Genomic DNA, 57,671 nt, shown 5'->3' with positions numbered 1-57,671 from the left:
GTCCCTTGGCGTGTTGGGGCTGGATCTCCTCGGCCTACCGCTATCCGCTCTCGCGACGATGGCTTCCTGGAGAGTCGCATTGGGGACCAGCGCGGGCCCGGCCTTGCTCGTGTCCATCACTGCAATGCTGCTCGCGTTGCTGGCGCTAGGCAACGCGTGGTGCGCGCGCGCTCTGGCGATCATTGCCTTCGTCGGCGTCGGCTTGTCGCTGGCCATGACCGGGCACGCCGCTACGGCACCGCCCGAACTGTTGACTCGGCCGGCAATCTTTCTCCATGGTCTCGGTGTCGCGTTCTGGATTGGGGCCCTCGCGCCGCTGGTCGCGCTGTTGTCGAAGCGGCCCGCCGCGGCTTTGCCTGTCGTAAACCGCTTTTCTCGCATCGCCGCGCCGGTCGTTGGCGTTCTCGCATTGACCGGCCTCGCGCTCGCCATCGTTCAGCTTGAGAAGCCGTCTGCATTGGTCGAGACCCGCTACGGATTGATCCTCTCGATCAAGCTTGCGCTGGTCCTCGTGCTGCTGGCGCTTGCCGCGCTCAACCGCTTTCGCCTGACTCCGGCTCTGGCGGGGGATCACGGGGCCGCGCAGAGCCTGAAGCGCTCGATCGTGCTCGAATGCGCCATCGCGCTAGGCATCTTGGCCGTCGTGGCGGGCTGGCGCTTCACGCCGCCGCCGCGAACGATCGTTCCGGAGACGCCGCTGGCGATCCACATCCACACCGACAGGGCGATGTTCCAGGTCCTGGTCTCGCCGGGTAAGGTGGGTATCAACGATTTCGTGCTGCAGCTCATGACCGGCGAGGGGGCGGTGCTCGGGGCCAAGGAGGTGACGCTGACGCTGAGCCTGCCCGAACGCGGCATCGAGCCAATGGAGCGGAACGCCTCGCTCGGGCCGGACAGCTACTGGCACGTGCGCAAGGTCGAACTGCCCTTTGCGGGCCGCTGGCATGTGCGGATCGACGCGCTGGTGAGCGATTTCGAGAAGATCACGCTGGAGGACGAGCTCGAGGTGGCGGCGCCCTGAACCCGGCTCTTCGGCACCTCGCGTCGAACCTGAAGTCGACGGAAAAATGACAGGAATTCCGCTGTGTTAGCGGGTTTTCCTCATTCCCGGTCTTGTGTTTTGGCTCCCAATCCGGTTTCACTGCAAGCCATCACTGATTCCTCGAGTATTGCCATGCGGTTGTCGCGGTTCTTTCTGCCCATCCTGAAGGAAAATCCGAAAGAGGCGGAGATCGTCTCGCATCGGCTGATGCTGCGTGCCGGCATGATCCGGCAGGAGGCCGCCGGCATCTATGCCTGGCTGCCGCTCGGCTTCCGCGTGCTCAAGAAGATCGAGCAGATCGTGCGCGAGGAGCAGGACCGCTCCGGCGCGCTTGAGCTGTTGATGCCGACGCTCCAGCTTGCCGACCTCTGGCGCGAGAGCGGCCGCTACGACGCCTATGGCCCCGAGATGCTGCGCATCGCCGACCGCCACAAGCGCGAGCTGCTATACGGGCCGACCAACGAGGAAATGATCACCGAGATCTTCCGCGCCTATGTGAAGTCCTACAAGAGCCTGCCGCTGAATCTCTATCATATTCAATGGAAATTCCGCGACGAGCAGCGTCCCCGCTTCGGCGTGATGCGCGGCCGCGAGTTCCTGATGAAGGACGCCTATTCGTTCGACCTCAACGAGGCCGCGGCGCGCGTCGCCTACAACAAGATGTTCGTGGCGTATTTGCGCACCTTCGCGCGGATGGGGCTGAAGGCGATCCCGATGCGCGCCGAGACCGGCCCGATCGGCGGCGATCTCAGTCATGAGTTCATTGTGCTCGCCGAGACCGGCGAATCCGGCGTTTTCATCAATCGCGACGTGCTGGACCTGCCGGTGCCGGGCGAGGACGTCGACTATGAGAGTGATTTGACGCCGATCATCAAGCAATGGACCTCGGTCTATGCGGCGACGGAAGACGTTCACGACGCCGCGCGCTTCGAGCAGGAAGTGCCCGCGGACAAACGGGTGAACACCCGCGGTATCGAGGTCGGGCAGATCTTCTATTTCGGCACGAAGTATTCCGATGCGATGAAGGCGCTGGTCGCGGGCCCCGACGGTGTCGACGTGCCGATCCACGGCGGCTCCTACGGCGTCGGCGTCTCGCGCCTGCTCGGCGCCATCATCGAAGCCTGCCATGACGATGCCGGCATCAAATGGCCGGAGGCCGTTGCCCCGTTCCGCGTGTCGATTCTCAACCTCAAGCAGGGCGATGCCGCGGTCGATGCGGCCTGCGAGAAGCTTTATGCGGAGCTGTCCGCCAAGGGCGTCGACGTGCTCTACGACGACACCGACCAGCGCGCCGGAGCCAAATTCGCCGCCGCCGACCTGATCGGCATCCCCTGGCAGATCATGATCGGGCCGAAAGGGCTTGCCGACGGCAAAGTCGAGCTCAAGCGGCGAAGTGACGGCGCCCGCGAGACCATGTCGCCTGCCGACGCGGTCGCAAGACTTGTGGGCTGATAAGGCTGGTTGGCTGAATATTGTTCATCGCCCCAGATCGCGGCCGCCAATCCGGCCACATTTGACCCCGAATCATGGGACTATCAAGCGATGGATGAACCCATGACCGAGACGATACAGACCGCGCCTTTTGCGCCATTCGAGTGGATGCTGTCGGCGCGTTACTTACGCGCGCGCCGCAAGGAGGGATTCATCTCGGTTATTGCCGGGTTCTCCTTCCTTGGTATCATGCTGGGCGTGGCGACGCTGATCATCGTCATGGCCGTCATGAACGGCTTCCGCAAGGAGCTGCTCGACAAGATCCTCGGGCTCAACGGCCACATCCTGGTCCAGCCGCTGGAATCGCCCCTGACCGACTGGAAGGACGTCGCCGACCGCCTTAGTCAGGTCCAGGGCATCCGGCTCGCAGCGCCCGTGGTGGACGGCCAGGCGCTGGCGTCGTCGCCGTGGAACGCCTCCGGCGTCCTGGTGCGCGGCATCCGCTCCGACGACCTCAACAACCTCACCTCGATCGCCAAGAACATCAAGCAGGGCTCGCTCGAGGGCTTCGACGACGGGCAGGGGGTTGCGATCGGCCGGCGCCTCGCCGACCAGCTGTCGCTGCACGCCGGCGACAGCATCACGCTGGTGGCGCCGAAGGGCGCGGTCACCCCGATGGGCACGACGCCGCGCATCAAGCCGTACAAGATCGCCGCGGTGTTCGAGATCGGCATGTCCGAGTATGATCTCGGCTTCGTGTTCATGCCGCTCGCAGAGGCGCAGGCCTATTTCAACCGCAGCAACGACGTCACCTCGATCGAGGTCTTCACCACCAACCCGGATCAGATCGTCGCGTTCCGCCAGGCCGTGACGGAGGCGGCGGGCCGGCCGGTGTTCCTGGTGGACTGGCGCCAGCGCAACTCGACCTTCTTCAACGCGCTCCAGGTCGAACGCAACGTGATGTTCCTGATCCTCACCATGATCGTGCTGGTCGCGGCGCTCAACATCGTTTCCGGCCTGATCATGCTGGTGAAGGACAAGGGCAGCGACATCGCGATCCTGCGCACGATGGGGGCCTCGCAAGGCTCGATCATGCGCATCTTCCTGATCACGGGCGCCTCGATCGGCGTGGTCGGTACGATGGTCGGCTTCATCGTCGGGCTGGTGATCTGCCTCAACATCGAGTCGATCCGGCAATTCCTGTCCTGGCTGACCAGCACCGAACTGTTTTCGCCAGAGCTGTATTTCCTGTCGAAGCTGCCCGCCGAGATCGACATCGGCGAGACCTCGGCCGTCGTCATCATGGCGCTGACGCTGTCGTTCCTGGCGACGCTATACCCGTCCTGGCGCGCCGCGCGCCTCGATCCCGTCGAAGCGCTGCGGTACGAGTGAGGGGCTGATGGAGAGCCAGGGGGCGGAAGATGTACCGGTCATTTATCTCCACGAGATAAAGCGACAGTACTTGCAGGGTGAGGTGCCGCTGACGATCCTCGACGGCGCCAAGCTCGCGCTGTGGGCGGGCCAATCCGTCGCGCTGGTGGCGCCGTCCGGCTCGGGCAAGTCGACGCTGCTGCATATCGCGGGACTGTTGGAAGCGCCCGATTCCGGCGAGGTCTATGTCAATGGCGCGCCGACCTCGCAACTGCCCGACATCGAGCGCACCCAGCTTCGCCGCACCGATATCGGCTTCGTCTACCAGTCGCACCGGCTGCTGCCGGAGTTCTCGGCGCTGGAGAACGTCATGCTGCCGCAGATGATCCGCGGCCTCAAGAAGTCCGAGAGCGTCAAGCGCGCCAAGGAAATCCTCGGCTATCTCGGCCTCGGCGAGCGCATCACGCACCGTCCGTCCGAACTATCGGGCGGCGAGCAGCAGCGCGTTGCGATCGCGCGCGCGGTGGCCAATGCTCCGCGGGTGCTGTTCGCGGACGAGCCGACCGGCAATCTCGATCCGCACACCGCGGACCACGTCTTCCAGGCCCTGATGCAGCTCGTCAAGGCGACCAAGGTCTCCATGCTGATCGCGACCCACAACATGGAGCTCGCCGGCCGGATGGACCGCCGCGTGTCGCTGTCGAACGGCCAGGTCATCGAGCTCGAATAAAAAAACGCGAAAACAACCCCATGCACAGTAGCCAAGTGCTTGGCCGGACTGACGAAAAAATGGCGCTCCCCGGGGCGTTCAAGGCCGGATCACCGTCAATTTGAACGGCCCGCCATTGGCGGCGGCATGGGCTACCGCCTCATTGGCGTGGTCGAGGTCGAAGGTGGTGGCCTCGTACTCCTCCAGCCTGAGCAGTCCCGCGCGCACCAGCGCGATCAGGCGGCCTGCCGCATCCGGCGGATACATCCAGACGCCGTGAATGCTGATGCAGTTGCGCATGATCCAGGGATAGGGCAGCTCGAGGCCCGCGCCGCCGGCCATGCCGACACCACCCATCAGCACGACGCGGCCGTAAGCGCGCACCGTCATGATCGCCGCGCGCACCACATTCGTACTCACCGAGGGTGGCATGATGTCGAGCACGCAGTCGATCGGACCGGGTGCCGCACGCTTCATGCGCTCGCGGTCGTCGTCCTCATTGCCGGAGAGCCTGACCGGCTTGACGCGATCGCCGAAGCGGCGGACGAGGTCGGCGAGAATAGTCTCGTTGCGACCGGGCGCGACCACGCAGGCTGCGCCCATCGCAAGCGCGACCGAGACGGCTGCGCTGCCGAAATTGCCGGTGGCGCCGCTCACCAGCACGGTCTCGCCGGGCTCAAGGTTGGTGGCAAGGAAGCCGCCATAGGGCACCAGCAGCGTCCCCAGCGCGCACCATCGCGTGGCTTCGTCGGACGTAATTTGGCCCAGGCGCTTTACGTTCTCCGTCGGCACCCGCATCTGCTCGGCGAAGGAGCCGTGGCGAAAATGCTGTTGCAGGCGCATGGCGCCGGCACCGGGGGCGGTGAGTCCTTGCAGGGCAATGTCGGGCGCCGCGGCGTCGTCGCGCGAACGCACCGTCGGGTCGCAGAACACCCAGTCGCCAACGCTGAGCTTCGTCGCGTCCGGGCCGATGGCGCGCACTCTGCCGATGCCGCCTGGCCCAGGGATGATCGGCAGGTCGAGCGCATAGTTGCGCGCCCCGCTGAAGACCTCGTTCATGTAGGACAGCACCCGCGTTGCGATGACGTCCACGATGACCTCGCCCGTGCCGAGCACAGGGTCCGCGGCTTCCTCGATCGCAAGGGGCGATCCAAATGACTTCAATACGGCAGCTTTCATGATCTCACCTCAAAGTGGGGTGAAGCCCATATGCGCCGGCTTTCCAGGCCAGGGAAGGCCTGGTATTATCCTAGTATTCCCGAGGCCCTCCATCGAGGCACGTCACCATGGCCGACCCACGCCGCGTCGAATTCGGCGACTTTCTCAGGTCCCGCCGCGAAAAGCTGTCGCCGAAGATGGTCGGGCTTCCCGCGGGCCGGCGGCGCCGCACGGCGGGCCTGCGCCGCGAGGAGGTCGCGCAGCTCGCCGGCATCGGCGTCGACTGGTACATCCGGCTCGAACAGGGTCGCACCGTCAGCCCCTCGGTCACCACCGTCGACGCGCTGGCGCGTGCGCTACGCCTCAGCAAGACCGAGCACGCCCATCTCAAGGCGCTCGCGCGCGACGGCGACAGGCGCGCGTTCACGCGCGAGATCGTGCCGCCGCCGGTTCGGCGGATGATCGAGAGCCTGGCGCAGCCGGCCTACATCACGGGGCGGCGCTGGGACGTGCTGGCCTGGAACGCGAGGGCCGAGGAGATCTTCGGGTTCGGACAATTGCCCGAGCAGGACCGCAACACGCTGCTGCTGGTGATGACGAACAAGCAGACGCGAAAATTCTACGGTGCCGGCTGGGCCGATGTCGCCAAGAGCATGGTCGCGATGTTTCGCGCCACTCACGACGTCTGGGCCGGCGATCCCGCCTTTACGGAATTGCTGACGCGGCTGCGTGAGGGCAGTCCGGAATTCGTCAAATGGTGGGAAGCGCACGAGATCCGCAGCACCGCCGCGGGCCTCAAGATCATGGACCATCCGACCAAGGGCGTGCTCCGGTTCGAGCACACCAGCTTTCAGGCCAATGACGATCCGGCGCTGAAGCTGGTGATCTATACGCCGGTTTAGGACGGTGACCGATCCGTACGGGCACGCGGCTTGGATCACCAGCCGACCACCTTGAGCGACCAGATGGATGTTGGGGTCGGCATGGTGCCCACTATGGGTGATGGCGGGAACCTAAATGCCATCATGCGGTTATCGCGCAGACAATTCGCGCGACCCGCCTGCATCACTCGAAGTTCAGGCGGGCTACCTGTGGTCGAAGCGAACAGCAGCGGGACGAGCAAGCAGCTAGCTCATCGTGGAGCTGGGAAAGTGGCAGGGGAAGACCAATGACGACAGCGACCGGGGTCCGCTCGGCCGATCGCAATTCCGTCTTAGCCACACTCGGCGACTACATCCGAGAGATCAGCAATCCCGACGATCTCGCCTATGCTGCGGCAGAGCTGCTCGGCCGCAGCCTCAACGTCAGCCGGGCGGGCTATGGCACCGTCGACACCTCAGCCGAGACCATCACCATTGTCCGCGACTGGAACGCACCGGGCATCCTGAGCCTCGCAGGCGTGCTGCGCTTCCGCGACTATGGCAGCTACATCGAAGATCTCAAGCGAGGCGAGACCGTCATCTGTGCCGATGCGGAAAAAGACCCTCGCGTCGGCGATCGTGCCGAGGCCCTTGCGGCGATCTCTGCGCGCGCGCTCGTCAACATGCCGATCTCGGAGCCCGATGGGGTCGTGGCGCTGCTGTATTTGAACAATGCCGGGCCGCGCGAATGGAGCTCTGAAGAGCTGGAGCTTATTCGCGACGTTGCCGAGCGGACGCGCACGGCGGTAGAGCGCCGCCGTGCGGAGACGGCTGTGCGGGAGAACGAAGCCCGGCTTGTTTTCCTGGACGCACTCAACAAGGAGACGGCCAGGACGCGCGATGCCGACGGCGTGATGGCGGTCACGACCAAAATGGTCGGCGAGCATCTTGGCGTCTCGAACTGCGCCTATGCCGACATGGACCCGGACCAGGACGGCTTCACGATACGCGGCGATTGGGCCGCGCCCGGCGCAATGCATATCCTCGGTCACTACAGTCTGGCGGACTTCGGCAAGAAGGCGGTGCGAGAGTTGGGCGCGGGCAGGCCGCTCATCATCAATGACAATTTGAGGGAGATTGCGCCGGACGAAGCCGCCACTTTCCAGAACATCGGGATCGGTTCGACGATTTGCATGCCCTTGGTGAAAGAAGGGCGACTGACCGCCTTGATGGCGATTCATCACCGCGGCCCGCACCGGTGGACGCCGCGCGAACTCGCCCTGCTCACCGAAGTGACCGAGCGATCGTGGGCCCACATCGAGCGCGTTCGATCGGAACAGGCAGCGCGGGAGGCTGCCGAACGACTGACGCTTGCGAACAAGGCGGCTGGTATCGGCACCTGGGACTACGACCCTGTGAACAACGTTCTTCGATGGGATAGCCGCTGCAGGGAGGTGTTCGGTCTACGGCCGGACGCCGAAGTCAGCTATGAAGGGTCGTTCCTGAAGGGCCTCCATCCCGAGGACAGGCAGCGCGCCCACGAGGCCGTGTCCGCAGCCCTGACGCCGCACGCGCCGACGACCTACAATATGGAATACCGAACCATCGGCATCGAGGACGGGGTCGAACGCTGGATCGCCGCGACCGGTCAAGCCATCTTTGCCAACGGCCAGGCTGTTCGGTTCATCGGAACGGTTCTGGATATCACTGCGCAAAAGAAAACCGAGCGTCATCTTAGACTACTGAATGATACCGGGGCTTCGGTCTCTCGCGAACGCGACCTCGAGAAGATCGTCCAGATCGTGACGGATGCCGGCGTCGGGCTCACGGGTGCTCAATTCGGCGCTTTTTTCTACAACGTTCTGGCAGCGGATGGCGGCAGCTACATGCTGTATTCGCTGTCGGGTGCGCCGCGATCCGCGTTTGAAAACTTTCCGATGCCGCGCAACACTGCCGTCTTTGGCCCGACCTTCCAGGGCTCCGGCGTGGTGAGGTCCGACGACATCCTGCAGGACCCCCGCTATGGCAAGAACGCGCCGCGGAAAGGCATGCCCGAGGGCCATCTTCCGGTCCGATCCTACCTGGCGGTCCCTGTGATCTCGCGAACCGGCGAAGTCCTCGGCGGACTTTTCTTCGGCCACGCCGAGACGGGCAAATTCCAGGCCGAGCATGAGGCCGCCTTGCTTGGTATTGCGGGCCATGCCGCCACCGCCATCGACAACGCCCAGCTCTTGACCCGGCTCGAGGCGCTCAATGCCGGATTGGAGCAACGTGTTGCCGACGAAATTGCCGAGCGCATGAAAGCCGAAGAGCAATTGCGGCAATCCCAGAAGATGGAAGCCGTCGGGCAATTGACCGGAGGCATTGCCCACGACTTCAACAATATGCTCGCCGTAATTCTCGGCAGCCTGAATCTTGCCAAGCGGCGGCTCGGCAGGGGAGAGGTCAGCATAGACCGCTTCATCGAGGGCGCGATCGACGGTGCAAATCGCGCAGCCACGTTGACGCAGCGGCTGCTCGCGTTCTCGCGCCAACAGCCGCTCGCGCCTGAAATCGTGGACATCAACAAGATGGTCGGCGGGATGAGCGAACTGCTCGAGAGATCGCTTGGCGAGCTTATCCGCCTCGAGACGGTCCTGGCGGCTGGCCTCTGGCGGGTCAAGGCAGACCCGGCCCAGCTCGAAAGCGCCATGATCAATCTCGCGGTCAATGCGCGCGATGCCATGCCAAAGGGCGGCAGGCTGACGATAGAAACCAGCAATGCCTCGATCGATCTAATGTATGCTCGCGAGTACGCACTCGCACCCGGGCAGTACGTTCTCGTGGCCGTGACGGACAACGGCACGGGAATTCAGTCCGATGTGCTGGGCAAGGTGTTCGATCCGTTTTTCACGACCAAGGTCGTGGGCAAGGGGACAGGCCTCGGCCTCAGCCAGGTCTACGGTTTCGTGCGGCAGTCGGGCGGCCATGTCAAAATCGACTCGGAAGTCGATGTCGGCACGACCGTGAAGATCTACCTTCCACGCTTCGCTGGCGAGGAGGCGGGCTCAGATCTGTCGCAGGAAGAGATAGCCGCCGGTGCAAGCCATCAGAATGAAACCATTCTCGTCGTGGAGGACGACGAGCGCGTCCGCAGCATGTCTTCGGAAAGCCTGCGCGAACTTGGCTACACCGTCATCGAGGCAGCCAGCGCCAAAGAGGCGATCAGGACGATCGAGAATGGCTTCGTTCCAGATCTGCTGTTCACGGATGTCGTCATGCCCGACATGACGGGCGCCGAGCTGGCGGCCGAGCTGTCGAGACGGTACCCGGCGCTGAAAGTGCTGTTCACCACCGGCTACACGCGCAATGCAATCGTTCACAATGGCGTGCTCGATGCCGGCAAGCATCTGCTTCCGAAGCCCTTCGCTATCGATGACCTGGCTGCCAAAGTCCGCATTTTGCTCGACGAGATCTGAACGCGTTTTGGAAACGATCTCTTCCGTTTGCCAGCCGGCTTCACAAGGGCTATGTCCCGGCTTTCGGAAGAGCATGACATGACAATCTCGGACGACAACGACCTCGCGCGCCTGACAGAGATCGGGCGCATCGTCGCCAATACCCTGGAGGCAATGGGGAAGGCGCTCGAGCCGGGCATGACCACCTCCGAGCTCGACCGGATCGGGCGAACGCTGCTGGAGGCTGCCGGCGCACGTTCGGCGCCGGAGCTGGCCTACGACTTTCCGGGCGCAACCTGCATCAGCGTGAACGAGGAGATCGCTCATGGCATCCCGGGCGATCGGCGGATCGCGCGTGGGGACCTCGTGAACATCGACGTGTCGGCCGAGAAGAACGGCTTCTTTGCGGATACGGGAGCCTCGTTCGCCGTTCCACCCGCAACGCGAGCGGTCGAACGTCTTTGCAGGGATGGCCGGCGCGCGATGTGGACGGGCCTGCAGCAGGTCGGAGCCGGCAAACCGATCGCCGGTATCGGTCAGGCCATCGGGACCTTTGCGCGGAAGAACGGTTACAGCCTGGTCAGGAATCTTGCCAGTCACGGCGTCGGCCTGTCGCTCCACGAGGAGCCGACGGAGATCGCAACGTGGCCCGACCGCTCCGAACGCCGCGTCATGAGCGAAGGCCTCGTGTTCACCGTCGAGCCGTTCCTGTCCCTTGGCGCCGAATGGGCACAGGATGGCGATGATCCGTGGACGCTCTACAGCAGCCCCGAGGCGCCGACCGTTCAATACGAGCACACTGTGATCGCCACGCGAAGCGGACCGTTGATCGTGACGATGGCTGGTTAAGGAGGCGTCCTCAAGCCACCGGATCTCGCGCAGCATCCGAACGGCTTCGATCGTCCGGCGCCAGCGGCGGTGCACGTCTCGCCGGAGGAGTCTCGGGTGAGGCGGTCTTGCGTCCCGAGCTGATATCGACCGGAACAGATTTGGCGTCGCGATAGGCGACAATCCAGATCAGGAAACCCAGAACTGCCAGCGCGGCGCCGACGGGACCGGTGGAGGTCCACCCCAGCCCCTCGCGAATGGCGAGACCGCCGAGGAACGGGCCGAGCGCATTGGCTGTGTTGAACGCCGAATGGTTGAGTGCGGCGGCGAGCGCCTGCGCGTCTCCCGCGACGTCCATCAGGCGCGTCTGGAGGATGGCGCCGAGCGAGACGCTGGCGCCGATCGCGAAGACGTCTGCCGCCAGTGCCCAGGGATTGCCGGCGGCGAGCGGAAACACGGAGAGCGCGACCGCCGAGAACAGCAGGATGCAACCCGCCGTCGGCATCAGCGCGCGGTCGGCAAAGCGTGGCACGACCAGATTGCCGAGCGTGGCGCCGATGCCGAACACGGCCAGAAAAAACGGAATGACCGCCGGGCTGACCTTGGTCACCTCGATCAGCGTCGTCGCGAGATAAGTGTAGACGGCGAACATGCCGCCGAAGCCGATGGCGCCGATCGCCAGCGTGATCCAGACGCGGCCGCTTCGCAACGCTCCGAGCTCTCGCAGGGGATCGGACCGGCCAGCCTGGTCGCGCGGCGCGAACAGGGCGCACAGCAGCACCGTGAGCAAGGCCAGCACCGACACGAGGCCGAAGCTCGCGCGCCAGCCGATCGCCTGCCCAATCAGATTGGCCAGAGGCACACCGACGATGGTGGCGCCGGTCAAGCCGAGCATCACCTGGCCGATCGCCTGCGAGCGACGATGTTGAGGGACCAGCGAGGCCGCGACCAGCGCGGCGATGCCGAAATAGGCGCCATGCGGCAATCCCGAGAGAAAACGCGCCGCGATCATCGAGCCAAAGCCCGGCGCCAGCGCGGTGAGGGTGTTGCCGAGCGCGAACACGGCCATCAGAACCAAAAGCTGCGCGCGCCGCGCCGACCGTGCGCCGAGCACGGCGATCAGCGGCGCGCCCAGCACGACGCCGAGGGCGTAGGCGCTGATCGCGTGCCCCGCCGTCGGTTCGTCGACCCCGAGATCGGCCGCGAAAAACGGCAACAGGCTCATCGACGCGAATTCGGTGGTCCCGATCGCAAAGCCGCCCATCGCGAGCGAGAACAGGACGATGGCGAGATGAGGGGGCGCGGAGGCGGCGGTCGCGCGCGGCGAGGTCGCTTGCTTCGATGTCGTCATATGTCCTGCAATGGTGGCGTCAACGGGAACCAGCCCAGCGAACGTCGCCGCCCCTGCAAGATTTCTCCGTCCTAGTTAAACCCGGATCGGTCGGCGTCAACACTGGACGCTCAACGCAAGGCAGGCCGCATATCAGCGTCCCGATTTGTGAGCACGACGCGAACACCGGGCTTCTTGGTTTGCTCGTCCGCTTCAATTGGACGAGCGCGGCGCATCTCAACGCAGCAAATAGCGCGGTGAATTGCTCAGCCCCGGCCATTCATCGCCGGTAACGCAGAAAGGATGATAGGTCCCGAACGCGCGCGCCGGCGCGCTTGCGCCGAGCGTGAGCGTAAATGTGGCGAGGGCGAGCGAAAATGTGGCGACAATGGGAGCAATTCGTCTCCGCATTCGTTGTCCAATCACGCGAACGTGCGCGCGACGTTGTCACGCGCGCGTGCTGTGTATGTCGTGTAGGCGATATCGGAACTCGTGAAACCACTTGTTTCAAAGGGTTTCCAGCGCGCACGGTAAATCTTCATTAATGAAGCGCGACCCTTTGGCGCGAACTGTGGCGTCGAGGTTACAGCAATTCCGTCGAGCGCTGCTATGACGACGCCACGGCCCGGGGGCCTAACGACGAAACTGGAACGGGAATCAAATGAACAAGAATCTGTTGCTTGCTGCTGTGAGCCTTGTCGCGCTCGGCGCGGCTGCACCGGCGGTGGCTGCTGACCTCGCTGCGCGGCCTTACACCAAGGCGCCGGCGATGGTCGCCGCGATCTACGACTGGAGCGGCTTCTACATCGGTATCAACGGCGGCGGCGGTTCCGCCCATTCGACCTGGGATCTCGTCGGCGGTGGCCGCGAGGGTTCGCACGATGCGACCGGCGGCACGGTCGGTGGCCAGATCGGCTATCGCATGCAGTCGGGCCAGTGGGTGTTCGGTATCGAAGGTCAGGGCAACTGGGCTGACTTCTCGGGCGACAACGTCAGCGCGCTGTTCGCGACCCGCAACCGTTCCAAGATCGACTCGTTCGGTCTGATCACCGGTCAGATCGGCTACGCCTGGAACAACGTCCTCATTTACGCCAAGGGCGGTGCGGCTGTCGTCGGCGGCAAGTATGAAGTCTCGACCACGGGCGGCGCACTGCTGTCCTCGAACGATCAGACCCGCTGGGGTGGCACGATCGGTGCCGGCCTCGAGTACGGTTTCGCCCCGAACTGGTCGGTTGGCGTCGAGTACAACCACTTGTTCCTGCAGGACAAGAACGTCACCTTCGCGCTGGTGCCTTCGACCGATCGCATCCGTCAGGACGTCGACATGGGTCTCGTCCGCCTGAACTACAAGTTCGGTGGCCCGAGCCTCGGCCGCTACTGAGTAAAAGACTGCTATCGATCGCTCGACTTCGAGCGGTCGGCGAAAGCCCCGGCCATCGGCCGGGGCTTTTTGTTGTTCACATTCAGAGGGTTAACCATTCTGTTTGGAGTTGGTAAAGATAGCTTGACTCAAGAGAACGAAATGAGAACAATGTTCTTCATACGTTCTCGCCATGGAGCAAGCCATGTTCAGGATTTTCGTCGAAGAAGCCGCCGCGTTGGCGTCGATCGCGCTGTTTGTCGGGATGATCGCGATCTGGGCCCAGGTGCTCCCGCAGCTCTAGGGGCGGACCAGGTTGGGGAAAAGCAGGACGACGCGGCCGATCGGCCGTTCCGGCGTGGACTCTGGCACCATGACGCCCCACCATCGTGAGGCGAGTCGGCCGGGCGAGTGCAGGATGCCTCCGGTGCCGGTGACCGCTCCATCTCAGCTGCAAGAGGCCGTCACGCGACCATGCCGAGCGCCGGATTTGTCCACCTTCACGTTCACTCGGCCTATTCGCTGCTCAAGGGCTCGATCAAGATCGCCAAGCTCGCCGAGCTAGCCAAGAAAGACCATCAGCCGGCGCTGGCGCTGACCGACACCGACAACATGTTCGGCGCGCTGGAGTTCTCCGACAAGATGGCGGGCTCCGGCATCCAGCCGATCGTGGGTTGCGAGATCGCGATCGAGTTCGGCGACCAGGATCCCAATGCGCGCAACGTGCTTCTGCCCTCGCGCGTGGTGCTGCTGGCCGCGCAGGAGCGTGGCTACCGCAGCCTGATGCGGCTGAACTCGCGCGCGTTCCTGGAGACGCCCGACACTCATGCTCCCCACATCAAGTTCGACTGGCTCGAAGGCGAGACCGAAGGCCTGATCGCGCTGACGGGCGGTCCGGACGGGCCGATCTCGCTGGCGCTTGCCGGCGGCTATACCGAGCTCGCGGCGGCGCGCTGCGAGCGTCTCGCCAGCCTGTTCGGGGACCGCCTCTACATCGAATTGCAACGCCACAACACCGACAAGGAGCGGCGGGTCGAAAGCCACCTGATCGACATCGCCTACACCAAGGGCCTGCCGCTGGTTGCGACCAACGAGCCGTATTTCGCCGCGACCGACGATTACGAAGCCCATGATGCGCTGCTCTGCATCGCCGGCGGGCGGCTGATCGCGGAGACCGAGCGCGAGCAGCTCACGCCCGATCACCGCTTCAAGACCCGCGCCGAGATGGCAGTGCTGTTCGCCGACATTCCGGAGGCGCTGGCCTCGACGGTCGAGATCGCCGAGCGCTGCTCGTTCCGGCCGATGACGCGCAAGCCGATCCTGCCGTTCTTCACGGTCGGCGCTGCCGCAAGCTCCGATGCCGCCGCGGTCGAGGCGGCCGAATTGAAGCGGCAGGCGGAGGAGGGGCTCGCCAACCGCCTACGCGTGCACGGACTGTCGCAAGGCACGACGGAAGAAGATTACAGCGCGCGGCTTGCGTTCGAGCTCGACGTCATCATGCGCATGAAATACGCGGGCTACTTTCTGATCGTCTCCGACTTCATCAAATGGGCGAAGGGCCAGGGCATCCCGGTCGGGCCGGGTCGCGGCTCCGGCGCAGGCTCGCTGGTTGCGTGGGCGCTGACCATCACCGACCTCGATCCGATCAAGTTCGGCCTGCTGTTCGAGCGCTTCCTCAATCCGGAACGCGTCTCGATGCCGGACTTCGACATCGACTTCTGCCAGGACCGCCGCGGCGAGGTGATCAAGTACGTCCAGGACCGCTACGGTCGCGATCAGGTCGCGCAGATCATCACGTTCGGTACGCTACAGGCCCGCGGCGTGCTCCGCGACGTCGGCCGCGTGCTGCAGATGCCCTATGGCCAGGTCGACAAGCTCACAAAACTCGTGCCGCAGAATCCGGCCGCTCCGGTGACGCTTGCGGCCGCGATCGAGAGCGAGCCGAAGCTCCAGGCGTTCCGCGACGAGGACCCGGTGGTGGCGCGCGCCTTCGACATCGCACAGCGCCTCGAAGGCCTGACCCGTCACGCCTCGACGCACGCGGCCGGCATCGTGATCGGCGATCGGCCGCTGAGCGAACTCGTGCCGATGTATCGCGACCCCAAATCCGACATGCCGGTGACCCAGTTCAACATGAAATGGGTCGAGCCCGCGGGCCTAGTGAAGTTCGACTTCCTCGGCCTGAAGACGCTGACCGTGCTCGACGTCGCGTGCAAACTGCTCAAGCCGCGCGACATCCATGTGGATCTCGCCACGCTGCCGATCGACGATGCCGAAAGCTACCAGATGCTGGCGCGCGGCGAGGTGGTCGGCGTGTTCCAGGTTGAAAGCCAGGGCATGCGGCGCGCGCTGGTCGACATGCGCCCCGACCGTTTCGAGGACATCATTGCGCTGGTCGCGCTCTATCGACCGGGTCCGATGGCGAACATCCCGACCTATTGCGCGCGCAAGCACGGCGACGAGGAGCCGGAATATCTCCACCCCGTGCTGGAGCCGATTCTCAAGGAGACCTTCGGCGTCATCATCTACCAGGAACAGGTGATGCAGATCGCGCAGGTGATGTCGGGCTATTCGCTCGGCGACGCCGACCTGCTGCGCCGCGCCATGGGCAAGAAGATCCGCGCCGAGATGGAGAAGCAGCGCGAGATCTTCGTCGCCGGTGCCGTGAAGAACGGCGTGCCGAAGGGGCAGGCCGATACGATCTTCGAGCTGTTGGCGAAATTCGCCGACTACGGCTTCAACAAGAGCCACGCGGCGGCCTATGCGCTGGTGTCCTACCACACCGCCTACATGAAGGCGCATTACCCGGTGGAGTTCATCGCGGCGTCGATGACGCTCGATCTCAACAATACCGACAAGCTCTCCGAATTTCGCGCCGAGGCGCAGCGCCTCGGCATCAAGGTCGAGCCGCCCAACGTGAACCGTTCCGGCGCGACTTTCGAGGTCGGCGACAAGACCATCTACTACGCGCTCGCGGCGCTGAAGGGCGTCGGCATCGCGGCCGTCGAGCAGATCATCGCGGAGCGGACCAAGAACGGCTTGTTCACCTCGCTCGCCGACTTTGCCGCGCGGGTGTCGCCGCGCGCGATCAACAAGCGCATCATCGAAAGCCTCGCCGCCGCGGGCGCGTTCGACACGCTGGAGCCGAACAGGGCACGGGTCTTCGCCGGTGCCGACTCGATTCTCGCCGCATGCCAGCGGGCGAACGAAGCTGCGACCATCGGCCAGAACGACATGTTCGGCAGCTCGGCCGACGCGCCGACCATCATGTTGCCGCAGATCGAGCCCTGGCTGCCGGCGGAGCGGCTGCGCCGTGAATATGACGCGATCGGCTTCTTCCTGTCGGGACATCCGCTCGACGATTACGCCACCGTGCTGAAGCGGCTGCGCGTGCAGTCCTGGGCCGAGTTCTCGCGCGCGGTGAAGACCGGCGCCACCGCCGGCAAGGTCGCCGCCACCGTGGTGTCGCGCATGGAGCGGCGGACCAAGACCGGCAACAAGATGGGCATCATGGGGCTCTCTGATCCCACGGGTCACTTCGAGGCGGTGCTGTTCTCCGAAGGCCTCGCGCAATATCGCGACGTGCTGGAGCCGGGCGCCGCGGTGCTGCTCCAGCTCGGCGCCGAGCTCCAGGGCGAGGACGTCCGCGCGCGCGTGCTCCACGCCGAACCGCTGGACGAGGCCGCGGCCAAGACGCAGAAGGGCCTGCGCATCTTCGTGCGCGATACCAAGCCGCTGGAATCGATCGCCAAGCGTCTCGCCGGTCCCGACATGGCCGCTTCGAACGGCGCCGCGCCGAAGGTCGGCAGTCCGGGCATCGCGCCCCGCTCCAACGGCGACGGCGAGGTCTCGCTGGTCATGATGCTCGACCTCGAGACCGAGGTCGAGATGAAGCTGCCCGGCCGCTTCAAGGTCTCGCCGCAGATCGCCGGCGCCATCAAGGCGGTCGCCGGCGTGGTGGACGTGCAGCAGCTCTAGCAACACGCACCGTGTTGCAGGCGGCTGCATGTTTTGCGCGGGGTGATGCTGCGGCCCTGTTGCAACCTGTCGCTGATTTTGATTAGCATGCACTCGGGGAAAATCTGGGGGCGTGATGCTATTGCGTGGGCTGGTATTGCTCGTGGCTGCAGCACTGCTGTGCGGCTGTGAGACGGCGAGGAGCGGGCTCGGATATTCGGAGACGGTACGAAAGCTGGGTCCGCCGAAAGCCGGGCAGGCCCGCGTCGTCGTGTTTCGCGAGAAAGGCTTCGGCGGCATCGGCGATCCGGACTGGGAATTTTCCCTCGACGGTACGCCGATCAAGGGCCTGAAGACCGGGACCTACGTCTATGTCGATCGCCCGGCAGGCCAGCACCAGTTCGTAGCAGAGGAAGCGGCGCTCGGCGTCACGCGCGTGGACTTCTCGGCTCAGTCCGGCCAGACCCTGTTCTTCGTGGCGCGCTTCAGTGAGCGCAAGAGCGCCATGATCGCGAACGCGAGCACCGGGGTGCTGGGGTGGGGTCTCACGCTTGCGATGACGTCCGGCTATAAAAATCAGGGGCCGCTGGATTTCCTGCCCTTGGATGAACCGGCCGCCCGGACGACGATCGCAGAGCTTCGGTTGGCGCAATAGCCCCCGCGCGAATTCGGCCCAGCCCGCACCGTCATTTGTGGTGTCGTCACATTGTTGCGGCTATGATCGCAGTGAGGCCGTTCGTCCATCGCGCCGGGAGGGAACGTGACATGTGCGACAAGTGCAATGAATCCCCACATGAGATGATCGCGCCGTCGCGACGATCCGCGATGTTGTTTGGTGCCTCGGCGCTCGGCCTCGCCCTGACCGGCAGAGCGTTCGCCAAAGAGACCAAGGCGCCGCCCAAGCCGCAGAACGTGCTGTCGCCCGACGCATCATTGAAGCGCCTGACGGAAGGCAATGCGCGCTATGTCGACGGCGTGTCGCGGCGGCACGATTTCAAGCACGAGCGCGAGGCGCTGGTCGGCGGACAGAATCCGTTCGCGGCCGTGCTGAGCTGTGCCGATTCGCGCATCGCGCCGGAATATGCCTTCGACACCGGCCGCGGCGATCTGTTCGTTTGCCGCGTCGCAGGAAATTTCGCCGGCACCGAAACCATCGCCAGCATGGAATACGCGGTGGCCGTGCTGAATACGCCGCTGATCCTCGTGCTCGGCCATGACGCTTGCGGCGCGGTCGATGCGACGCTGAAGGCGATCAAGGACAACAAGCCGCCGCCGGGCCATATTCCCTCGCTGGTCGATGCGATCACGCCCGCTGCCAAGGCTGCGATGCAGCAGGGTGGGGACGTTCTCGACAAGGCGATCCGGCAGAACGTCATCGACAACGTCGCGAAGCTGAAGTCGGCAACGCCGATCCTCAATGCGGCCGTGGAGCAGGGCAAGCTGAAGGTCGTCGGCGGCATCTATCGGCTCACGACAGGAACGGTGGATATGATCGCGCAGGGCTGAACCGGTGCGTCGCCGCGTCGCTTACGCGGAGCTGACGGCGGAGCGGGGTGGCCATCCCACCGCCTCAATCCAAGCCTTCGCTATTTGGAAGTCTTTCGTTCAAGTGCCATTCAGCTGGCCGCGCGTCTGATGCGTCGCGGCACCCTCAACAACAAAACGGGCAAGCAAGCCATGCGTGGGACGCTCAGAGCCTTCATTTGCCTTCTCCTGCCGATCGCGGTCCTTGCCGCGGGCGCGCCGGATGCGGCGCGTGCGCAGCAGCAGGAAAAGCGTATCGCGCTCGTGGTCGGCAACGGCGCCTATGCCAAGTCGCCGCTGGCGACGACGGCAAACGATGCCGGCCTGATCGCGCAGACGCTGCAGGCGGCGGGCTTCGACGTCGTCGGCGCCCGCGATCTCGACGGCGACACGCTGCGCAAGAGCTTTCGCGATTTCATCCAGAAGGCGCAGGCCTCAGGCCCGGGCACCGTCGCGATGGTCTATCTCGCCGGCTATGGCGTGCAGCTCGCCGGTGAGAACTACTTCATCCCGGTCGATTCGAACATCACCCGCGACACCGACATTCCGACCGAAGGCCTGCGCATCGGCGACTATCTCCGCCAGTTGGCCTCCGTTCCGCTGAAGGCCAACATCGTCGTGCTCGACGCCGCGCGCGCGCAGCCCTTCGTTGAGGGCGGCCAGCAGATCGCGAGCGGACTTGCGCTGGTCGAGCCCGAGGCCAACATGCTGATCGCGTTCAACGCCGCGCCCGGCACGGTGGCGCCCGAGGAGCCCGGACCTTACGGCATCTATGCTCAGTCGCTGGCGGAGATGATCCGCACCGGCGGCCTGCCGCTGCCTGAGGTGTTCGATCGCGTTCGCCTGCGCGTCAACGAGGCCAGCAAGGGCGCGCAGGTGCCCTGGAACGAGCAGAAGATATCGGCGCAATTCTCGTTCTTCGAGCGCGGGCCCGACGCGCCGCCGCCGCAGGCCACGCCCGACCAGGTCGCCGCGATGCGCAACAAGCCGATCCGCGATCTCGGCGTGCAGGATGCCTATGCAGCCGCGCTCACGCGCGACACGCTGCCGGCCTACGAAGAGTTTCTCACCGCCTATCCCGGCGACCCGCTGTCGAAGCGCGTGATGGTGATCGTCGCGGCGCGCCGCGAGGCCATCACCTGGCGGCGGACCTATCGCACCGACACGCCGGAAGCCTATTGGTCGTATCTGCGTCGCTATCCGCGTGGTCCGCATGCGGCGGATGCGCGCCGGCGCCTCGCGATTCTCACCGCGCCGCCCGAGCCGCCGCCGAGCTTCGCGATGATCGACTACGACGTGCTGCCACCGCCGCCGGAGGAGGTGGTCTATGTCGACCGTCCCGTGCTGTATTTCAGCGATCCGGATTTTGGCTTCGCGCCGCCACCGCCGCCGCCGGTCTATTATCTGCCGCCGCCGCCACCGGATTTCGTCGTGCTGTCGCCGCCGATGCCGGTGATCGGCCTGTTCGTGCTGCCGCAGCCGATGTTCGTGCCGATTCCTGTGTTCGTCAGGCCGCCGGTCTATGTCGCACCGCCGCCCAACAACATCATCTATCAGAACATCCATAACAGGACGGTCATCAACACGGTGATCAACCAGCCGCCGGCACCGCCGGCGGGTGCGGGTGCCGGACCGGGCAATCTCACGCCGGCCATTGCCGGGCGCATCAATCCGTCTGGTCCAGCCATGCCGCAGGCGGCCGTGCAGCGCGCCGCCCTGATTCAGCAGGGCAAGGCGCCGATGCCGCCGAGCGCGACGATGCAGCCGACGACGAGGCCAGGAATGCCTCCGGCGACGCCGGCCAAGGTCGTCCCAACCGGGACGCCACCTGCTCCACCACTTGCTACACCCCCTGCCACTCCACCTGCGACGCCACCTGCCAAGCTGCCCCAAGCCAATACGCTCCCGGTTCCCGGCACCCATGGCGGTCCGCCCGTACCGCCAGCGGGAGCCGGGCCACTGCCGGGCGGCAAACCCGGATTGCCGGCGGCCACTGCACCCGGCACACCGCCGCCGACCCATTCGGGAGGGCCTGCGGGAGGGCCTGCTGGAGCGCCGACAACTGCTGCTCCCGGCACCACGCCGGCAGCCCATCCCGGTGCGCCGACCGCCACGGCGCCGGTGACTGCGCCCACGGCGACAAACCCGGCCGCTGTGCCCGGCCAACCGCCGAAGCCGCCGGTGGCACAGGCTCCGCCCGGGACCGGCCCCGGGGACCATGGCAAGTCCGCGACCCGCGAGCCGGCTGGTTCGCCGCCGGCTGCCCGCACGCCTCCCGGCGCAGTTGGACGACCGGTCACGCCGCCGCCTGCGGCCGCGCGGGAGCCGATCCGGCCGCAGCATCAGCCGACCGCTGCTCCCGCCCAGGCTACCCGGCCGTCGGCACCACCACCGCGGCCTCAGGCCGTGGCCCGGCCGACGCCTCCGCCTCCGCCGCGTATTGCGCCGCCGCCACCGGCACGGGTGGCTCCGCCCGTGGCGGTCGCTCGGCCGGCGCCGCCGCCAATGGCACGACCCGCGCCGCCGCCGCCGGTCGCCCGGCCGGCGCCACCTCCGCCGCCCCGGGTGGCCGTCGCGCCACCGCCGCCGCCGCGCCCGGCAGCGCCCCCACCGCGTCCTCCGGCTCCGCCGCCGGCGGCAAAGAAGTGCCCGCCGAACCAGCCCAGATGCTAAGCAGGGGCTAGGCCGCAGCGTGGTCTTTACGGAAGGGGGGCTCTCGCGGGCGAAAGCCGCCCCGAAAGGCCCTTATTTCCTTGCTTCTGGTCGAAATCGCGCTATACACCGCGCCATCTCACACGGAAGCATGGCTCACAAGGCCGTCCGGTGGCAGCCGGGGCGACAACGCTCTGTCCTGCTCACACGCTTCCGGAGGAACCAACCGGAGAACTAGAACGATGGCACTACCCGATTTCACTATGCGTCAGCTCCTCGAAGCCGGCGTGCACTTTGGTCACCAGTCTCACCGCTGGAATCCGAAAATGGCGCCGTTCATTTTCGGCGCCCGCAACAACATCCACATCGTCGACCTCGCGCAGACCGTGCCGTTGCTGCACAACGCCTTGCAGGCGGTCAGCGACACCGTCGCCAAGGGCGGCCGCATCCTGTTCGTCGGCACCAAGCGCCAGGCGCAGGACGGCGTTGCCGACGCGGCCAAGCGCTGCGCTCAGTACTTCGTCAATTCGCGCTGGCTCGGCGGCACGCTGACCAACTGGAAGACGATCTCGGGCTCGATCAAGCGCCTGCGTCATCTCGACGACGTGCTCGCCGGCGGCGATGCCTCCTCCTACACCAAGAAGGAGCGCCTGACGCTTCAGCGCGAGCGCGACAAGCTCGACCGCTCGCTCGGCGGCATCAAGGACATGGGCGGTCTGCCCGACCTGATCTTCGTGATCGACACCAACAAGGAAGACATCGCGATCCAGGAAGCCCAGCGGCTCAACATCCCGGTCGCGGCGATCGTCGACACCAATTCGGATCCGAAGGGCATCACCTATGTGGTGCCGGGAAATGACGACGCCGGCCGCGCGATCGCGCTCTATTGCGATCTGATCGCGCGCGCAGCCATTGACGGCATTTCGCGCGCCCAGGGCGATTCCGGAATCGACGTCGGCGCTTCGGTTCGGCCGGTCGCAGAAGAGCTGCCCGCCGCCACGAGCGGCTTCCAGGGCCTCGCCGGTCCGCGCGGCACCTCCGACGACCTCAAGAAGCTCCCGGGCGTGTCGGGCGCGATCGAGAAGAAGTTCAACGACCTCGGCATCTTCCACTTCTGGCAGCTGGCCGAGCTCGATCACGACACCGCGCACAAGATCGGCGAAGAAGTCGGCCTGCCGAGCCGCGCGGACGCCTGGGTGGCCAAGGCCAAGGCGCTGACCGCGGAAGCGGAATAGTCAAAAAGAGCGATGGGTTGGCCGGACAAGTTCCGGCCACCATTTCAGTTGACGCGAATTCCTGAGATGGACCGCGGCGAGGCGATCTGGCCGCGCCGCGGCAAACCGGCAGGCAAAAAGGATTTTGAACGATGGCAACGATCACAGCTGCGATGGTCAAGGACCTGCGCGAGTCGACCGGCGCAGGCATGATGGACTGCAAGGCCGCGCTGACCGAAAACGACGGCAACATGGAAGCGGCGCAGGATTGGCTGCGCAAGAAGGGCCTGTCGAAGGCCGCCAAGAAGTCGGGCCGCGTCGCCGCCGAGGGTCTGATCGGCGCGCTCACCAAGGGCAACAAGGGCGTCGTGGTCGAGGTCAATTCCGAGACCGATTTCGTCGCGCGCAACGGCCAGTTTCAGGGCCTCGTCAAGATGATCGCGCAGGTCGCATTCAACGCCGGCGCCGATGTCGAGAAGATCAAGGCCGCCAAGGTCGGCGACGTCACGATCGAAACTGCGATCAATGACGCGATCGCCACCATCGGCGAGAACATGACGCTGCGCCGCGCAGCTTCGCTCGAGGTCAGCCAGGGCGTGGTGTCGAGCTACGTCCATGGCGCGGTCGTCGAGGGCGCCGGCAAGATGGGCGTGATCGTGGCACTGGAATCGCCCGGCAAGGCCGACGAGCTCGCAACGCTTGGCCGCCAGATCGCGATGCATGTCGCGGCCGCCAACCCCCTGGCGCTCGATCCGTCCGGTCTCGATCCGGCGGTCGTCAAGCGCGAGAAGGACGTGCTCGCCGACAAATATCGCCAGCAGGGCAAGCCCGAGAACGTGATCGAGAAGATCGTCGAGTCCGGCCTGAAGACCTATTACAAGGAAGTCTGCCTGCTGGAGCAGGCCTTCATCCACGACACCGGCAAGTCGGTGGCGCAAGCGGTGAAGGAAGTCGAAGGCAAGGTCGGCGGCGCGGTGAAGATCGCGGGCTTTGTGCGCTATGCTCTCGGTGAGGGAATCGAGAAGCAGGAAAGCGACTTCGCGGCCGAGGTCGCGGCGGCCAGCGGCAAGAAGTAAGCGCCGGAACGTTCCTTCCGGCGTGCCGCCGGAAGCGGCGGCCGGACAAGGAAAGTGCTCATGACTGATCCGGTCTATCGTCGCGTCGTGATCAAGCTGTCCGGCGAATATCTCGCGGGACCGCAGGGTTTTGGCATCGATCAACCGACCATCGACCGGGTCGCCGACGATCTGATCGCCGCTCGCCATCTCGGTACCGAAGTCGCCGTCGTGATTGGCGGCGGCAACCTCTTTCGCGGCGTCGAGGTCTCCTCGCGCGGCGTGTCGCGCCCGACCGGCGACACCATGGGCATGCTCGCTACGATGATGAATTGCCTCGCGCTCGAAGCCACGATCGAGCGCAAGGGCACGCCTGCGCGCACGCTGTCGGCCTTCGTCATGCCCGAGATTTCCGAGCTGTTTACCCGCACCGCGGCACACAAATACCTCGCTGAGGGTCGGATCGTGCTGCTGGGTGGTGGAACCGGTAATCCGTTCTTCACCACCGACACGACCGCGGTGCTGCGTGCCGCCGAGATCGGCGCCCAGGCGGTGCTGAAGGCGACCAATGTCGATGGCGTCTATTCGGCCGACCCGAAGAAGGACCCGACGGCGACGCGATTCGACCGGCTGACGCATTCGCAGGCGATCGAGGGCGGCTACAAGGTGATGGATGCGACCGCCTTCGCCCTTGCCCGCGAGACGTCGCTGCCTATCATCGTGTTCTCGATCGCGGAGCCGGGTTCGATCGGCGCTGTACTGCGTGGCGGCGGCCACGGAACCATTGTCGCCGGCTGACGGCTTGTCGTTGCACCCTGAGAGAAGGGGTGCGGAGAGGTCGCCGGGATTTTGAAGGAGAAACGTGATGGCCACGGATAATTTCGATCTCAACGAAGTCAAGCGCCGCATGCAGGGCGCGATCCAGTCGCTCAAGCACGAACTTGGCGGCCTGCGCACCGGTCGCGCCTCCGCCTCGATGCTCGATCCGGTGCAGGTCGACGCCTATGGCAGCCACATGCCGCTGAACCAGCTTGCCACCGTCAGCGTGCCGGAGCCGCGCCTGATCTCGGTGCAGGTCTGGGACAAGTCGATGGTCAAGGCGGTGGAGAAGGCGATCGTCGATTCCAATCTCGGCCTGTCGCCGGCGACCGAAGGCCAGGTGCTGCGCCTGCGCATCCCCGAGCTCAACGAGGAGCGTCGCAAGGAGCTCGTCAAGGTCGCGCACAAATACGCGGAAGCCGCCAAGGTCGCCGCGCGCCATGTCCGCCGCGATGGTCTCGACGTTCTCAAGAAGCTCGAGAAGAATCACGAGATGTCCGAGGACGATCAGAAGCGCCACGCCGACGAGGTGCAGAAGGCGACCGACGGCACGATCTCCGAGATCGACCAGTTGCTGGCCGCCAAGGAAAAAGAAATCCTTACCGTCTAAAGCGCGGTGGATCGCGCTTTAGGTTATTGTTCGTGCATGATCTTTTCGGAAAACCGTTTCGCACTTTGCGCTAACGCGGCCCTTCGGGTCCGGATCATGCTTTAAGGCAGCCTCATGTCCAACGCCGCCGCGCCCGCAACGGAAGGACCAGATCGGTCCGATGCGCCTGCGCATGTCGCCATCATCATGGATGGCAACGGACGTTGGGCGGCCGCGCGCGGCTTGCCACGGGCGGAAGGCCATCGCCGCGGCGTGGAGGCCCTGCGCCGCGTGGTTCGCGCGTCGCATGAACTTGGCATCCGCTATCTCACCATCTTCTCCTTCAGCTCGGAAAACTGGTCGCGTCCGGCGAGCGAGATCGGCGATCTGTTCGGCCTGTTGCGCCGCTTCATCCGCAACGATCTGGCGAGCCTGCATCGCGACGGCGTCAAGGTACGCATCATCGGCGAGCGGGACGGGCTGGAGGGCGACATCTGCGCACTTCTCAACGAGGCGGAGGAACTGACGCGCGATAACACGCGCCTCACGCTCGTCGTCGCCTTCAATTACGGCTCCCGGCAGGAGATCGCGAAGGCGGCGCAGAAGCTCGCGCGCGAAGTCGCCGAGGGCCGGCGCAGTCCCGACACGATCGATGCCGAGACATTGGGGGCGCATCTCGACGCCCCCGACATTCCCGATCCCGATCTCATCATCCGCACCAGTGGCGAGCAGCGCCTGTCCAACTTCCTGATGTGGCAGGCCGCCTATAGCGAGCTCGTCTTCGTGCCGATTCACTGGCCCGATTTCGACAAGGCGGCCCTGGAAGGCGCAATCGCCGAATTCGCCAGGCGCGAGCGCCGTTTCGGCGGCCTGGTCGCGAAAACCGCCTCGTGAGCGAGCCCGACTCCGCACCGGCCGGTTCTCAGCCTGCCCCCAGCAATCTCGTGATGCGAATCCTCGCGGCGCTGGTGCTGGCGCCGCTCGCCATTGCGCTGGCTTATGCCGGCGGCTGGCTGTGGGCGCTGCTCGTCACCCTGGTGTCGATCGGACTGTTCGCGGAATGGCTGATGGTGGTGGGCGCAGGCTCGACCGCGCTGACCGGGACGGGGACGATCGTCATCGCCACGATGGGCTTGTGCGTTGCCTTCGGCGCGCTGAAGACCGCAATCATCACCGGCCTGATTGGCGGTGCGGTCGTGACGGTGATCGCGCGGGGCAAGTTCGTCTGGGCGGCCTCCGGATTTGCCTATGCGTCGGCGGCGCTACTCGCCTCGATCCTGCTGCGGAAGGATCTCGTGAACGGCTTCGCCGCGCTGATGTTCGTGCTGCTCGTGGTGTGGGCGACCGATATCGGCGGCTATTTCGCCGGCCGTGGCATCGGCGGACCGAAACTGTGGCCACGCGTGAGCCCGAAGAAGACCTGGTCGGGGGCGCTCGGCGGCTTTGCCGCGAGCCTTTTGGTCGCGGCCGGCTTTGCCGCTTGCGGGATCGGAAAGATGGCTCCATTGCTGCTCGTCGCCGCGGTCCTCTCGGTCGTGTCGGCCTGCGGCGATCTGTTCGAATCCGCGGTCAAGCGGCGCTTCGATGTCAAGGATTCCAGTCACTTAATTCCCGGCCACGGCGGGCTATTGGACCGTCTGGACGGTTTTGTCGCCGCCATCCTGGTGGCGTGGATTATCGGCTTCCTCCGCCATGGTGTGCATAGCGCCGGAAGCGGTCTTATGGTTTGGTGAACATATGAGCGCGGTTCCATTGCGTAACAACAAGGCTGCGGCGTCGACCATCCGCAGCGTCACGGTTCTCGGCGCCACCGGCTCGATCGGCGACAGCACGATGGATCTGCTGCGCGCCTCTCCCGGGCGCTACCGTGTCGAGGCGCTGACGGCGAACAGCAATGTCGAGGCGCTGGCAAAGCTCGCGAAGGAGTTTTCCGCGCGCTTCGTCGCGATCGCCGACACCTCAAAATTTGCCGAGCTCAAGGCTGCGCTCGCTGGCACCAGCACCGAATGCGGCGCCGGCGAAAGTGCGGTGATCGAGGCCGGCGCGCGTCCGGCCGATTGGGTGATGGCCGCCGTGAGTGGCGCGGCCGGGCTGAAGCCGGCACTGGCGGCGGTCGATCGCGGCGCGCATGTCGCGCTCGCCAACAAGGAATGTCTCGTCTGCGCCGGCGATTTCTTCATGCAGCGCGCGGCGAAAGCGGGGGCCTGCATCCTGCCTGCGGATTCCGAGCACAATGCGCTGTTCCAGGCGCTCGCCTCGGGCAACCGCGACGAGCTCGTCCGTGTCATCATCACGGCCTCCGGCGGCCCGTTCCGCACCTGGAAGCCCGCCGACATCGAGCAGGCGACACTCGAGCAAGCCCTGAAGCATCCGAACTGGAGCATGGGCCAGAAGATCACGATCGATTCCGCCTCGATGATGAACAAGGGGCTTGAGGTGATCGAGGCTTCCTATTTGTTCGCGCTCTCGCCCGACGAGATCGACGTCCTCGTCCATCCGCAATCGATCATCCACGGCATGGTCGAGTTCTCTGATCGCTCGGTCGTCGCCCAGCTCGGCGCACCCGACATGCGCACGCCGATCGCGCATTGCCTCGGCTGGCCCGACCGCATCAAGGGTCCGGCCGCCAAGCTCGATCTGGCCAAGATCGGCCAGCTGACCTTCGAGGCGCCGGATTTCGAGCGCTTCCCCGGGCTGCGCCTGGCCTTCGATTCGCTCCGGACCGGGAAGGGGGCGACCACCGTCTACAACGCCGCCAACGAGGTCGCGGTCGCCGCCTTCATCGCCGGCAAGATCCGGTTCGGCGCGATTGCCCGGCTGGTGGAGGCGACGCTGGACGACTGGATCCGCAGCGGGAACCAGGCCCCGCTGACGTCGGCGGACGATGCAATCGCTGTTGACCATGTTGCGCGAAATAGGGCTGCCGCCCTATTGCCTCAAATTGCCTTAAAGGCATCCTAGATGGTTCGGGGCCAGGGCCTTGCGGCGCTGGATGAGGGAATTCGATGATCGACTTTTTCGTCCATAGTTTTAATACATTGAGCCATGGGCTCCTCGGCTACGCGGTTCCCTTCCTGTTCGTCCTGACCATCGTCGTGTTCTTCCATGAGCTCGGCCATTTCCTGGTCGCGCGCTGGGCGGGCGTTCGCGTGTTAACTTTTTCGCTCGGTTTCGGACCTGAGCTGGTCGGTTTCAACGACCGCCATGGCACTCGCTGGAAGATCTCGGCGATCCCGCTCGGCGGCTATGTCAAGTTCTTCGGCGACGAGAGCGAGGCTTCGACACCATCGTCCGAGAAGCTCGCGGCCATGACGGCCGAGGAGCGCGCCGGCAGCTTCCATCACAAGAAGGTCGGCCCGCGCGCCGCCATCGTTGCCGCCGGACCGATCGCCAATTTCATCCTGGGCGCGCTGATCTTCGCCGGCATGGCGCTGTATTACGGCAAGCCGAGCACGATCGCGCGCGTCGACGGTGTCGTCGCCGACGGCGCTGCGGCGGCAGCCGGCTTCAAGATCGGCGACGTCGTGGTCCAGATCGACGGCAAGCCGATCGAAAGCTTTGCCGACATGCAGCGCATGGTTGCGATGAATGCTGGTTCGCCGCTTGCCTTCCAGGTCAAGCGCGACGGTGCCATCGTGTCGCTGACAGCGACGCCGGCACTGCTTGAGCGCAAGGATCCCTTCGGTAACAGCCACCGTCTCGGCGTGCTCGGCGTCGAGCACAAGTCTCAGGCCGGGGAGACCTCCACGTCGCCGGTCGGCGTCGGCGAAGCGCTCAAGATCGGGGTGGAGCAGGTCTGGTTCATCATCACCAGCACCTTCAAGTTCCTGGGCTCGTTGTTCGTCGGGAACGGCAATCCGAATGAGGTCAGCGGCGTGCTTGGCATTGCCAAGATGTCGGGGCAGGCGGCCAGCGCCGGGTTCCAGTTCGTGATCAACCTCTGCGCGGTGCTCTCGGTGTCGATCGGCCTGCTGAATCTGTTCCCGATCCCGCTGCTCGATGGCGGTCACCTTATGTTCTATGCGGCGGAGGTTGCCCGTGGTCGGCCGCTATCCGAGCGGACTCAGGAGATGGGGTTCCGAATCGGGCTTGGCTTGGTGCTGATGTTGATGGTGTTTGCGACCTACAACGACATCCTGCGAATGGCCGCATCCTGATAGGGGCTTTTTTGTGGCGTTGCCCGGGCGTTGCTCTTGGGCAACGTCTTGGAATGAAAATGAAATTACGGCGCGCTCGACCGTTTGCGGCGTCGGTGAAATTGTCTACAAGCGGCTTGAACTTGGGGAATCTCCAGACCGGCGTTGGGGTTGGGTCTGGTACGGAATGATAAGGGCGCGTTGCGCAATGAAGTTTGGACTGCGACTCCGGGGGGGCTTGCTCGCAACCCTGATCATGTTCGGCGCGCCGGTGCTTGCCCCGGTTGGGGCTGCCTTTGTGTCTTCGTCTGCGCTTGCTCAGACCGTGCAGTCGATTTCCGTCGAGGGAAATCGCCGGGTCGAGTTGGAGACGATCCGCTCCTACTTCAAGCCGGGTCCCGGCGGTCGTCTGGATCAGGGCGCCATCGCCGACGGCCTCAAGGCGTTGATCGAGACCGGCCTGTTCCAGGACGTCAGGATCAACCGCGGTGCCGGTGGCCAGATCGTCGTCTCCGTGGTGGAAAACCCGGTGATCGGCCGCATTGCCTTCGAGGGTAACAAGAAGATCAAGGACGAGCAGCTCACCCTTGAAATCCAGTCCAAGGCGCGCGGCACCTTCTCCCGCGCCATGGTGCAGTCCGACACGCTGCGAATCGCTGAAATCTATCGCCGGTCCGGCCGCTACGACGTTCGCGTCACGCCTGAAGTCATCGAGCAGCCGAACAACCGCGTCGATCTCGTCTTCACGGTCGAGGAGGGCGCCAAGACCGGCGTCAAGTCGATCGAGTTCGTCGGCAACAGCGCATTCTCGTCCTACCGCCTTCGCGACGTCATCAAGACGCACGAAACGAACCTGCTGAGCTTCCTCGGCAGCGGCGACGTCTACGATCCCGATCGGGTCGAGGCCGACCGCGACCTGATCCGCCGCTTCTATCTCAAGAACGGTTTCGCCGACGTCCAGGTCGTGGCCGCGCTCACCGAATACGATCCGGAGAAGAAGGGCTTCAACGTTACCTTCAAGATCGAGGAAGGCTCGCAATACCGGGTCGGCTCAATCGACTTCCGCTCCAGCATTCCGAACTTCGATCCCAGCTCGATGCGCAACTATTCGCGCGTCAATGTCGGCTCGCTCTATAACGTCGAATCGGTCGAGAAGTCGGTCGAGGAGATGCAGATCGAAGCCTCGCGGCGCGGTTATGCCTTCGCCGTGGTCCGTCCCGGTGGCGACCGCAACTTCGAGGCGCATACCGTATCGGTCGTGTTCAACATCGATGAGGGTCCGCGCACCTATATCGAGCGCATCAACCTGCGCGGCAACACCCGCACGCGCGACTACGTGATTCGTCGCGAGTTCGACGTCTCCGAGGGCGATGCCTACAACCGCGCGCTGGTCGACCGTGCCGAGCGCCGATTGAAGAACCTCGACTATTTCAAGAGCGTGAAGATCACGACGGAGCCCGGCTCGTCGAGCGACCGCGTGATCCTGCTCGTGGACATGGAAGAGAAATCGACCGGCGATTTCTCGGTTTCGGGTGGTTACTCCACCACCGACGGCGCGCTGGCCGAAGTCTCGGTCTCCGAACGCAATTTGCTCGGCCGCGGCCTGTTCGCCAAGGCCTCGGTGACCTATGGTCAGTACGCCCGCGGCTATTCGCTGTCGTTCGTCGAACCCTATTTGCTCGACTACCGTGTCGCTCTGGGTCTCGACCTCTATCAGCGTGAGCAGAAGTCCAACAGTTACATCTCCTACGGCACCAAGACGCTCGGCTTCTCGCCGCGCCTCGGTTTCTCCCTGCGTGAAGATCTGTCGCTGCAGGTGCGCTACTCGATCTATCGGCAGGAAATCACGCTGCCGTCCTACCTGTCGAACTGTAACAACAATCCCGCTTCCGCGGCGTTCAACCCGAGCCCGGCCTATGCCAATGCAAACGGCATCGACCTGAGCTCGACCAACGGCCTCGGCTGCTACAGCGACGGCGAAGCTTCGCTGCCGGTGCGCAAGGAGCTTGCCAATGGCAAGACCCTGACCTCGGCGCTCGGCTACACGCTGACCTACAATACGCTCGACAACAACAAGAACCCCACCGACGGTCTGCTGGTCGATTTCCGGCAGGACTTCGCCGGCGTCGGCGGCGACGTCTCCTACCTGAAGACTGTGGTCGACGCGAAGTATTACACTCCGCTGGTGTCCGATATCGTCGGCCTCGCTCGCATCCAGGGCGGCATGCTGAACAAGATGGGCAGCGATTTGCGCATGCTCGATCATTTCCAGATGGGCCCGAACCTCGTCCGCGGCTTTGCCCCGAACGGCATCGGACCGCGCGATCTGAATCCCTTCGGTACGCAGGACGCGCTTGGCGGCACCAAATATTGGGGTGCTTCGCTCGAATTGCAGATGCCGTTCTGGTTCCTGCCGAAGGAAGTCGGTCTGAAGGGCGCCGTCTACGCCGACGCCGGCGGACTGTTCGACTATCAGGGCCCGACGACGTGGTCGGTGACCAACGAAATGACCACGACCAGGAATTCGGGCTGCACGCCGTCAACCGTCAATCCAAACTCGGCTGGAACCTGCACCGGCCTGGTGTATGACAACGGCAATGTCGTCCGCTCGTCGGTCGGTGTCGGCTTGATCTGGGCCTCGCCGTTCGGTCCGCTGCGCTTCGACTACGCCGTGCCGCTGACCAAGGGCAAGAGCGACCGTACCCAGGAGTTCCGGTTCGGCGGCGGCACCTCGTTCTAATTCGAACAGCACGGCACGATCCGGACCACCGGAGCCGGTTTCCGAAAGGGATCGTGCCAATCCAGGAGATGAGGCATGATGCGGCTTGGCCGCTTCATGCCGAAGCCGGACCGCGACGGGGTGGAATGGCGCAGCCGACCTTCTTCACACAACCGCCCGCCTCAGCGCTGGCTGACATAGCCACGCTGACCAAGGCGGAGCTGGTCGATCCCGCCAGGGGCGGCCAAATCATCAGAGGCCTTGCTTCGCTCGGCGAAGCCGGCCCGATGCACCTGTCGTTCTTCGACAATCTCAAATATGCCGATGAGCTCAAGGCGACCAAGGCTGGTGCTTGCCTGGTGAGCCCACGCTTCGAGGCTCGGGTGCCCGCGCACGTCGCCGTGCTGCGGGCGCCACAGCCGTTCCGCGCCTTCGTCAGGATCGCGCGGGAGTGGCATGGCGACGCGCTCCGGCCGCAATCCTGGACCGGCAATGAGGGCATCGCGCCGTCGGCCATCATCGATGCCACGGCCAGGCTCGAGGACGGCGTGATCGTCGATCCCCTGGCCGTGATCGGCCCTGACGTGGAGATCGGCAGCGGCACGGTGATCGGTGTGGGGGCCGTGATCGGCCCCGGCGTCAAGATCGGCCGGGACTGCAATGTCGGCGCACGCACCGCCATCCAGTGCGCGCTGATCGGCAACGACGTCCTGATCCACCCCGGCTGCTCGATCGGCCAGGATGGCTACGGCTTCATCTTCTTCGGCCCCGAGGGGCATCTGAAGGTGCCCCAGACCGGCCGCGTGCTGATCCAGAACAATGTGGAGGTCGGCGCCGGCACCACCATTGATCGGGGCTCCTTGCGCGACACGGTGATCGGCGAGGGGACCAAAATCGACAATCAGGTCCAGATCGGCCACAATGTGACCATTGGCCGGCACTGCCTGCTGGCCGCCCAGATCGGCCTTGCCGGTAGCCTCACCCTCGGCGACAACGTGGCGCTGGGAGCGAAGGTGGGCATCAACAATCACGTCAAGATCGGGGATGGAGCTCAGGTGACTGCCATGAGTGGCGTCAAGGACGACGTTCCTCCCAACGGACGCTGGGGTGGTTTTTTTGCCAAGCCGACCAGGCAGTGGTTCAAGGAAATTTTGGCGGTGGAGCGCCTGGCGCGCGACAGCAAGGCCGATCCGAAGCAGGAGGAACGGGAGTGACGGACGAAGCACCGGTCAGGTTCGAGCTTGTGGACATCAACATGATCCTGCAAACGCTCCCGCACCGCTTTCCGATGCTGCTGATCGATCGCGTGATCAACATCCGCACCGATTACAGCGGCATCGGCATCAAGAACGTCACCTTCAACGAGCCGCCGTTCCAGGGCCACTTTCCCGATCGCCCGGTCTATCCCGGCGTCATGATGATCGAAGCGATGGCGCAGACCGCGGGTGTGATCGGCATCAAGTCGGTCGAGGGCACCGAGAAGCCGCGCGCGGTGTATTTCCTGACCATCGACAAGTGCAAGTTCCGTAAGCCGGTGCTGCCCGGCGATACCATCGAATATCACATGCGCTCAATCGGCCGCCGCAAGGCCATGTGGTGGTTTCACGGCGACGCCAAGGTCAACGGCCAGGTGGTTGCGGAGGCCGACGTCGGCGCCATGCTGACCGACTGAGCGGGATCAACTTCTCTGGATACGCTCGCGCGCAGGACACGCGTAGCGTCTGCCGCTGACCTCGCGCTTGATGTTCTGGTTGAAGAACTGTCCCATGGACGGCGCGCCCAGCAGGCGCTCGACGGTGTCGACCGGCACGCCGCAATAGCGATCGTAAGCGCCGTTCACTGCTACGACGAGGCCCTGCTGCGCACGGTCGTAGCAGACCCGTTGGAGCACCGTGCTGCGGCTGATGTCGCGGCATTCGAATGTCGCGAGGTCGATGGGGCGGTGTTCGGCGGTCTCGATCGTCTCGGACACGATCGGCGCGGTCACGAGCTGTGCGAGGAGAAGTGCCAGGGCCCTGACCACGATACCTGAAGCTCCGCATGAACTTGTTGATGAGCCGGGAAGACTGCTTCACCCGGCCCTTGAAACACGGAGAGATCATACGTCACTGGACAGATCGGGCATAGTCGCGCTAACCAGCGGAAAACCGAGCGACTTCAACACCTAATCAGACCTTCTTGATGAGTCAGATTGCTTGATGAGTAAGATTGATCCCACCGCACGGATCGCGGACGGCGCCGTGATCGGCGAGGGCACCGAGATCGGCCCCTTCTGCATCATCGGCCCGCATGTCGTGATCGGCAGTAACTGCAAGCTGATCGGACATGTGCATATCACCGCGCAGACCACGATCGGTGACGATTGTACCATCTATCCGTTCGCCTCGCTCGGCACGCCGCCGCAATCGCTCAGCTATCGTGGCGAATTGACGAAGCTCAAGATCGGTTCGGGCTGCACGATCCGCGAGTCCGTGACCATGAACGCCGGCACGGTCGCAGGCGGTGGCATCACAGAGGTCGGCGACCGCAACTATTTCATGAATTGCAGCCATGTCGGCCATGACTGCCATGTCGGCAACGACGTGATCTTCGCGACCTCGGCCACGCTCGGCGGTCACTGCGAGATCGGTGATTTCGTCTTCATCGGCGGTCTGTCCGCGGTGCACCAGTTCACCCGCATCGGCCCGCAAGTTATGGTCGGCGGCGTGTGCGGCGTGCGCGACGACGTCATTCCGTTCGGCCTCGTCAACGGCCAATATGCCGTGCTCGAAGGCCTCAACCTGATCGGCATGAAGCGGCGCAAGTTCACCAAGCAGCGGCTTGCGACCGTGCGCGCGTTCTATCAGAAGCTCTTCCATGGCCCCGCGACCTTTGCCGAACGCCTGGAGGCGGCGCGGCCGCTCGCCGGTGAAGATCCGGCGATCGGCGAAATTCTCGACTTCATCGGCAAGGGCAAGCGCCCGCTCTGTCTTCCCGCCATCGCGAAGTGATGATGGGATGGCCGCAGGCATGACATCGGCGGCTTCGGAGATTTCATCGCCGGTCGGCGTGGTCGCTGGCGGCGGTGCGATGCCGTTCGCTGTCGCCGACTCGCTCGCCGCCCGCGGCATCACGCCGGTGTTGTTTCCGCTTCGGGGAGCCTGCGATCCGGCACGGGTGGAGAAATTCCGTCATCGCTGGATCTCGGTCGGCCAGCTCGGCCGCGCCATGCGGCTGTTTCGCGAGGAGGGCTGCCGCGACCTGATCTTCATCGGCACGCTGGTGAGGCCTTCGCTCTCGGAGGTCCGGGTCGACTTCACGACGCTTCGGCTGCTCGGCCATGTCATCCGCGCCTTCCGCGGCGGCGACGACCATTTGTTGTCCGGCGTCGGGCGCATTCTCGAGCAGGGCGGCTTTCGCATGGTCGGCATCAAGGATGTCGCGCCCGACCTCTTAATGCCCGAGGGCTGCATCAGCCGCGCCTGGCCGAGCGACACCGGCAAGACCGACATCGAGCGCGGACGCGCGGTGCTGACCGCGCTCGGTCCGTTCGACATCGGCCAGGCTGCGGTCGTGATCGACGGCCATGTGGTGGCGGTCGAGGACATCGAGGGCACCGATGCGCTGCTCGCGCGCGTGGCACGGCTGCGCGAAGAGGGTCGCATCCGCGCGGCCACCGGGCGGGGCGTGCTGGTGAAGGTCCCAAAGAGCGGGCAGGATCTGCGCTTCGACCTGCCGACGATCGGCCCGCGCACCCTCGAGGGCGTCGCCGCCGCAGGGCTGGCTGGGATCGCCGTCGTTGCCGGCAACACCATCGCCGCCGAGCCGGAGGCGATGATCGCGCTCGCCGACGCCAAATATCTCTTCGTCATCGGCCTGCCGGCGTGATGCAAGGCCGCGATCCCAAGCGCAAGATCTTCCTGATCGCCACGGAGGAATCCGGCGACCGGCTTGGCAGCGCCTTGATGAAGGTGCTGCGCCAGCGCCTCGGCGACGGCGTGCAGTTCGTGGGCGTCGGCGGCCACACCATGGCGCGCCAGGGCCTCGAGACGCTGTTTCCGATCGAGCAGCTTTCGATCGTGGGCTTCGCCGCGGTCGTGCAGCAATTGCCGAAGATCCTGCGGCTGATCCGCGAGACCGCGGAGGCCGTGACCGAAGCCGCGCCGGACGCGCTCGTCATCATCGACAGCCCCGACTTCACCCACCGTGTCGCCCGCCGCGTGCGGACGCGCAATCCGGCGATCCCGATCGTCGACTACGTCTCGCCGCAGCTCTGGGCCTGGCGGCCGGGGCGAGCGCGGACCATGCTCGGCTATGTCGACCATGTGCTCGGCCTGTTGCCGTTCGAGCCGGAGGAATATCGCAAGCTCGGCGGCCCGCCATGCAGCTATGTCGGCCATCCCCTGATCGAGCAATTGCCCTCGCTGCGGCCGAACGCGGAGGAGCAGGCGCGCCGCGACGGCGAGGCGCCGGTCTTGCTGGTGTTGCCCGGCAGCCGCCGCAGCGAGATCAGGCACCATCTCGATGTGTTCGGCGCCACGCTCGGCCGATTGCAGACGGAGGGCCGCACGTTCGAGCTGATGCTGCCGACCATGCCGCATCTCGAAGCCACCATCTGCGAAGGCATCGCGAGCTGGCCGGTCAAGCCTCAAATCGTGGTCGGCGAGAACGAGAAGCGCGCCGCCTTCCGCATCGCGCGCGCGGCACTGGCAAAATCCGGCACGGTGACGCTGGAGCTCGCGCTATCGGGCATCCCGATGGTGACGGCCTATCGCGTCGGCGCGATCGAAGCCTTCATCCTGCGCCGCGCGATCCGCGTCTCCTCGGTGATCCTCGCCAATCTCGTGATCGGCAAGGATGTCATCCCGGAGTTCCTGCAGGAAGACTGCACGCCGGAGAAGCTGGCGCCTGTGCTGTCGGAGCTGCTGACCGATTCACCGCTGCGCCGGCAGCAGGTGGAAGCGTTCGCCCAGCTCGATGCGATCATGTCGACCGGCAACACGTCGCCGAGCGTGCTCGCAGCGGATATCGTGCTGGCGACCATGCGCAAGGGCAGGCGGGTTAGCTAGGACGTGTACTCCCAAGCGTCGGCTTGCCAGCGCAAAGCGGAAGCCTCCTGAAGCGGGATCGGCGGCTTGTGGACCCAAAGCGGTCCTCCAGCGGTTCACCGGCTGAATTTTTGAGTGGCACCTTCAGGTGCTTGCAGCGTTTGGTTTGCTGGCCAGTCCGCACCGGCAACCTAGGTATTGAGGAGTGGGTCAATGAGGCCCCAGAGCGCAGATGATATTATCAGCAAAGTACCTGCCGTCACGTTCGGCTTCTGGATAATCAAAATCTTAGCCACCACGCTGGGCGAAACGGGCGGCGACGCGGTGACCATGAGCTGGCTGCACGCAGATCAGAACGCCCAAAACGGCGGATATCTGATCGGAACGGCTATCTTTCTGGCCATTTTCGTTGCCGCAGTCATTGCTCAGATTTCGACGCCGAAGTTCAATCCTTGGGTCTACTGGCTGGCCATCGTTGCTTCCACCACCGTGGGTACCGCGTTGGCGGATTTTTTTGATCGTTCATTGGGGATTGGTTATGTGGGAGGCTCATCCATCTTGCTGGCCTGTGTGCTTTGTTCCCTTGCTGCATGGTACACGACCTTGGGCTCGGTGAATGTCGACACGGTAACGTCCCCAAAGACCGAACTATTCTATTGGATCACCATTACGTTTTCGCAAACCTTGGGTACCGCTCTCGGAGATTGGGTCGCTGACGACTCCGGGCTGGGATACGATGGAGGCGCTCTACTGTTTGGTGCGGGACTTTTGGTGCTTGCGGCGCTGTACTACTGGACCAGGGTATCGCGGGTTTTTCTATTCTGGGCGGCCTTCATTCTCACGCGTCCTCTGGGGGCCACCGTTGGAGATTTTCTGGACAAGCCAGTCAGCCATGGCGGGCTCGCCCTGAGTCGTCCTTTAGCTTCCGTGGTCCTTCTCGCTGCAATCGTCTTGCTCGTCGCTATCCTGCCGCAGCGGCCAGGGCGGCATTCGGTCGATTGGGCTTCGCAGCCAAGGACCGAGTAGTCCAGTTCATCGGGGAGGTCGCCTTCTGGCCCCAACTCGGACCCAGGGTGAGGTACGCCAACGCGACTGCTCTCGGATGCGGAGTGGACCTCTACGAGGCAACTCGGGTTTGTGAGTACAGGCTCTAGCCGAGACCCGCGTCGACCTGAAAACACTGCCGCGTGACGCGCTGGCTCTCATCGGAAGCGAGGAACAGCGCCATGTTGGCGATGTCATCGGGCGTCACCGCGTCGGGAATAGCCTGACGCGTGCGCAGCTCGGCGATCGCATGGTCGTCCGGATACCACAGCCGGCGCTGGCGCTCCGTGATCACCATCCCCGGCGCGATCGCGTTGACGCGGATGCGGTCGGGCCCGAGCGACCGGGCCAGGGAGTTGGTGAAGCCGACGATGGCGGCCTTCGCAGCGGCGTAGACCGGCAGCCCCGGCGCGCCGCGCATCCAGGCAATCGATGACATGTTGATGATCGAACCGCCGCCGCGCGCCTGCATCTGCGGCACCACCGCTTGCGCGGCAAAGAAGACGTGCTTGAGGTTGACGCCGATCATCCAGTCGAACTCGGCCGGGGTCACCTCGGCCAGCACCTGACGCTGATCATTGGCGGCGTTGTTGACGAGAACCGCGGCATCGCCAAGCGATCTGTGCACCTGCGCCATGGCGCCGCGCAAGGCGTCGATGTCGAGGAGGTCGCAGGGCACGTACAGGGGTACAGTTCCGGTCGCCGCCTTCACTTCCGCGACGAGCGCCTGGCCGGCTGCTTCATCGAGATCCAGGAACGCGACGCGCGCCCCTTGCGCCGCGAACGCCCGCACGAAGGCGGCACCGATGCCGCTGGCGCCACCGGTGATCAACACCACGCGATCCCTAAGACCGGCATAGCTCGTTCTTGTCATGCGATCAGTCGCTCCGTCTCGGGGTCGAACAGGCAGATGCGGCGCGTGTCGAGCGCAAACGGGGCGGCGGCGCCCGGTGTGGGGCGGATGTCCGGCGTGATGCGCGCCAGCGCAGGCTCGCCCCCAAGCCGCAGCAGCACGATCGTTTCGGCCCCCGTCGGCTCGACCATCTCCACCGGCGCGTTGACGACGACGGGCGGATCGGCGGAGAACACCCGGCTGCCCTCGGCGATGCATTCCGGCCTGATCCCGATCACCACGTCACGGCCGACGAAGGGGGCCGCCGCGTCGTATTGGCCAAGGCGGAGGTGGACCTCGTCCGGCCGTCCCGCGCCGATCACGACCACCGGCCCGCCGGCATCGGCCTCTAGCCGTGCCGGCATCGTGTTCATCGGCGGCGAGCCCATGAAACGGGCCACGAACAGATTGGCGGGATAGCGATACACGGTGTCAGGGTCGGCAAACTGCTGCACCACGCCCCGGTGCATCACAGCAATGCGCGTCGCCATCGTCATCGCCTCGATCTGGTCGTGGGTGACATAGACGATGGTGGCGCCGATGCGCTGATGCAGGCGCTTGATCTCCATCCGCATCTCGACGCGCAGCTTGGCGTCGAGATTGGAGAGCGGCTCGTCGAACAGGAAGAGCAGGGGATCGCGCACCAGCGCCCGGCCCATCGCCACACGCTGACGCTGGCCGCCGGAGAGCTGCGACGGCTTGCGGCCGAGCAGCGGCTCGATCTGGAGCAGCCTGGCCACATTCGCCAGGGCTTTCTCCTGCTCCGCCTTTGGTACGTGGCGGCATTCCATGCCGAAGGTGATGTTCTGGCGCACCGTCATCGACGGATAGAGCGCGTAGGACTGGAACACCATGGCGATGTCGCGGTCCTTCGGCGGAACGTCGTTGACGATACGCCCGCCGATTTCCACGGTGCCTGCACTCGGGAGGTCGAGCCCGGCGATGATGTTGAGCAGCGTGGACTTGCCGCAGCCGGATGGTCCGACGAGCACAGTGAATTCACCGCTCTCGATGTCGAGATCGATGCCCTTCAGCACCTCCAGATTGGCGTAGCGCTTGGACAGGGAGCGAATGCTTAGTGCTGCCATGACAATCCGATCATTTCACGGCGCCGGCGGTGAGGCCGCGCACGAAATATTTGCCGCCGATCAGATAGATCAGCAGGGTCGGCAAGGCGGCGATCATCACCGCCGCGCTTTGCACGCCATGCTGCGGGATGTCGGCGACCGCGGCGGATAGCGCGATCAGCGCGGCGGTGACCGGCTGCTGCTGACCCGTCGTGAATGTCACGCCGTAGAGAAATTCGTTCCAGATATGCGTGAACTGCCAGATCACGGTGACGACCAGAATAGGCGGCGAGAGCGGCAGGATGATGCGCCAGAAAATACGAAAGAACCCTGCGCCATCGATGCGCGCGGCTCTTATCAAATCCTGCGGGATGGCAGTGTAGTAGTTTCGGCAGAACAAGACGGTAAAGGAGAGCCCCTGGATCGTATGGATCACGACCAGGCCCGTGAGCGTGTTCATCAGGCCCGTATCGCGCAACACGATGGTCCAGGGAAGCAAGCGCATCTGCTGGGGAAGGAAAAGCCCAAGTGTCACGATACCGTAGATCCAGCTATCGCCGCGAAAACGCCAGAGCGACACGGCGTAACCGGCGACTGCACCGAGCAGGGTCGAGAAGATCGTCGCGGGAATCGTGACCAGCGCGGAGTTCAGCATGTACGGCCGGATGCCGGCGCAGGTCTCCGCGACGCAGAAGCCGCTCCAGGCCGCGGCGTAATTGCTCCATGCCCATTGCTTCGGCCAGCCGATCATCGAGGCCTGCGCGATCTCCTCGTTGGTGCGGAGCGAGTTCAGCACGACAACAGCCAATGGCGCGAGCCATGCTGCAGCGATCAGCGAGACGACGAGATAGATCAGAATTCGGCCTGGCGCGAGGGTTCGCTCACGCATGGATCGCCCGCCGCCGCTGGACATAACGCCACGCTGCATAGGGCAGCAAAACCGCGAGAAGAATGAGCAACATGAGCACTGCCGCCGCCGCTCCGCGTCCGAGCAGGCTGCGCTGGAACATCAGGTCGTAGACGACGAGGGCCGGCAGCTGGGTGGCGATCCCAGGCCCACCATTGGTGAGCGCGCGGACGAGGTCGAAGGTCGAAATCGCGAACTGCAGCTGGATGACGATGACGGTGATGGTGATCGGCCAAAGGGTCGGCAGGATGACGCGCCGGTACATTCGGATCGGTCCGGCGCCGTCGATCTGCGCCGCCTTGATCAGGTCGGCGTCGACGGAGCGGAGGCCGGCGAGGAACAGCGCCATGGCGAAACCGGAGGATTGCCAGATCGCAGCGATGACAATGGTCCAAATGGCCATGTCGCGGTCGATCAGCCAGTCGAACCGGAAGGAGCTCCAGCCGAGGTCGCGAACCAGCTTCTGGATCCCGAGGCCAGGATTGAGCAGCCAACTCCAGACCGTGCCGGTGACCACGAATGACACCGCCAGAGGATAGAGGAAGATGGACCGCAGCAGGTTCTCGCCGCGAATGCGCTGATCGAGCAGGATCGCAAGGATGAGACCGGCCGCCAGACTCAGCAACACGAAGGCGCTGCCAAACAGCAGCAGATTGTCCAAGGCAATCTGCCAGTTCCGCGATGCTGCAACCGAAGAATAGTTGCGTAAGCCGACCCAGCCCGAGACCGGGACCAGAGTGGACGGCGTGAATGATATCCAGATCGTCCAGAGCGAGAACGCAATGAGGTGCGCGGCGGACAACAGCAGCGGCACCCAGATCGTCAAATATTCGGGCAGCCGGCGTACCCAGTCAGGGGCTGCCGGCCGGCCCGGTGTTGTCGGGATAGCGATGGTCAACGTGCGCCCTCGACGGCCTCGGCAAGGCGAGTGACCGCTTGCTCGGGCTTGATCGTCTTGTTTTTCACGTACTCCGTGATCACGTCGATGATCGCTGCGGTCATCCCGTTTTCCTGCGCCATGTTGTGCGCGAGACTGAGGACGGCCTGATTGCTGGCGATCGCGTCTTTCAGGGCTGCTGCGGTCCGCCGTTGCCCGTCCGACCAGCCTTCGCCGGACAGATCGACATCGGTGCGCACGGGTATCGATCCCGTGATCTGCGAATACATGGTCTGGATCGCCGGATCCATGACGAGCTGGGCCATCAGCTTCTGACCGGCTTGCAGGTCGGGCTCCTTGCGCTGCCAGAATATGAAGGCATCGGCATTCAGCAGGAAGACAGGCTTGCTGTTGTCGCTCGGGCCCGGGGCGATGATGAAGTCCTCGAACTTGAAACCCGCGTTGCGCAATACGCCCTGCGCCCACCCGCCCATGATCATCATGCCCATCTCGCCGTCGACGAAACGCTTCAGGTTGGTCGAAAAGTGCTGGGCGCCGACGTTGGGGTCCATCCAGTCGGCAATCTTGCGCACCTGGACGAAGGCGGCCTTTGTCTCCGGGCCCTCCAGGGCCTTCTTGTCCAGATTCATGAGGGCTGCGCGGTATGCAGTGGGACTGATGCCTGCCAAAGCGGCTTCGAATTTTTGGCCGTCGTCCGGGCGGGTGCCACCGTTGGCGATCGGATAGGGGACGCCGCCTGCTTTCATCTTCTCGGCAAGGTCGTTGAACTCGGCCCATGTGACGGGGATCTTGTCGGCCTTGGCCTTGTCCATCGCGCGTTTGGAGAGAAACAGCATGTTGGTGCTGTAGATCTGCAAGGGCAGCGCAATCCACTTGCCCCCCGGCTTGTGCAATTTTGCAAGGTCCGGAGCGATAACCTTTTCGTAGCCGGCGGCAGCGACGACGGCATCGAGATCGACCGTCGGGGCAATCTTGGACCAAGCCGCGATCTCGGGACCTTTGAGCTGCGAACAGGCCGGTGGATCGCCAGCCATGATCTGGGCACGCAGCTTGTTCATCATCTCGGTGGTGAAGCCGGGGACGGGCGAGTGCTGCCAAACCCCGCCTTTCTCCTCGAATTTCTTGCCGAGCGCCGTGATGGCAGCCCCATCGCTGCCCGCGGACCATTGCGAGATCGCAGTCAGACGCGGCTTGATCGCGCCTTGCGCTCGCGCAAAGGCCGGCAGTGCGAGCGCAGCCGCGGATCCGGCGAGCAGTTGGCGCCTTGTTGTCGTGATCGGCATGGCAGTTTCCTCCCGGTGTGAACTCTTTCGCGCGAGAGCCGCGCGGCATCAGGTATCTCAGGCGGCCTCGATTGATGCGGCCGGCATGCCGCCGCGGCAAGCGAGGCAGAAAGCCGCGAATGCCAGCGCCGCCCGCGGATCGTTGCCATTCGACGGCGGCACGAAAGCGAGCGACACTTGCGCGTGCTTGCGCCCGCCCAACAGACAGGCGTCGATCCCCTCGACGAGCGCGCTGCGATCGTCGTCGGCGAGAAGCGATGGCCAGCCGCTGATCGCGACGCCCTTGCATGGCTTCACGTTCAGCGTGTTGCCGATCGCAAGGCCAAGCCGGAACAGCCGCCGGCGCAATTCCTGCCGCACACGCGACGAGAGCGGTATCGCGGTCACCCATTCGCTGCCGGGTTGAAGCAACTCGGCTTCCGCGACGCCAAGAAGCTCGGCCAGGGCCGGAAGCGACGTATAGGCCTCGACGCAGCCATGATGACCACAGCGGCAAATTGGACCGTCGGCTCCGAACACCATGTGGCCGAGCTCGACCGGCTGGAGGGCATCGTCCTCCATCGGATCATCCATCCAGGTGCCTGCGACGCCCTGACCGACGAAGACGAAGAGATGCGCGCCGCTGAATGGATAATGCTCCGTGCGGCAACGGTGAAAAATGGCGTGCGCGACGACCGAATTGGTGAACTCGACCGGCACGCCGGCAAAATTCTCGCCGAACATCTCGCTGATACGCCCGATGTCGCAGGGAATGATCGGATTGCTTGATGCGCTCGAGCGGCCGAGGCCCGGAATTGAGACGCCGATCTGCGCGAGGGGGATGTGCCGGCGCCGCGTCCAGTCGCGCAGCAATGTCATCGCCTCGCGAAACGCCTGGCCGACCGTTGCGACCGTCGGCGTCTTCGGCAGCGGCACATGCCCGGTGTCGTGCAGTTCGCCCGACAGGCCCCCGACGCCGACGCTGAGCCGCTGGGTGGTCAGCTCGAAAGCCGCAAGCGCCACCGTCTTATCAAGCGACACGAGGCCGGTCGGGCCGCCGACATAAGGGGCAGGGCGCCGGACTTCCTCGATCAGGCCTTCGGCCTTCAGGTCGAACAGGATGCGCGACAGGCTCGCTTCCGACAGGCGCACGGCCTTGGCCAGCGGCGGACGAAACGACCCGCCCGACTGAAGCAGATGAGTCAAAATGGCAGCACGCGTCTGCCGCCGACTTCTCGGCTGCTCCGGCATTTCCATCCCTGTCGTCATTCTTACTTAGAGTAAGAATTTGCGCGCGAAGCGTTTCGACGTCAAGCGTCGGCCGACGCATTGCGCCGACTTGTTGTTGTGCGCGGCAGCAAGATTGTGTCGGCGCAAAACAAAAACGGCGCCATCGGGAGATGGCGCCGCTTCGAAAGCCGTGATGGCTCGACCTTACTTCCGGTTGTTGATCGCGACGTAGTCGCGCTTGGTAACGCCGGTGTAGAGCTGGCGCGGACGGCCGATCTTCTGCTGGGGATCCTCGATCATCTCGCTCCACTGGCTGATCCAGCCGACGGTGCGGGCGACCGCGAACAGCACGGTGAACATCGAGACCGGGAAGCCCATCGCCTTCAGCGTGATGCCCGAATAGAAGTCGACGTTCGGATAGAGCTTGCGGTCGATGAAGTACTGGTCGCTGAGCGCGATCTTCTCGAGCTCGAGCGCCACCTTCAGCATCGGATCGTCGCCATGGCCGGTCTCCTTGAGCACGGCGTGACACATCTTCTGCATGATCTTGGCGCGCGGATCGTAGTTCTTGTAGACGCGGTGACCGAATCCCATCAGGCGGACTTCGGAGTTCTTGTCCTTCACCTTGGCGATGAACTCGGGGATCTTGTCGACCGAGCCGATCTCGGCGAGCATCGCGAGCGCGGCTTCGTTGGCGCCGCCATGCGCCGGGCCCCACAGGCAGGCGATGCCGGCGGCGATGCAGGCGAACGGGTTGGCGCCGGAGGAGCCGGCGATACGCACGGTCGAGGTCGAGGCGTTCTGCTCGTGGTCGGCGTGCAGGATGAAGATCTTGTCCAGCGCGTCAGCCAGCACCGGGTTGATCTTGTAGTCCTCGCACGGCACGGCGAAGCACATGTGCAGGAAGTTCTCGGCGAACTTCAGCGAGTTTTTCGGATACACGAAGGGCTGGCCGACCGTGTACTTGTAGGCCATCGCAGCCAAGGTCGGGATCTTGGCGATCATGCGCATGGAGGCGATCATGCGCTGCTTCGGATCGTTGATGTCGGTCGAGTCGTGATAGAACGCGGCGAGCGCGCCGACAGCCGCCACCATGATCGCCATCGGATGGGCGTCGCGGCGGAAGCCCTGGAAGAAGCGGGCCATCTGCTCGTGCACCATCGTGTGATGGATCACGCGGTCGTCGAAATCCTTCTTCTGCGCGGCGGTGGGAAGCTCCCCGAACAGCAGCAGATAGCAGGTCTCGAGGAAGTCGCCGTTCTCGGCGAGCTGCTCGATCGGATAGCCGCGGTATTCCAGCACGCCCGCGTCACCGTCGATATAGGTGATCTTGGACTGGCAGCTCGCGGTCGAGGTGAAGCCCGGGTCGTAGGTGAAAAGGCCGGACTGGCCGTAGAGCTTGCCGATATCGATGACGTCGGGCCCGACGCTGCCGCTGTGGATCGGAAGATCGAAATTCTTGTTTCCGACCGTCAGTGTGGCGGTCTTATTGCTTGGTTTTGCGTCCATCAGAGGTCCCCGATGTATGGTGAAACGGGCCGGACCCGGAGGCCCCGATGAGATATCGCGGGGCAGGCCGGATGTTCCAGAAGGTACGGCTGAGATGGGTATATTATTGCTGTGTGCGCTGCAAGATGGCGCCACGCATGGTCGACTTACGTCGTAGCCCGGTTCTTGGCCCCGGTCCTTGGCCTAGTCCTTGGCCTGATCTTTAAGCCGGCCCAGGCTTTCCTGGCGTCCCAGGACGTCCAAAACCTCGAATATGCCGGGCGACGTCGTCCGGCCGGTCAGCGCCGCCCGCAGCGGCTGGGCGACCGCGCCGAGCTTGAGACCATTTTCCTCGGCAAAGGCGCGCAGCGCGGCTTCCGCATTGGCCGCGCTCCAAGTTTCGACTTTCTCCAGCGCGGAATGAAGCTGGCCGATCAGCTTGCGGTTCTCAGGCGTCAGCAGCGCTGCCGCCTTCGGATCAAGCTCCAGCGGCCGATCGGCGAAGATGAAATAGGCGCCGTCGATCAGCTCGATCAGCGTCTTGGCGCGCTCCTTCAGGGCCGGCATGGCCTTCAGGAGCTGCGCGCGCGTGGTGTCGTTTAACTTGGCCTTAAGCTCGTCGCGGCTCGGCACGACGTGGTCGAGCACGTCCTCGAACATCTTCACGAGTGATTGATCGTCGGCATTGCGGATGTAGTGGCCGTTGAGGTTTTCCAGCTTGGCGAAATCGAAGCGCGCTGCTGCGCGGCCGACGCTGGCGAGGTCGAAGGCGGCGATCATCTCCTCGGTGGAGAAGATCTCCTGGTCGCCGTGGCTCCAGCCGAGCCGGACGAGATAATTGCGGAGCGCGGCCGGGAGGTATCCCATGGCGCGGTAGGCATCGACGCCAAGCGCGCCGTGCCTCTTGGAGAGCTTCGAACCGTCCGGGCCGTGGATCAGGGGGATGTGGGACATGCTCGGCAGCGTCCAGCCCATCGCGTCGTAGATCTGCTTTTGGCGGGCCGCGTTGATCAGATGGTCGTCGCCGCGGATGACATGGGTGACACCCATGTCGTGGTCGTCGACCACCACGGCGAGCATGTAGGTCGGGTTGCCATCGCCGCGCAGCAGGACGAGGTCGTCGAGATTCTCGTTCTGCCAGACCACGCGGCCCTGGACCTGATCGTCGATCACGGTCTCGCCGGTCTGCGGCGCGCGGAGCCGGATGGTGGGCTTCACGTCGGTTGGGGCCGTCGCCGGATCGCGGTCGCGCCACAGACCGTCATAGAGGCGGGTACGCCCCTCTGCGCGCGCCTTCTCGCGCATCGCGGTCAGCTCCTCGGCGGTGGCGTAGCAGCGATAGGCCTTGCCGTCGGCGAGCAGCTGCTCGGCGACCTCGCGGTGGCGGGCGGCGCGGCTGAACTGGTAGATGACGTCGCCATCCCAGCCGAGCTCCAGCCATTTCAGGCCGTCGAGGATGGCGCCGATCGCGGCCTCGGTGGAGCGCTCCCGGTCGGTGTCCTCGATCCGGAGCAGCATCTTGCCGCCGTGCTTCTTCGCATAGAGCCAGTTGAACAGGGCCGTGCGCGCGCCCCCGATATGGAGGAAGCCGGTCGGCGAGGGAGCGAAGCGGGTGACGACGGGAGAGGTCATTCTTGGCAAGGCCTATGCATTGGAGGCGGTGGTATATAACAGGACCGGTGCATAACTAAAGCCCGGCAGCGGACGGCTTAAGGCCTTGCTTAAGCCCTTGGCTCAGCGTCCCGAATTTGGCAGAAGGGCCGCTGATTTCCCTACAGGATTTTCGTAATGACAGAACCGGTGGCGAACGAGGTTGGGCGCGATTTCATTCGTGACATCATCCAGGCCGACCTCGAGCAGGCCAAATACAAGGAGATCGTGACCCGGTTCCCGCCGGAGCCGAACGGTTACCTGCATATCGGCCACGCCAAGTCGATCGCGCTCAATTTCGGCATCGCCCAGGAGTTTCCGGGCCGCTGCCATCTGCGCTTCGACGACACCAACCCGGTGAAGGAAGAGCAGGAATATATCGATTCCATCCAGGCCGACGTGCGCTGGCTCGGCTTCGACTGGGGCAAGAACCTGTTCTTCGCCTCGGACTATTTCGACCGCCTCTACGAATGGGCGGAGCAGCTGATCCGCGACGGGCTCGCCTATGTGGACGACCAGACCCAGGAGGAGATCCGCGCCTCGCGCGGCACGCTGACCGAACCCGGCAAGAACTCGCCGTTCCGCGATCGCAGCGTGGATGAAAATCTCGATCTCTTCCGACGCATGAAGGCGGGCGAATTCCCGAACGGCGCGCGCGTGCTGCGGGCCAAGATCGACATGGGTGCGGGCAACATCAATCTGCGCGACCCCGTGCTGTACCGCATCCTGCATGCGCACCATCCGCGCACCGGGACCAAGTGGAGCATCTATCCGAGCTACGACTATGCCCACGGCCAGTCGGACGCCATCGAGGGCATTACGCACTCGATCTGCACGCTGGAATTCGAGGACCACCGGCCGCTCTACGACTGGTTCATCGAGAAGCTGCCGGTGCCGTCGAAGCCGCACCAGTACGAATTCGCGCGGCTGAACCTGACCTACACGCTGCTGTCCAAGCGTGTGCTGACCCAGCTCGTCCGCGAGGGCCATGTCGCGGGCTGGGACGATCCGCGCATGCCGACCATGGCGGGGATGCGCCGCCGGGGCGTGCCGCCGGCGGCCTTGCGGGAGTTCGTCAAGCGCATCGGCGTCGCCAAGGCCAACAGCGTCGTTGATGTCGGCATGCTCGAGTTCTGCATCCGCGAGGAGCTGAACCGGACGTCACAGCGGCGGATGGCGGTGCTGAAGCCGCTCAAGGTCGTGATCGAGAATTATCCGGAAGGGCAGACCGAGGAGCTCGAGGCGATCAATCATCCGGACGATCCCTCCGCCGGAACCCGGAAGATCACGTTCGGCCGTGAGCTCTATATCGAGCAGGACGACTTCATGGAGAACCCGCCGAAAAAGTTCTTTCGTCTGTCGCCGGGCAACGAGGTGCGGCTGCGCTACGCCTATTTCGTCAAGTGCACCGGCGTGATCAAGAACGATGCCGGCGAAGTGGTGGAATTGCGTTGCACCTACGATCCCGCGACCAAGGGCGGTAACGCGCCCGACGGCCGCAAGGTCAAGGCCACAATGCACTGGCTGTCGGCGGCAACATCCGTGCCCGCGGAAATCCGCGTCTACAACCAGCTATTTGCCAGTCCGAGCCCGGACGCCTCGAACTTCGCCGCCGACCTCAATCCGCAGTCGCTGGAAATTCTCGCTGATGCCTGCGTCGAGGCGTCGGTTGCGAAAAGCAATTCGACCGAGCCGATGCAGTTCGAGCGCCAGGGCTATTTCGTGCGCGACAAGGACTCGACCCCCGGCAGACCGGTATTTTCCAGGACCATCGGCCTGCGCGACACGTTCGCGAAGGAAGTGGCTAAAGGCTGAAAAGAGCTGCGAGACCACAATGAGCGACGAAGCCGACGCCATCGTTTCCGCCATCATCGCGAAATGGCGCGCCGGCTTCGCCATGCTCGACGCCGCTGCCCTCTCGTCTCTGTATTCGAAGAATGCCTTCTTCTTCGGCTCCAACCCGAAGCTCTACCAGGGCAGGGACGGCGTCGCAGACTATTTCAATGGCCTGCCACGCTGGCGCAAACCGAGCGCGGTGTTCTCCGAAGTGAATGCGGCGAGGGCAGGTCCTGATCTGATCAACATGGCTGCAACCATCTCGTTCGATCTCGCCGGCGAACGTCCCGATTTCTCGGTCAAGATGAGCTGGGTCATCATTCGCGAGGACGGCGACTGGAAGATCGTCAATCACCATGCTTCGTCGCAGGCGCCGCTGATCTGACCAGCCGGGCACACGGCTTCGTCATTCTCGTGAGAGAACGAACTTGCATCCCGCGCGTTGGGGTGGGTCCAACAAGGAACCCACCATGCAGAACATCGCAGAGCATATGGAAGTCATCGGCGCCGATGGCGTCCACATCGGCACCGTCGACAAGGTCGAAGGCAATCGCATCAAGCTGACCAAGAAGGACAGCGGCGAGGGCAGCCACAAGGGACATCATCACTTCATCGACAAGGGCCTCGTCGCCGACATCGAGGGCAACAAGGTCCGGCTGTCGGCCAAGGCGGATGTCGCGGTGACGATGGAAGAGGAAAAGTAGCGGTCGCGCCCTTTCGTTCCTGATCCGTACCGCTATCCGCCCGCCTGCACGTTCCGGTAGCTTCTCGCTTCGTTGCGTATTATCGAGTGCAGGGAATGGCGGAGCCGGGCCGGACGGTACGGTCGCAGGGGATCGCGGGGACGTGGCCCGGGGGCCGCACCGCGTCTGCGGGCGGCCTTGCGGCTGCAGGCCTCGACCTCTGGACATCGCTGGCCGAGACCCTCCGCGCGTGGCTACGCGCCGAGGCTGGCGCCGGGCGGCTGTTGCCGTGGGTGCCCGTGGCGTTTGGCTGCGGCATCGCGCTTTATTTCTCCGCAGATCATGAGCCGGTGCTGTGGGTCGTTGCCACGAGCGCCGTCGCGCTCCTGCTTGGCGCGGCTCTGTTGCGGCGGAGCCGGTTGTTCGCCCCGGCCATCATGATCGCGGCGGTCGCGGCCGGCTTTGCCGTCGCGACCTGGAAGACGGCGCGCATCGCCCACCCCGTGCTGGCAAAGGCGCTCTATTCGGTGTCGTTGTCGGGCTTCGTCGAGGCCCGCGACATTCGCGAGCGTACAGATCGTTTTGTGCTGCGCGTCACCGCGATGGAGGCGCAGCGCAGCGACGTCAGGCTCGAGCGCGTGCGCCTGTCGGTCCGCAAGGGCACCGCGCCGGAGGTAGGCAGCTTCGTTCAGCTGAAGGCGCGGCTGATGCCGCCGCTCGCGCCGGTGCGGCCTGGCAGTTACGACTTTTCGCGCGACATGTTCTTCCAGGGCATCGGCGCCTCCGGCTTCGCAATGGGCGCCATCACGGTGGCGGCGCCCCCTGAGACCGCCGGCTTGCGGCTGCGTTATGCGGCCTTCATGCAAGGCTTGCGCGATGCGATCGATGCCCGCATCCGGGCGACGCTCGACGGCGACAACCGGGCGATCGCGACCGCGCTGCTCACCGGGCGACGCGATGCGATCACCACGCCCGTCAACGACGCGATGTTCATCTCCGGTCTCGGCCACGTGCTCTCGATCTCCGGTTATCACATGGCCGTCGTGGCCGGTGTCGTGTTCTTCGCGGTGCGCGCGCTGCTCGCTTTGGTTCCGGGATTGGCGGCCGGCTTCGCCATCAAGAAATGGTCGGCCGCCGCCGCGCTGGTCGCCGCCGCGTTCTACCTGCTGCTGTCGGGCGCGGAGGTCGCAACGCAAAGGTCGTTCTTCATGACGGCGGTGGTGCTGATCGCGGTGATGGTCGATCGCCGTGCCATCACCTTCCGCACGTTGGCTGTCGCCGCGCAGATCGTGCTGGCGGTCGCGCCGGAAGCGCTGGTGCATCCGAGTTTTCAGATGTCGTTTGCGGCAACGCTGGGGCTGGTGGCGCTGGTGCAGATCGGCATGCCCAATTTGTTTGCCTCGCCGGACCATTCGGCGACCGCGCGCATTGCGATGTGGGGTGGCCGCGAGATCGCGATGCTGTTCATGGCCTCGCTGATTGCGGGACTTGCGACTACGCCCTATGCCGCGTTCCATTTCCACCGTGTCACGCCGTTCGGCGTGCTCGCCAATCTCGGCGCGATGCCGGTGGTCTCGGCGCTGGTGATGCCGGCGGGACTGTTGGGGCTGCTTGCTGCGCCGTTCGGGCTGGACAGCGTGTTCTGGTGGCTGATGGGGATCGGCATCGAGTGGATGGTCGCGGTCTCCCGCTGGGTCGCGGCATTGCCGGGCGCGGTCGGCCGCATCCCGGCGTTCGGGATCGCGCCGCTGATCGCGGCGAGCCTGGGAATCATCGTGCTGGGCTTGTTGCGCACGCCGCTGCGCTGGTCCGGCGCCCTGGTGCTGCTGGCAGCGATCCTCTGGGGACTGTCGGCGCGGCAGCCCGACATCCTGATTGCCGGGGATGGCGCGAGCGTCGCGGTGCGGGGCAGGGACGGATATCTGCACCTGATCAGGACCAACAAGGACAGCTTTCTGCTGAGGGAATGGCTCGCTGCCGACGCCGATCCGCGCGATGCCGGCAGAGCCTCGCTGGCCGATGGCGTGTCCTGTGACGAATCCGGCTGCGTGACGCCACTGGCCGACGGGAGGCTGGTCGCGCTGGCACTGCGCGTCGACGCTCTCGCGGACGATTGCAGTCGGGCCGCGCTGGTGGTGACGACACGTCCCGCGCCGTCCGATTGCGCGGCGATGGTGGTCGATCGGCAGCGGCTCGCCAGCCAGAGCGCCCTGGCGCTGACGCAGCGTGGTGACGGGTTTGTAGTTCAGGCGGTGAGGGCGAGAGGCACGAGCCGCCCCTGGTTGCCGGCCGGCGCCGGTGAGGGTGATTTCGACGGCAGCCTTGCGCCGAAGGCGACCGCGTCCCGCATCAAGGACGCAACGCCCGCGGAGACGGACTTGCAGGCCGACGATTGATCTGATGGTGCGGAGCAATGCAGTGGGTTGGCGCATCCGCTCGGATTCGCCGGGCGCAAACCACACCTTCTCGCCGGCCACGGCCGGCGATGGCGATTCAATCCTGACCTCCGACCTCGTAGCCGGAGGGCGGCTGTGTCAGCCGATCGGCAGGTGCGTGACGGTCGGCTGCCTGTCGGCGATGATTTGCGCCTTGTTCTCGCGCTCGGTGACCGACTGAGTCACCGGCAGTTGCAGCACGGTCGCTCGCTGGCCTTCGACGAGCTGCGTCACCAGCACGTATTTGCCGTCGGGGAATTCGATCGCGTCATGATGGCGGTCGGGAACGTGCGGATCGATCTTGCCGAACTTGCCCACGCGGGAATTGATGGTGCGCGTCCAGATCCAGCGATTGTCGTAGCGGACGTCGTCGGCGAAGGCGAGCTCCGTTCCCGGCAGCAGGCAGACGGCAACAGACGGATCGGCTGCGGAGGCGAAGCCGCGCGTCGAGGTGCCGCGGAAGCTTGTCGTGACGATCGTCTCGCCGACTTCGGCGGGGCGCGACGCGACGGCATGCAGGCTGTAGTCACACATCGGGTGCTCCTCATGCTGGGATAGCAACCCGCGTCTCTCAATCGAGGCGCAGGCCTCTATCAGAGTTGAAGCACGAACGCTCTGCTTGGTTGTGGGCAAATCTGCGGCTGGTTTCTGCAGGCCGCGATCACATTATCTTTCCCGAATTCAATAGGAACAAAGCCCCTTGCGATGCATTCGGGAGGCGCATGCGCGAATATTGCCGGCTTGGCTGCAACGGTCGAACTTGACCGCTGGTCGTTGTTTCCTCGAACGCGCGAGCCGCGAAGCGGTGCTGTTTGAAGCGGTACCGCTTCGTCGGCGTCGCGAGGAGCCAGCGGCGGAGGAGGGGCCGGATAGTCTGTGCAGAACCAGAACGACTATCCAGCCGGAGCGGACGATCATCCGATCCAATCTCTGACCGGCGCTGCAGATCGGAAGCGCGCGAGGCGCCAAGCACTTCCGGTATGAAGTACTTCCGTTATCAGTACTTCCGGTAAAGCCCGATCAGCTTGCCCTGAATCTTCACCCGGTTGGGCGGCAGGATGCGGACCTCATAGGCTGCGTTGGCGGGCTCGAGCGCGATCGAGGCGCCGCGACGGCGGAAGCGCTTCAGCGTCGCTTCCTCGTCGTCGATCAGCGCCACCACGATGTCGCCGGTATCAGCGCTCTCGTTGCGCTGGATCAGCGCCATGTCGCCGTCGAGGATGCCGGCCTCGACCATGGAATCACCGCGTACTTCGAGCGCGTAATGCTCGCCCGAGCCGAGCATGTCAGGCGGTACGCTGATGGTATGGCTGCGGGTCTGCAATGCCTCGATCGGCGTGCCGGCCGCGATGCGGCCCATCACCGGCACCGCCACGGGACGTTCGCCCTCGTCCGCGGGCAGGCTGGAGCCCGCACGCACCTTGCCGAGATTGCCCTCGATGACGCTCGGCGTGAAGCCGCGGCGGCTGCCGGCCGCCGCCTGGAGCTCCGGCAGCTTGATGACTTCAATCGCGCGGGCGCGGTTGGGCAGGCGTCGGATGAAGCCACGCTCCTCGAGCGCCGTGATCAGGCGATGGATGCCCGACTTCGAGCGCAGGTCGAGCGCATCCTTCATCTCGTCGAAGGAGGGCGGTACGCCGCTTTCCTTCAGACGTTCACTGATGAATCGCAGAAGCTCGTATTGTTTGCGCGTTAACATCTCGACCAAAGTCCCCCGGTTGATGTCGTCCGATTCCGAGACGCAGAATTCGGCCATAAGCCGCCACATGCTCGAAACAAATCATGAACGGACACTATATGTTCGATACATGTTCCGCAACTGCTTAATTTACCGTGAACAAGGCAAACGTCGCGGAACGCGCGTTGCCGAGGCGGTCAGACGGGGAGCCGCAACACTTCGCAAGCCGTGCCGGTCTCGGCCTTCGGCGCGAATGGTGCGCGCACGAGAAGTACCTGTGCTGCAGCGAGATTCGCAAGCAGCGAAGAGTCCTGATGATTGACGGGAAGAACGACGCGTGTGCCATCGTCACGCTCCTCCAGATGCGCCCGCAGATAGTCCTCGCGCTGGTCGTTGGCGCCGACGTCGCGGCCGAGCACGGCGTGTTCACGGCGATGGTGAATCACCGAACGGCCCGACAGGGCGCGAATCAGCGGCACCATGAACAGGAAAGCGCACACGTAGGACGACACGGGATTGCCCGGCAGGCCGATCACACCCATTGCGCCGAGTCGCCCGTGCATCATCGGCTTGCCTGGCCGCATCGCGATCTTCCAGAACGCCATCGCGATGCCTTCGTCCCGCAGTGCCTGCTGGACTAGATCGTGGTCGCCGACCGATGCGCCGCCGGTCGTGATCAGGATGTCGGCGCCGCTCTCGCGGGCGCGGCGGATGCCGGCGGTGGTCGCCTCCAGCGTGTCGGCGGCAATCCCGAGGTCGATGGTCTCGGCGCCCTCGCTGCGGGCGAGCGCGTGCAGGGCGTAGCCGTTGGAATAGACGATCTGGCCGTGGCCGGGCGTGGTGCCCGGCATCACCAGCTCGTCGCCGGTGGCGAGAATGGCGACCTTCGGACGCCTGAAAACGGCAAGGTGCGGATGGTTCATCCCAGCGGCGAGCGCGAGGTCGCGCTCGGTGAGACGGCTTCCCTTGCGCAGGAGCACGTCGCCTTCGCGGAAATCAACGCCGGCGCGGCGGATGTGCCGTCCGGCGATCGCGGCTTCCTTGATCGTGATACGCTTGCCGGCGGCGACCGTGTCCTCCTGGATCACGACGGCGTCCGCGCCAGCGGGAACGACGCCGCCGGTGAAGATCCGCACGGCCTCGCCGGCGCCGACCGTCCCCGCGAACGGCCGGCCCGCCGCGACTTCGCCGATGACGGTGAGCTCCGAATCGATCGTCGCGGCATCGGCCGCGCGCACCGCGTAGCCGTCCATCGCGGACATCGCCTGCGGCGGCTGCGTGCGTCGCGCGGCGACGTCACGCGCGAGCACGCGATGGTAGGCCTCGTCGAGAGAAATCATGTCTTCCGGCAGCGGCTCTGCACCCGCCAGCACCGCGGCAAGCGCGTCAGAAACCGGCATCAAGGCCACGGCGAAAACTCCTGCTCGGCACGTTCGGGCGAATGTTCCGCAAGTCTTCTAGCCGAGCGCGGGCGCGGAGGCAAAAACGGCTCAGCGGGCGCAGTCGTCCCGTCGCTTCACATTGTTCCGGAAGGCGGCATTAAGCGCGTCGGGGCACGAGGTGACGGATCGGCAGGAGAGTGGTCATGGAAGCGACGAAAATCATGACAAGAGGAGAACGACGAGCGCCACTGATCAGCTCCCTGCCCGCCCGGGAGTTACGTCGGGCGCCTTCGGCCCCTGGTCTTTGTCTGGCAGCGGATCGGCCTGGGATTTCAGGTCGGCGGCCTTGCTCACAAGCTTGGCGGAAAGGTCCGAGTCTGAAGTTGTCCTGGCGAATTCAAGGAGAAGAGAGGCCTGCCTAGTGAGGTAGTTTTTGCCCAACACGGTGATGCACCCGTTCGTAGAAGTCCCAACGGGCTGTAGACTCCTGAAGACGGTATTCTGTTCCGGGAACTCTGTATAAAAATGCACAAAGTGATTGGTTCCAAAATCTTTCGAATTAGTTCCGTCGGGCGCACTTCCATGGGCTTCGCGCCGACGGATCGTCGTCAGATGCCCAATGCCCTCAATGCGTTCCCGACGTCACGCGGCGAGGTCACATGCACCGCCGTCAAGCCGCGCGCCCGCGCTCCCTCGATGTTTTCAGCAAGATCATCGAAGAACACGATGCGCCCGGCGGGCACGCCGATCGCCGCAACGACGTGGTCGAAGGCTTCCGCATCCGGTTTGCGCAGGCCGATGCTGGACGACAAATACAGCTCTCGGAAATGGCCGAGGAGGTCGGCATACTCCCTCGAGAAATGGTCCACGTGCGGCCGGTTGGTGTTGGAGAAAGCGTAAAGCGGCATCTGCTTCGCTGCCTGCGGCAGCAGCTCGGAGATCTCAGGCATTTCGCCGGCGAAGATCGCGTTCCAGCCTTCCAGGAACTGCGCGTCCGAAATGCCGATTCCGAGCGAGGCTCGCAATGAGGCGAAATAATCCTCATCGCTGATCTTCCCCATCTCGTGCAACCGATAGGCTTCGCTGTCCCGCACATAACGCGCGACGATGGCGTCGGGCTTGCAGCCGGCATGTCCCGCCCAGCAGGCGATCGCCTTGGAAAAATCGATATCGAGGACCACGCGGCCGAGATCGAATAGAAGCGCATCCGCGCTGCCGGGAGAGAGCGATGTCACCTGCGTCCTTTCACTCAGTATCGATATGGCTCGTGGTCGAACAGCGGAAACGCGCTGAACACACTCGGCGCATTGGTTGCGGTCGCCTGGTGCAGGCAGGATTTGTTGACCTCGGCGAACGAGGTCGCACCCAGGAGGCCGAGGCAGCGCAGCACTTCATCTTCGAGCAGCTCCAGCATGCGCGCCACGCCGGCTTCGCCGGCCGCCGCCAGCGCCCAGCATTGCAGCCGGCCGATGCCGACGACGTCGGCGCCCGCCGCGATCGCCTTGACGATGTCGGTGCCGCGACAGATGCCGCCATCGACCATGATCTTGGCGCGGCCGTTCACGGCGTCAACGATCTCCGGCAGTACGTGCATGGCGCCGCGACCGTGATCGAGTTGACGGCCGCCATGGTTGGAGACGTAGATCCATTCGACGCCGTGATCGATCGCGATCAGCGCGTCCTCTGGCGTCGCGATGCCCTTGAGGATCAGCGGGATCTTGAACTTGTCCTTGATCATCTTCACCGTCCGCCACTCCAGACCCTTCTGGTAATCGCCGCCGGTGGCGCGCAGCCGGCTCTCGCGAACGTAGCGCTTGGCGATGTCACGTTCACGACGGCTGTAATGGGCGGTGTCGACGGTCAGGCAGAAGGCGGCGTAGGCGTTCTTCTCGGCCCGGCTGACGACGTCGGCGACGAAGGCGTCGTCGCCCCGCACATAGAGCTGGTAGAGGCGCAGCGCGTCGGGCGCAGCTTCGGCCGTCTTCTCGAGGCCGGGCTCGG

47 protein-coding genes and 1 pseudogene (2 of these 48 cut by a window edge) are annotated in these 57,671 nt (G+C 64.6%); 31 read left to right on the top strand and 17 right to left on the bottom strand.

The genetic code is table 11. The annotated features are described in order from the left end of the window. From AC0L2F_RS06905 to AC0L2F_RS06890, 4 genes are all read left to right on the top strand, one after another. A protein-coding gene (locus tag AC0L2F_RS06905; RefSeq protein ID WP_007610922.1) for a copper resistance CopC/CopD family protein crosses the window boundary here: on the top strand, positions 1-1,021 show its 3' portion. It extends 542 nt beyond the left edge of the window; 1,021 of the gene's 1,563 nt are visible here — the last part of the coding sequence; the start codon falls outside the window, past its left edge; the stop codon is at positions 1,019-1,021. A 153-nt stretch (positions 1,022-1,174) separates the two neighbouring features. Continuing rightward, the gene (proS, locus tag AC0L2F_RS06900) at positions 1,175-2,494 is read left to right on the top strand and encodes a proline--tRNA ligase (protein ID WP_007610920.1); all 1,320 of its coding nucleotides are present in this window, start codon (positions 1,175-1,177) and stop codon (positions 2,492-2,494) included. Between the two features lie 90 nt (positions 2,495-2,584). Further along, on the top strand, positions 2,585-3,865 hold the full coding sequence (locus AC0L2F_RS06895; protein WP_035974154.1) for a lipoprotein-releasing ABC transporter permease subunit: 1,281 nt from the start codon (positions 2,585-2,587) through the stop codon (positions 3,863-3,865). 7 nt (positions 3,866-3,872) lie between these two features. Then, on the top strand, positions 3,873-4,574 hold the full coding sequence (locus tag AC0L2F_RS06890) for an ABC transporter ATP-binding protein (RefSeq protein WP_007610916.1): 702 nt from the start codon (positions 3,873-3,875) through the stop codon (positions 4,572-4,574). 78 nt (positions 4,575-4,652) lie between these two features. On the opposite strand, the gene AC0L2F_RS06885 is transcribed toward AC0L2F_RS06890, so the two are convergent. Continuing rightward, entirely contained in the window at positions 4,653-5,732 is a 1,080-nt protein-coding gene (locus tag AC0L2F_RS06885; protein WP_007610915.1) for an alcohol dehydrogenase catalytic domain-containing protein, read from the bottom strand. Positions 5,733-5,839: 107 nt separating this feature from the next. Between AC0L2F_RS06885 and AC0L2F_RS06880 the strand changes: the two genes are divergently transcribed. From AC0L2F_RS06880 to map, 3 genes are all read left to right on the top strand, one after another. After that, complete coding sequence (locus tag AC0L2F_RS06880; protein WP_473247924.1) at positions 5,840-6,613, top strand: helix-turn-helix transcriptional regulator; 774 nt, start codon at positions 5,840-5,842, stop codon at positions 6,611-6,613. A 266-nt stretch (positions 6,614-6,879) separates the two neighbouring features. Then, the gene (locus AC0L2F_RS06875; RefSeq protein ID WP_473247923.1) at positions 6,880-10,029 is read left to right on the top strand and encodes a GAF domain-containing protein; all 3,150 of its coding nucleotides are present in this window, start codon (positions 6,880-6,882) and stop codon (positions 10,027-10,029) included. A gap of 78 nt (positions 10,030-10,107) precedes the next feature. Then, entirely contained in the window at positions 10,108-10,857 is a 750-nt protein-coding gene (gene map / locus AC0L2F_RS06870) for a type I methionyl aminopeptidase (protein ID WP_473247922.1), read from the top strand. 10 nt (positions 10,858-10,867) lie between these two features. Here the strand turns inward: map and AC0L2F_RS06865 are convergent, their stop codons facing one another. Continuing rightward, on the bottom strand, positions 10,868-12,187 hold the full coding sequence (locus AC0L2F_RS06865) for an MFS transporter (protein ID WP_473247921.1): 1,320 nt from the start codon (positions 12,185-12,187) through the stop codon (positions 10,868-10,870). Between the two features lie 240 nt (positions 12,188-12,427). Further along, positions 12,428-12,577 (bottom strand): annotated as a pseudogene (locus tag AC0L2F_RS06860) (DUF3551 domain-containing protein); the annotation flags it as partial. Between the two features lie 250 nt (positions 12,578-12,827). Between AC0L2F_RS06860 and AC0L2F_RS06855 the strand changes: the two are divergent. The 16 genes from AC0L2F_RS06855 (at position 12,828) to fabZ (ending at position 33,863) form a co-directional block, all read left to right on the top strand. Then, positions 12,828-13,547 (top strand): outer membrane protein, encoded by a 720-nt coding sequence (locus AC0L2F_RS06855; RefSeq protein ID WP_007610903.1) that lies wholly within the window; start codon positions 12,828-12,830, stop codon positions 13,545-13,547. A 453-nt stretch (positions 13,548-14,000) separates the two neighbouring features. Continuing rightward, positions 14,001-17,504 (top strand): DNA polymerase III subunit alpha, encoded by a 3,504-nt coding sequence (gene dnaE / locus AC0L2F_RS06850; protein WP_473247920.1) that lies wholly within the window; start codon positions 14,001-14,003, stop codon positions 17,502-17,504. A 115-nt stretch (positions 17,505-17,619) separates the two neighbouring features. Further along, positions 17,620-18,138, top strand: a complete 519-nt coding sequence (locus AC0L2F_RS06845; protein ID WP_007610901.1) for a hypothetical protein — start codon at positions 17,620-17,622, stop codon at positions 18,136-18,138. A gap of 110 nt (positions 18,139-18,248) precedes the next feature. Further along, entirely contained in the window at positions 18,249-18,989 is a 741-nt protein-coding gene (locus AC0L2F_RS06840; RefSeq protein WP_473247919.1) for a carbonic anhydrase, read from the top strand. A 171-nt stretch (positions 18,990-19,160) separates the two neighbouring features. Beyond that, positions 19,161-21,680 (top strand): caspase family protein, encoded by a 2,520-nt coding sequence (locus AC0L2F_RS06835; protein WP_473247918.1) that lies wholly within the window; start codon positions 19,161-19,163, stop codon positions 21,678-21,680. Positions 21,681-21,901: 221 nt separating this feature from the next. Continuing rightward, positions 21,902-22,894 (top strand): 30S ribosomal protein S2, encoded by a 993-nt coding sequence (locus AC0L2F_RS06830; protein WP_007610895.1) that lies wholly within the window; start codon positions 21,902-21,904, stop codon positions 22,892-22,894. Positions 22,895-23,025: 131 nt separating this feature from the next. Continuing rightward, on the top strand, positions 23,026-23,949 hold the full coding sequence (tsf, locus tag AC0L2F_RS06825; RefSeq protein ID WP_473247917.1) for a translation elongation factor Ts: 924 nt from the start codon (positions 23,026-23,028) through the stop codon (positions 23,947-23,949). Positions 23,950-24,009: 60 nt separating this feature from the next. Continuing rightward, the gene (pyrH, locus tag AC0L2F_RS06820; protein ID WP_018455040.1) at positions 24,010-24,726 is read left to right on the top strand and encodes a UMP kinase; all 717 of its coding nucleotides are present in this window, start codon (positions 24,010-24,012) and stop codon (positions 24,724-24,726) included. Positions 24,727-24,793: 67 nt separating this feature from the next. Then, a complete protein-coding gene (gene frr / locus AC0L2F_RS06815) occupies positions 24,794-25,357 on the top strand; it encodes a ribosome recycling factor (protein ID WP_007603628.1) in 564 nt (187 codons plus the stop codon). A gap of 114 nt (positions 25,358-25,471) precedes the next feature. Then, the gene (locus AC0L2F_RS06810) at positions 25,472-26,230 is read left to right on the top strand and encodes an isoprenyl transferase (RefSeq protein ID WP_007610887.1); all 759 of its coding nucleotides are present in this window, start codon (positions 25,472-25,474) and stop codon (positions 26,228-26,230) included. Continuing rightward, positions 26,227-27,069, top strand: a complete 843-nt coding sequence (locus AC0L2F_RS06805; RefSeq protein WP_473247916.1) for a phosphatidate cytidylyltransferase — start codon at positions 26,227-26,229, stop codon at positions 27,067-27,069. The genes AC0L2F_RS06810 and AC0L2F_RS06805 overlap by 4 nt, the downstream gene beginning before the upstream one ends. A gap of 4 nt (positions 27,070-27,073) precedes the next feature. Then, complete coding sequence (dxr, locus tag AC0L2F_RS06800) at positions 27,074-28,297, top strand: 1-deoxy-D-xylulose-5-phosphate reductoisomerase (RefSeq protein WP_473247914.1); 1,224 nt, start codon at positions 27,074-27,076, stop codon at positions 28,295-28,297. Between the two features lie 44 nt (positions 28,298-28,341). Then, entirely contained in the window at positions 28,342-29,493 is a 1,152-nt protein-coding gene (gene rseP, locus AC0L2F_RS06795; protein ID WP_007610877.1) for an RIP metalloprotease RseP, read from the top strand. A 187-nt stretch (positions 29,494-29,680) separates the two neighbouring features. Next, positions 29,681-32,212, top strand: a complete 2,532-nt coding sequence (gene bamA / locus AC0L2F_RS06790; protein WP_063996173.1) for an outer membrane protein assembly factor BamA — start codon at positions 29,681-29,683, stop codon at positions 32,210-32,212. Positions 32,213-32,337: 125 nt separating this feature from the next. Continuing rightward, positions 32,338-33,405, top strand: a complete 1,068-nt coding sequence (gene lpxD / locus AC0L2F_RS06785) for a UDP-3-O-(3-hydroxymyristoyl)glucosamine N-acyltransferase (protein ID WP_473247912.1) — start codon at positions 32,338-32,340, stop codon at positions 33,403-33,405. A gap of 41 nt (positions 33,406-33,446) precedes the next feature. Next, entirely contained in the window at positions 33,447-33,863 is a 417-nt protein-coding gene (gene fabZ, locus AC0L2F_RS06780; protein ID WP_050992707.1) for a 3-hydroxyacyl-ACP dehydratase FabZ, read from the top strand. 6 nt (positions 33,864-33,869) lie between these two features. Here the strand turns inward: fabZ and AC0L2F_RS06775 are convergent, their stop codons facing one another. Next, on the bottom strand, positions 33,870-34,214 hold the full coding sequence (locus tag AC0L2F_RS06775) for a KTSC domain-containing protein (RefSeq protein ID WP_473247910.1): 345 nt from the start codon (positions 34,212-34,214) through the stop codon (positions 33,870-33,872). Positions 34,215-34,389: 175 nt separating this feature from the next. Between AC0L2F_RS06775 and lpxA the strand changes: the two genes are divergently transcribed. The 4 genes from lpxA to AC0L2F_RS06755 all read left to right on the top strand — a co-directional run bounded on the left by lpxA (position 34,390) and on the right by AC0L2F_RS06755 (position 38,244). Next, a complete protein-coding gene (gene lpxA, locus AC0L2F_RS06770; protein WP_007610866.1) occupies positions 34,390-35,181 on the top strand; it encodes an acyl-ACP--UDP-N-acetylglucosamine O-acyltransferase in 792 nt (263 codons plus the stop codon). 19 nt (positions 35,182-35,200) lie between these two features. Next, on the top strand, positions 35,201-36,058 hold the full coding sequence (locus AC0L2F_RS06765; protein ID WP_007610857.1) for an LpxI family protein: 858 nt from the start codon (positions 35,201-35,203) through the stop codon (positions 36,056-36,058). Beyond that, positions 36,055-37,239 carry a lipid-A-disaccharide synthase gene (gene lpxB / locus AC0L2F_RS06760; RefSeq protein ID WP_088931095.1) on the top strand — a complete coding sequence of 395 codons (1,185 nt, stop codon included), beginning with the start codon at positions 36,055-36,057 and terminating at the stop codon, positions 37,237-37,239. Before AC0L2F_RS06765 ends, lpxB begins: the two co-directional genes overlap by 4 nt. Positions 37,240-37,431: 192 nt before the next feature. Further along, positions 37,432-38,244, top strand: coding sequence for a COG4705 family protein (locus AC0L2F_RS06755; RefSeq protein ID WP_007610855.1), 813 nt, complete (start codon positions 37,432-37,434; stop codon positions 38,242-38,244). Between the two features lie 124 nt (positions 38,245-38,368). On the opposite strand, the gene AC0L2F_RS06750 is transcribed toward AC0L2F_RS06755, so the two are convergent. The 8 genes from AC0L2F_RS06750 to gltX all read right to left on the bottom strand — a co-directional run bounded on the left by AC0L2F_RS06750 (position 38,369) and on the right by gltX (position 47,638). Then, entirely contained in the window at positions 38,369-39,136 is a 768-nt protein-coding gene (locus AC0L2F_RS06750; protein ID WP_473247909.1) for an SDR family NAD(P)-dependent oxidoreductase, read from the bottom strand. Further along, complete coding sequence (locus AC0L2F_RS06745) at positions 39,133-40,242, bottom strand: ABC transporter ATP-binding protein (protein WP_007610851.1); 1,110 nt, start codon at positions 40,240-40,242, stop codon at positions 39,133-39,135. Before AC0L2F_RS06745 ends, AC0L2F_RS06750 begins: the two co-directional genes overlap by 4 nt. Positions 40,243-40,252: 10 nt before the next feature. Beyond that, a complete protein-coding gene (locus AC0L2F_RS06740) occupies positions 40,253-41,110 on the bottom strand; it encodes a carbohydrate ABC transporter permease (RefSeq protein ID WP_007610848.1) in 858 nt (285 codons plus the stop codon). Further along, a complete protein-coding gene (locus tag AC0L2F_RS06735; protein WP_473247907.1) occupies positions 41,103-42,026 on the bottom strand; it encodes a carbohydrate ABC transporter permease in 924 nt (307 codons plus the stop codon). The genes AC0L2F_RS06740 and AC0L2F_RS06735 overlap by 8 nt, the downstream gene beginning before the upstream one ends. Further along, positions 42,023-43,309 carry an ABC transporter substrate-binding protein gene (locus tag AC0L2F_RS06730; protein WP_473247905.1) on the bottom strand — a complete coding sequence of 429 codons (1,287 nt, stop codon included), beginning with the start codon at positions 43,307-43,309 and terminating at the stop codon, positions 42,023-42,025. The genes AC0L2F_RS06735 and AC0L2F_RS06730 overlap by 4 nt, the downstream gene beginning before the upstream one ends. Positions 43,310-43,366: 57 nt before the next feature. After that, on the bottom strand, positions 43,367-44,545 hold the full coding sequence (locus AC0L2F_RS06725; RefSeq protein ID WP_473248061.1) for an ROK family transcriptional regulator: 1,179 nt from the start codon (positions 44,543-44,545) through the stop codon (positions 43,367-43,369). A gap of 177 nt (positions 44,546-44,722) precedes the next feature. Then, positions 44,723-46,027, bottom strand: a complete 1,305-nt coding sequence (gene gltA / locus AC0L2F_RS06720) for a citrate synthase (protein ID WP_007610837.1) — start codon at positions 46,025-46,027, stop codon at positions 44,723-44,725. A gap of 183 nt (positions 46,028-46,210) precedes the next feature. Continuing rightward, complete coding sequence (gene gltX / locus AC0L2F_RS06715) at positions 46,211-47,638, bottom strand: glutamate--tRNA ligase (RefSeq protein ID WP_473247904.1); 1,428 nt, start codon at positions 47,636-47,638, stop codon at positions 46,211-46,213. A gap of 156 nt (positions 47,639-47,794) precedes the next feature. Between gltX and AC0L2F_RS06710 the strand changes: the two genes are divergently transcribed. From AC0L2F_RS06710 to AC0L2F_RS06695, 4 genes are all read left to right on the top strand, one after another. Continuing rightward, positions 47,795-49,471, top strand: a complete 1,677-nt coding sequence (locus AC0L2F_RS06710) for a glutamine--tRNA ligase/YqeY domain fusion protein (protein ID WP_063996185.1) — start codon at positions 47,795-47,797, stop codon at positions 49,469-49,471. A gap of 19 nt (positions 49,472-49,490) precedes the next feature. Beyond that, complete coding sequence (locus AC0L2F_RS06705) at positions 49,491-49,877, top strand: nuclear transport factor 2 family protein (protein ID WP_063996186.1); 387 nt, start codon at positions 49,491-49,493, stop codon at positions 49,875-49,877. A gap of 85 nt (positions 49,878-49,962) precedes the next feature. Continuing rightward, positions 49,963-50,196 (top strand): DUF2171 domain-containing protein, encoded by a 234-nt coding sequence (locus tag AC0L2F_RS06700; protein ID WP_007610829.1) that lies wholly within the window; start codon positions 49,963-49,965, stop codon positions 50,194-50,196. A gap of 95 nt (positions 50,197-50,291) precedes the next feature. Further along, positions 50,292-52,571, top strand: a complete 2,280-nt coding sequence (locus AC0L2F_RS06695; RefSeq protein ID WP_473247902.1) for a ComEC/Rec2 family competence protein — start codon at positions 50,292-50,294, stop codon at positions 52,569-52,571. 138 nt (positions 52,572-52,709) lie between these two features. Here AC0L2F_RS06695 and AC0L2F_RS06690 read toward each other — a convergent pair whose 3' ends face one another. The 5 genes from AC0L2F_RS06690 to AC0L2F_RS06670 form a co-directional block, all read right to left on the bottom strand. Further along, positions 52,710-53,144 carry a hypothetical protein gene (locus tag AC0L2F_RS06690; RefSeq protein WP_007610825.1) on the bottom strand — a complete coding sequence of 145 codons (435 nt, stop codon included), beginning with the start codon at positions 53,142-53,144 and terminating at the stop codon, positions 52,710-52,712. A gap of 463 nt (positions 53,145-53,607) precedes the next feature. Then, positions 53,608-54,309 (bottom strand): transcriptional repressor LexA, encoded by a 702-nt coding sequence (gene lexA / locus AC0L2F_RS06685; protein ID WP_007610823.1) that lies wholly within the window; start codon positions 54,307-54,309, stop codon positions 53,608-53,610. 176 nt (positions 54,310-54,485) lie between these two features. After that, on the bottom strand, positions 54,486-55,697 hold the full coding sequence (locus AC0L2F_RS06680; RefSeq protein WP_473247900.1) for a molybdopterin molybdotransferase MoeA: 1,212 nt from the start codon (positions 55,695-55,697) through the stop codon (positions 54,486-54,488). A gap of 581 nt (positions 55,698-56,278) precedes the next feature. Further along, positions 56,279-56,905 carry an HAD family hydrolase gene (locus AC0L2F_RS06675; RefSeq protein WP_473247898.1) on the bottom strand — a complete coding sequence of 209 codons (627 nt, stop codon included), beginning with the start codon at positions 56,903-56,905 and terminating at the stop codon, positions 56,279-56,281. Between the two features lie 14 nt (positions 56,906-56,919). Then, positions 56,920-57,671, bottom strand: partial view of an alpha-hydroxy acid oxidase gene (locus AC0L2F_RS06670; RefSeq protein WP_473247896.1) — the 3' portion only. The gene runs 382 nt beyond the window's last position; only the last 752 of its 1,134 coding nucleotides appear in the window; the start codon falls outside the window, past its right edge — the gene reads right to left on this strand; it ends in the stop codon at positions 56,920-56,922.

Source organism: Bradyrhizobium sp. Ken64, from assembly GCF_055807555.1.
The sequence above is the reverse complement of the archived record's forward strand: the minus strand, read 5'-3'. Positions and strand labels throughout refer to the sequence as shown.

Excerpts from the sequence above, each read along its gene's own strand:
- proS (WP_007610920.1), top strand. The coding sequence starts at position 1,175 with ATGCGGTTGTCGCGGTTCTTTCTGCCCATCCTGAAGGAAAATCCGAAA.
- AC0L2F_RS06895 (WP_035974154.1), top strand. The coding sequence starts at position 2,585 with ATGGATGAACCCATGACCGAGACGATACAGACCGCGCCTTTTGCGCCA.
- AC0L2F_RS06890 (WP_007610916.1), top strand. The coding sequence starts at position 3,873 with ATGGAGAGCCAGGGGGCGGAAGATGTACCGGTCATTTATCTCCACGAG.
- AC0L2F_RS06885 (WP_007610915.1), bottom strand. The coding sequence starts at position 5,732 with ATGAAAGCTGCCGTATTGAAGTCATTTGGATCGCCCCTTGCGATCGAG.
- AC0L2F_RS06880 (WP_473247924.1), top strand. The coding sequence starts at position 5,840 with ATGGCCGACCCACGCCGCGTCGAATTCGGCGACTTTCTCAGGTCCCGC.
- AC0L2F_RS06875 (WP_473247923.1), top strand. The coding sequence starts at position 6,880 with ATGACGACAGCGACCGGGGTCCGCTCGGCCGATCGCAATTCCGTCTTA.
- map (WP_473247922.1), top strand. The coding sequence starts at position 10,108 with ATGACAATCTCGGACGACAACGACCTCGCGCGCCTGACAGAGATCGGG.
- AC0L2F_RS06865 (WP_473247921.1), bottom strand. The coding sequence starts at position 12,187 with ATGACGACATCGAAGCAAGCGACCTCGCCGCGCGCGACCGCCGCCTCC.
- AC0L2F_RS06855 (WP_007610903.1), top strand. The coding sequence starts at position 12,828 with ATGAACAAGAATCTGTTGCTTGCTGCTGTGAGCCTTGTCGCGCTCGGC.
- dnaE (WP_473247920.1), top strand. The coding sequence starts at position 14,001 with ATGCCGAGCGCCGGATTTGTCCACCTTCACGTTCACTCGGCCTATTCG.
- AC0L2F_RS06845 (WP_007610901.1), top strand. The coding sequence starts at position 17,620 with ATGCTATTGCGTGGGCTGGTATTGCTCGTGGCTGCAGCACTGCTGTGC.
- AC0L2F_RS06840 (WP_473247919.1), top strand. The coding sequence starts at position 18,249 with ATGTGCGACAAGTGCAATGAATCCCCACATGAGATGATCGCGCCGTCG.
- AC0L2F_RS06835 (WP_473247918.1), top strand. The coding sequence starts at position 19,161 with ATGCGTGGGACGCTCAGAGCCTTCATTTGCCTTCTCCTGCCGATCGCG.
- AC0L2F_RS06830 (WP_007610895.1), top strand. The coding sequence starts at position 21,902 with ATGGCACTACCCGATTTCACTATGCGTCAGCTCCTCGAAGCCGGCGTG.
- tsf (WP_473247917.1), top strand. The coding sequence starts at position 23,026 with ATGGCAACGATCACAGCTGCGATGGTCAAGGACCTGCGCGAGTCGACC.
- pyrH (WP_018455040.1), top strand. The coding sequence starts at position 24,010 with ATGACTGATCCGGTCTATCGTCGCGTCGTGATCAAGCTGTCCGGCGAA.
- frr (WP_007603628.1), top strand. The coding sequence starts at position 24,794 with ATGGCCACGGATAATTTCGATCTCAACGAAGTCAAGCGCCGCATGCAG.
- AC0L2F_RS06810 (WP_007610887.1), top strand. The coding sequence starts at position 25,472 with ATGTCCAACGCCGCCGCGCCCGCAACGGAAGGACCAGATCGGTCCGAT.
- dxr (WP_473247914.1), top strand. The coding sequence starts at position 27,074 with ATGAGCGCGGTTCCATTGCGTAACAACAAGGCTGCGGCGTCGACCATC.
- rseP (WP_007610877.1), top strand. The coding sequence starts at position 28,342 with ATGATCGACTTTTTCGTCCATAGTTTTAATACATTGAGCCATGGGCTC.
- bamA (WP_063996173.1), top strand. The coding sequence starts at position 29,681 with ATGAAGTTTGGACTGCGACTCCGGGGGGGCTTGCTCGCAACCCTGATC.
- lpxD (WP_473247912.1), top strand. The coding sequence starts at position 32,338 with ATGGCGCAGCCGACCTTCTTCACACAACCGCCCGCCTCAGCGCTGGCT.
- fabZ (WP_050992707.1), top strand. The coding sequence starts at position 33,447 with ATGATCCTGCAAACGCTCCCGCACCGCTTTCCGATGCTGCTGATCGAT.
- lpxA (WP_007610866.1), top strand. The coding sequence starts at position 34,390 with ATGAGTAAGATTGATCCCACCGCACGGATCGCGGACGGCGCCGTGATC.
- AC0L2F_RS06765 (WP_007610857.1), top strand. The coding sequence starts at position 35,201 with ATGACATCGGCGGCTTCGGAGATTTCATCGCCGGTCGGCGTGGTCGCT.
- AC0L2F_RS06755 (WP_007610855.1), top strand. The coding sequence starts at position 37,432 with ATGAGGCCCCAGAGCGCAGATGATATTATCAGCAAAGTACCTGCCGTC.
- AC0L2F_RS06750 (WP_473247909.1), bottom strand. The coding sequence starts at position 39,136 with ATGACAAGAACGAGCTATGCCGGTCTTAGGGATCGCGTGGTGTTGATC.
- AC0L2F_RS06745 (WP_007610851.1), bottom strand. The coding sequence starts at position 40,242 with ATGGCAGCACTAAGCATTCGCTCCCTGTCCAAGCGCTACGCCAATCTG.
- AC0L2F_RS06740 (WP_007610848.1), bottom strand. The coding sequence starts at position 41,110 with ATGCGTGAGCGAACCCTCGCGCCAGGCCGAATTCTGATCTATCTCGTC.
- AC0L2F_RS06730 (WP_473247905.1), bottom strand. The coding sequence starts at position 43,309 with ATGCCGATCACGACAACAAGGCGCCAACTGCTCGCCGGATCCGCGGCT.
- AC0L2F_RS06725 (WP_473248061.1), bottom strand. The coding sequence starts at position 44,545 with ATGGAAATGCCGGAGCAGCCGAGAAGTCGGCGGCAGACGCGTGCTGCC.
- gltA (WP_007610837.1), bottom strand. The coding sequence starts at position 46,027 with ATGGACGCAAAACCAAGCAATAAGACCGCCACACTGACGGTCGGAAAC.
- gltX (WP_473247904.1), bottom strand. The coding sequence starts at position 47,638 with ATGACCTCTCCCGTCGTCACCCGCTTCGCTCCCTCGCCGACCGGCTTC.
- AC0L2F_RS06710 (WP_063996185.1), top strand. The coding sequence starts at position 47,795 with ATGACAGAACCGGTGGCGAACGAGGTTGGGCGCGATTTCATTCGTGAC.
- AC0L2F_RS06705 (WP_063996186.1), top strand. The coding sequence starts at position 49,491 with ATGAGCGACGAAGCCGACGCCATCGTTTCCGCCATCATCGCGAAATGG.
- AC0L2F_RS06700 (WP_007610829.1), top strand. The coding sequence starts at position 49,963 with ATGCAGAACATCGCAGAGCATATGGAAGTCATCGGCGCCGATGGCGTC.
- AC0L2F_RS06695 (WP_473247902.1), top strand. The coding sequence starts at position 50,292 with ATGGCGGAGCCGGGCCGGACGGTACGGTCGCAGGGGATCGCGGGGACG.
- AC0L2F_RS06690 (WP_007610825.1), bottom strand. The coding sequence starts at position 53,144 with ATGTGTGACTACAGCCTGCATGCCGTCGCGTCGCGCCCCGCCGAAGTC.
- lexA (WP_007610823.1), bottom strand. The coding sequence starts at position 54,309 with ATGTTAACGCGCAAACAATACGAGCTTCTGCGATTCATCAGTGAACGT.